Origin of the sequence: Streptomyces thermoviolaceus, assembly GCF_045209695.1 — a bacterium.
Lineage (GTDB): Bacteria > Actinomycetota > Actinomycetes > Streptomycetales > Streptomycetaceae > Streptomyces > Streptomyces thermoviolaceus.
Map to the genome: position 1 here is coordinate 1,635,687 of NZ_CP109280.1, position 57,671 is coordinate 1,693,357.

Annotated in this window: 47 protein-coding genes and 1 riboswitch (1 of these 48 only partly in view); of the genes, 14 read left to right on the plus strand and 33 right to left on the minus strand. The window is 71.7% G+C overall.

Annotated features, from left to right (window positions below; all coding sequences use genetic code 11):
- Positions 1–320: 320 nt before the first annotated feature.
- The gene (pruA, locus tag OG899_RS07105; RefSeq protein ID WP_125496192.1) at positions 321–1,952 is read right to left on the minus strand and encodes an L-glutamate gamma-semialdehyde dehydrogenase; all 1,632 of its coding nucleotides are present in this window, start codon (positions 1,950–1,952) and stop codon (positions 321–323) included.
- A 57-nt stretch (positions 1,953–2,009) separates the two neighbouring features.
- Positions 2,010–2,936, minus strand: a complete 927-nt coding sequence (locus OG899_RS07110) for a proline dehydrogenase family protein (RefSeq protein WP_125496193.1) — start codon at positions 2,934–2,936, stop codon at positions 2,010–2,012.
- A gap of 160 nt (positions 2,937–3,096) precedes the next feature.
- Between OG899_RS07110 and OG899_RS07115 the strand changes: the two genes are divergently transcribed.
- Complete coding sequence (locus OG899_RS07115; RefSeq protein WP_285876497.1) at positions 3,097–4,284, plus strand: CdaR family transcriptional regulator; 1,188 nt, start codon at positions 3,097–3,099, stop codon at positions 4,282–4,284.
- 67 nt (positions 4,285–4,351) lie between these two features.
- On the opposite strand, the gene OG899_RS07120 is transcribed toward OG899_RS07115, so the two are convergent.
- The 7 genes from OG899_RS07120 to OG899_RS07150 form a co-directional block, all read right to left on the minus strand.
- Positions 4,352–4,936, minus strand: a complete 585-nt coding sequence (locus OG899_RS07120) for a TetR/AcrR family transcriptional regulator (RefSeq protein WP_168131257.1) — start codon at positions 4,934–4,936, stop codon at positions 4,352–4,354.
- Positions 4,937–5,302: 366 nt separating this feature from the next.
- Positions 5,303–6,892 (minus strand): phosphoglycerate dehydrogenase, encoded by a 1,590-nt coding sequence (serA, locus tag OG899_RS07125; protein WP_406310938.1) that lies wholly within the window; start codon positions 6,890–6,892, stop codon positions 5,303–5,305.
- 274 nt (positions 6,893–7,166) lie between these two features.
- The gene (ilvC, locus tag OG899_RS07130) at positions 7,167–8,165 is read right to left on the minus strand and encodes a ketol-acid reductoisomerase (RefSeq protein WP_125496197.1); all 999 of its coding nucleotides are present in this window, start codon (positions 8,163–8,165) and stop codon (positions 7,167–7,169) included.
- 148 nt (positions 8,166–8,313) lie between these two features.
- Positions 8,314–8,841, minus strand: a complete 528-nt coding sequence (gene ilvN / locus OG899_RS07135; protein ID WP_125496198.1) for an acetolactate synthase small subunit — start codon at positions 8,839–8,841, stop codon at positions 8,314–8,316.
- A 42-nt stretch (positions 8,842–8,883) separates the two neighbouring features.
- Complete coding sequence (locus tag OG899_RS07140; RefSeq protein WP_125496199.1) at positions 8,884–10,734, minus strand: acetolactate synthase large subunit; 1,851 nt, start codon at positions 10,732–10,734, stop codon at positions 8,884–8,886.
- A gap of 420 nt (positions 10,735–11,154) precedes the next feature.
- Positions 11,155–14,385, minus strand: coding sequence for a putative bifunctional diguanylate cyclase/phosphodiesterase (locus OG899_RS07145; protein WP_406310939.1), 3,231 nt, complete (start codon positions 14,383–14,385; stop codon positions 11,155–11,157).
- Between the two features lie 448 nt (positions 14,386–14,833).
- Positions 14,834–15,790: a 2-hydroxyacid dehydrogenase gene (locus tag OG899_RS07150; protein WP_189343448.1), complete on the minus strand. Its 957-nt coding sequence runs from the start codon at positions 15,788–15,790 to the stop codon at positions 14,834–14,836.
- A gap of 76 nt (positions 15,791–15,866) precedes the next feature.
- Between OG899_RS07150 and OG899_RS07155 the strand changes: the two genes are divergently transcribed.
- Entirely contained in the window at positions 15,867–16,865 is a 999-nt protein-coding gene (locus OG899_RS07155) for an aldo/keto reductase (RefSeq protein WP_125496200.1), read from the plus strand.
- 139 nt (positions 16,866–17,004) lie between these two features.
- A complete protein-coding gene (locus OG899_RS07160) occupies positions 17,005–18,138 on the plus strand; it encodes a sorbosone dehydrogenase family protein (RefSeq protein ID WP_229814485.1) in 1,134 nt (377 codons plus the stop codon).
- A gap of 214 nt (positions 18,139–18,352) precedes the next feature.
- On the opposite strand, the gene gatB is transcribed toward OG899_RS07160, so the two are convergent.
- The 10 genes from gatB to OG899_RS07210 form a co-directional block, all read right to left on the minus strand.
- Positions 18,353–19,867 carry an Asp-tRNA(Asn)/Glu-tRNA(Gln) amidotransferase subunit GatB gene (gene gatB, locus OG899_RS07165; RefSeq protein WP_125496202.1) on the minus strand — a complete coding sequence of 505 codons (1,515 nt, stop codon included), beginning with the start codon at positions 19,865–19,867 and terminating at the stop codon, positions 18,353–18,355.
- A gap of 15 nt (positions 19,868–19,882) precedes the next feature.
- Positions 19,883–20,122 carry a hypothetical protein gene (locus tag OG899_RS07170; RefSeq protein ID WP_125496203.1) on the minus strand — a complete coding sequence of 80 codons (240 nt, stop codon included), beginning with the start codon at positions 20,120–20,122 and terminating at the stop codon, positions 19,883–19,885.
- On the minus strand, positions 20,119–21,621 hold the full coding sequence (gene gatA / locus OG899_RS07175) for an Asp-tRNA(Asn)/Glu-tRNA(Gln) amidotransferase subunit GatA (protein ID WP_125496204.1): 1,503 nt from the start codon (positions 21,619–21,621) through the stop codon (positions 20,119–20,121). Before gatA ends, OG899_RS07170 begins: the two co-directional genes overlap by 4 nt.
- Before the next feature lie 5 nt (positions 21,622–21,626).
- The gene (gatC, locus tag OG899_RS07180) at positions 21,627–21,923 is read right to left on the minus strand and encodes an Asp-tRNA(Asn)/Glu-tRNA(Gln) amidotransferase subunit GatC (protein ID WP_125496205.1); all 297 of its coding nucleotides are present in this window, start codon (positions 21,921–21,923) and stop codon (positions 21,627–21,629) included.
- Between the two features lie 88 nt (positions 21,924–22,011).
- Complete coding sequence (locus tag OG899_RS07185) at positions 22,012–22,506, minus strand: cupin domain-containing protein (protein WP_125496206.1); 495 nt, start codon at positions 22,504–22,506, stop codon at positions 22,012–22,014.
- A gap of 374 nt (positions 22,507–22,880) precedes the next feature.
- Positions 22,881–25,151 carry a bifunctional diguanylate cyclase/phosphodiesterase gene (locus OG899_RS07190; RefSeq protein WP_125496207.1) on the minus strand — a complete coding sequence of 757 codons (2,271 nt, stop codon included), beginning with the start codon at positions 25,149–25,151 and terminating at the stop codon, positions 22,881–22,883.
- 267 nt (positions 25,152–25,418) lie between these two features.
- Entirely contained in the window at positions 25,419–27,614 is a 2,196-nt protein-coding gene (gene ligA, locus OG899_RS07195; protein WP_125496208.1) for an NAD-dependent DNA ligase LigA, read from the minus strand.
- 15 nt (positions 27,615–27,629) lie between these two features.
- Positions 27,630–28,637 carry a methionine synthase gene (locus OG899_RS07200; RefSeq protein WP_168131255.1) on the minus strand — a complete coding sequence of 336 codons (1,008 nt, stop codon included), beginning with the start codon at positions 28,635–28,637 and terminating at the stop codon, positions 27,630–27,632.
- A 131-nt stretch (positions 28,638–28,768) separates the two neighbouring features.
- Positions 28,769–29,458 (minus strand): SDR family oxidoreductase, encoded by a 690-nt coding sequence (locus tag OG899_RS07205; protein ID WP_168131254.1) that lies wholly within the window; start codon positions 29,456–29,458, stop codon positions 28,769–28,771.
- A gap of 24 nt (positions 29,459–29,482) precedes the next feature.
- Positions 29,483–30,022 carry a TIGR00730 family Rossman fold protein gene (locus tag OG899_RS07210; protein ID WP_125496211.1) on the minus strand — a complete coding sequence of 180 codons (540 nt, stop codon included), beginning with the start codon at positions 30,020–30,022 and terminating at the stop codon, positions 29,483–29,485.
- A 218-nt stretch (positions 30,023–30,240) separates the two neighbouring features.
- On the opposite strand from OG899_RS07210, the gene OG899_RS07215 reads away from it, so the two are divergent.
- Both OG899_RS07215 and OG899_RS07220 read left to right on the plus strand, forming a co-directional pair.
- Positions 30,241–30,564: a DUF427 domain-containing protein gene (locus tag OG899_RS07215; RefSeq protein ID WP_125496212.1), complete on the plus strand. Its 324-nt coding sequence runs from the start codon at positions 30,241–30,243 to the stop codon at positions 30,562–30,564.
- Positions 30,565–30,620: 56 nt separating this feature from the next.
- A complete protein-coding gene (locus OG899_RS07220) occupies positions 30,621–31,400 on the plus strand; it encodes an alpha/beta fold hydrolase (protein WP_168131297.1) in 780 nt (259 codons plus the stop codon).
- An 85-nt stretch (positions 31,401–31,485) separates the two neighbouring features.
- Here the strand turns inward: OG899_RS07220 and mnmA are convergent, their stop codons facing one another.
- Positions 31,486–32,616: a tRNA 2-thiouridine(34) synthase MnmA gene (gene mnmA, locus OG899_RS07225; protein WP_125496213.1), complete on the minus strand. Its 1,131-nt coding sequence runs from the start codon at positions 32,614–32,616 to the stop codon at positions 31,486–31,488.
- Positions 32,617–32,676: 60 nt separating this feature from the next.
- On the opposite strand from mnmA, the gene OG899_RS07230 reads away from it, so the two are divergent.
- A complete protein-coding gene (locus OG899_RS07230) occupies positions 32,677–33,387 on the plus strand; it encodes an N-acetylmuramoyl-L-alanine amidase (protein WP_168131253.1) in 711 nt (236 codons plus the stop codon).
- Positions 33,388–33,390: 3 nt separating this feature from the next.
- On the opposite strand, the gene OG899_RS07235 is transcribed toward OG899_RS07230, so the two are convergent.
- The 3 genes from OG899_RS07235 to OG899_RS07245 form a co-directional block, all read right to left on the minus strand.
- On the minus strand, positions 33,391–34,560 hold the full coding sequence (locus tag OG899_RS07235) for a cysteine desulfurase family protein (RefSeq protein ID WP_125496215.1): 1,170 nt from the start codon (positions 34,558–34,560) through the stop codon (positions 33,391–33,393).
- A gap of 110 nt (positions 34,561–34,670) precedes the next feature.
- Positions 34,671–34,937 (minus strand): DUF4190 domain-containing protein, encoded by a 267-nt coding sequence (locus OG899_RS07240; RefSeq protein WP_125496216.1) that lies wholly within the window; start codon positions 34,935–34,937, stop codon positions 34,671–34,673.
- Between the two features lie 75 nt (positions 34,938–35,012).
- Positions 35,013–35,177: a hypothetical protein gene (locus OG899_RS07245; RefSeq protein WP_125496217.1), complete on the minus strand. Its 165-nt coding sequence runs from the start codon at positions 35,175–35,177 to the stop codon at positions 35,013–35,015.
- Between the two features lie 121 nt (positions 35,178–35,298).
- Here OG899_RS07245 and OG899_RS07250 point away from each other — a divergent pair, with 121 nt between their 5' ends.
- Positions 35,299–35,925, plus strand: a complete 627-nt coding sequence (locus OG899_RS07250; RefSeq protein ID WP_168131252.1) for a TetR family transcriptional regulator — start codon at positions 35,299–35,301, stop codon at positions 35,923–35,925.
- Positions 35,926–36,201: 276 nt separating this feature from the next.
- Here the strand turns inward: OG899_RS07250 and OG899_RS07255 are convergent, their stop codons facing one another.
- The 10 genes from OG899_RS07255 to OG899_RS07300 form a co-directional block, all read right to left on the minus strand.
- Positions 36,202–37,062: a thioesterase family protein gene (locus OG899_RS07255; RefSeq protein ID WP_125496219.1), complete on the minus strand. Its 861-nt coding sequence runs from the start codon at positions 37,060–37,062 to the stop codon at positions 36,202–36,204.
- Between the two features lie 89 nt (positions 37,063–37,151).
- Entirely contained in the window at positions 37,152–37,808 is a 657-nt protein-coding gene (locus OG899_RS07260; RefSeq protein WP_125496220.1) for a trimeric intracellular cation channel family protein, read from the minus strand.
- 163 nt (positions 37,809–37,971) lie between these two features.
- Positions 37,972–39,507, minus strand: a complete 1,536-nt coding sequence (locus OG899_RS07265) for an ABC transporter ATP-binding protein (RefSeq protein WP_373296692.1) — start codon at positions 39,505–39,507, stop codon at positions 37,972–37,974.
- 14 nt (positions 39,508–39,521) lie between these two features.
- On the minus strand, positions 39,522–40,619 hold the full coding sequence (locus OG899_RS07270) for an ABC transporter ATP-binding protein (RefSeq protein ID WP_125496221.1): 1,098 nt from the start codon (positions 40,617–40,619) through the stop codon (positions 39,522–39,524).
- Entirely contained in the window at positions 40,616–41,614 is a 999-nt protein-coding gene (locus OG899_RS07275; RefSeq protein WP_168131251.1) for an ABC transporter permease, read from the minus strand. Before OG899_RS07275 ends, OG899_RS07270 begins: the two co-directional genes overlap by 4 nt.
- Before the next feature lie 140 nt (positions 41,615–41,754).
- Positions 41,755–43,542, minus strand: coding sequence for an ABC transporter substrate-binding protein (locus tag OG899_RS07280; RefSeq protein WP_125496223.1), 1,788 nt, complete (start codon positions 43,540–43,542; stop codon positions 41,755–41,757).
- Positions 43,543–43,611: 69 nt separating this feature from the next.
- A complete protein-coding gene (locus tag OG899_RS07285; protein ID WP_125496224.1) occupies positions 43,612–44,619 on the minus strand; it encodes an ABC transporter permease in 1,008 nt (335 codons plus the stop codon).
- Between the two features lie 342 nt (positions 44,620–44,961).
- Positions 44,962–45,717 (minus strand): enhanced serine sensitivity protein SseB C-terminal domain-containing protein, encoded by a 756-nt coding sequence (locus tag OG899_RS07290; protein WP_125496250.1) that lies wholly within the window; start codon positions 45,715–45,717, stop codon positions 44,962–44,964.
- Positions 45,718–45,892: 175 nt separating this feature from the next.
- Positions 45,893–46,678 (minus strand): enhanced serine sensitivity protein SseB, encoded by a 786-nt coding sequence (locus OG899_RS07295; RefSeq protein WP_125496225.1) that lies wholly within the window; start codon positions 46,676–46,678, stop codon positions 45,893–45,895.
- Positions 46,679–46,717: 39 nt separating this feature from the next.
- The gene (locus tag OG899_RS07300) at positions 46,718–47,419 is read right to left on the minus strand and encodes an AAA family ATPase (RefSeq protein ID WP_125496226.1); all 702 of its coding nucleotides are present in this window, start codon (positions 47,417–47,419) and stop codon (positions 46,718–46,720) included.
- Between the two features lie 172 nt (positions 47,420–47,591).
- A riboswitch (glycine riboswitch) is annotated at positions 47,592–47,703 on the plus strand.
- A gap of 162 nt (positions 47,704–47,865) precedes the next feature.
- Between OG899_RS07300 and gcvT the strand changes: the two genes are divergently transcribed.
- The 7 genes from gcvT to OG899_RS07335 all read left to right on the plus strand — a co-directional run.
- Positions 47,866–48,993: a glycine cleavage system aminomethyltransferase GcvT gene (gene gcvT / locus OG899_RS07305; RefSeq protein ID WP_125496227.1), complete on the plus strand. Its 1,128-nt coding sequence runs from the start codon at positions 47,866–47,868 to the stop codon at positions 48,991–48,993.
- Positions 48,994–49,106: 113 nt separating this feature from the next.
- Positions 49,107–49,487, plus strand: a complete 381-nt coding sequence (gcvH, locus tag OG899_RS07310) for a glycine cleavage system protein GcvH (RefSeq protein WP_125496228.1) — start codon at positions 49,107–49,109, stop codon at positions 49,485–49,487.
- 14 nt (positions 49,488–49,501) lie between these two features.
- Positions 49,502–50,770 (plus strand): serine hydroxymethyltransferase, encoded by a 1,269-nt coding sequence (glyA, locus tag OG899_RS07315; RefSeq protein ID WP_125496229.1) that lies wholly within the window; start codon positions 49,502–49,504, stop codon positions 50,768–50,770.
- A 99-nt stretch (positions 50,771–50,869) separates the two neighbouring features.
- The gene (locus OG899_RS07320) at positions 50,870–52,237 is read left to right on the plus strand and encodes an L-serine ammonia-lyase (protein ID WP_125496230.1); all 1,368 of its coding nucleotides are present in this window, start codon (positions 50,870–50,872) and stop codon (positions 52,235–52,237) included.
- A gap of 127 nt (positions 52,238–52,364) precedes the next feature.
- On the plus strand, positions 52,365–53,531 hold the full coding sequence (locus OG899_RS07325; RefSeq protein WP_168131296.1) for a serine/threonine-protein kinase: 1,167 nt from the start codon (positions 52,365–52,367) through the stop codon (positions 53,529–53,531).
- Positions 53,532–53,634: 103 nt separating this feature from the next.
- Positions 53,635–56,811, plus strand: a complete 3,177-nt coding sequence (locus tag OG899_RS07330) for a DEAD/DEAH box helicase (RefSeq protein WP_125496232.1) — start codon at positions 53,635–53,637, stop codon at positions 56,809–56,811.
- Positions 56,808–57,671, plus strand: partial view of a hypothetical protein gene (locus tag OG899_RS07335; protein WP_406310940.1) — the beginning only. It continues 4,626 nt past the right edge of the window; the window shows 864 of its 5,490 coding nt (coding positions 1–864); its start codon is at positions 56,808–56,810; its stop codon lies beyond the right edge, outside the window. The genes OG899_RS07330 and OG899_RS07335 overlap by 4 nt, the downstream gene beginning before the upstream one ends.

The window sequence follows — 57,671 nt, forward strand, 5'->3', positions numbered from 1 at the left end:
CTTCGGGACAGCACGGAGCGCGGAAGAAGAAAAAAGGGGGACGCCGGATGCGGCGGGGAGCAGCGGAGCCGCAGGGATCGCCTGCACGGGGCCCGGCTCACGACCGCCGTTCGCTGGATGAGCGAGACGTTCGGCTCCTACAAAGCTAGGGGAGGATCACGCAGCTGTCTGCACAACTGCTCGGACTTCCTACTATCTGAGACGGCCCTCCCCCGCCCACCGCTGTGACCTGCATTTTTCGGTACGCCGGTGCCGGACATGGCGGACGGGCCGGGTGCCGCGGCACCCGGCCCGTCCTGCCGTCGGTCCGCCGGGGACCGTCAGCCCATGTGCGGGTAGGTGTAGTCGGTCGGCGGGACCAGGGCCTCCTTGATGGCCCGGGTCAGGGTCCAGCGCAGCAGGTTCTGCGGGGCGCCGGCCTTGTCGTTGGTGCCGGAGGCACGGCCGCCGCCGAAGGGCTGCTGGCCGACCACGGCGCCGGTCGACTTGTCGTTGATGTAGAAGTTGCCGGCCGCGTAGCGCAGCTTCTCGGCCGTGTAGGCGGCCGCCGCACGGTCATTGGCGATGACCGAGCCGGTGAGCGCGTAGTCGGACACCGACTCCATCTGGGTCAGCATCTCGTCGTACGCGTCGTCCTCGTAGACGTACACGGCGAGGATCGGGCCGAAGTACTCGGTGCGGAACACCTCGTTCTCCGGGTCGGTGCACTCGATGACGGTCGGGCGGACGAACCAGCCGACCGAGTCGTCGTAGGTGCCGCCCGCGACGATGGTGCACGCCGGGTCCTGCGCGGCCCGGTCGATGGCGGCCTTGTTCTTGGCGAAGGCCCGCTCGTCGATGACCGCGCCGATGAAGTTGGACAGGTCTGTGACGTCGCCCATGGTGAGCGCGTCCACCTCGGCGGTGAACTCCTCCTTGAACCCGTCGTTCCAGATGGACGCCGGGATGTAGGCGCGGGAGGTCGCCGAGCACTTCTGGCCCTGGTACTCGAAGGCACCGCGGATCAGGGCGGTCTTGAGCACCGCGCGGTCGGCGCTGGGGTGGGCGACCAGGAAGTCCTTGCCGCCGGTCTCGCCGACCAGCCGCGGGTAGGTGCGGTACTTCTCGATGTTGTTGCCCACCGTCTTCCACAGGTGCTGGAAGGTCTTGGTGGAGCCGGTGAAGTGGATGCCGGCCAGGTCGCGGTGGTTGAGCGCCACCTCGGAGACCTCCAGGCCGTCACCGGTGAGGAGGTTGATGACGCCCGCGGGCATACCCGCCTCCTCCAGCAGCTGCATCAGCAGCACGGCGGCGTGCGTCTGGGTCGGCGACGGCTTCCAGATCACCACGTTGCCCATGAGGGCGGGCGCGGTGGGCAGGTTGGCGGCGATCGCCGAGAAGTTGAACGGCGTGATCGCGTAGACGAAGCCCTCCAGCGGGCGGTGGTCCAGGCGGTTCCACACGCCCGGGGAGTTGGCGGCCGGCTGCTCGGCGAGGATCTGCCGGGCGTAGTGGACGTTGAAGCGCCAGAAGTCGACCAGCTCGCAGGGGGTGTCGATCTCGGCCTGCTGGACGGTCTTGGACTGGCCCAGCATGGTGGAGGCGGCGATGGTCTCGCGCCACGGGCCGGACAGCAGCTCGGCGGCGCGCAGGATGATCGCCGCACGGTCGTCGAAGGACATCGCCCGCCAGGCCGGGGCGGCGGCCAGGGCCGCGTCGATGGCGTCCTGGGCGTCCTGCTTGGTGGCGTTGCGGTAGGTGCCGAGGACGGCCTTGCGGTTGTGCGGCTGGACGACCTCGAAGGCCTCACCGCCGCCCATCCGCTTCACCCCGTTGATGGTGCAGGGCAGGTCGATGGGGTTCTCGGCCAGCTCCTTGAGCTTGGCCTGCAGACGGGCACGCTCGGGCGAGCCGGGGGCGTAGCCGTGCACCGGCTCGTTGACGGGGGTGGGGACCTGGGTCACAGCGTCCATGGGTTCCGTGGCTCCTTGTACGTGAGCGGGTGTTCGGGGTACGTCGTGGGTCCGGGCTCAGCCCTTGGTGACCATCGAGCGGAGGAAGAAACGCAGGTTCGCCGGCTTCTCCGCCAGACGGCGCATGAAATAGCCGTACCAGTCGGTGCCGTAGGCCGTGTAGACGCGCATGCGGTGGCCCTCGGCGGCCAGCCGCAGCTGCTCCTCGCTGCGGATGCCGTACAGCATCTGGAACTCGTACTCGTCCAGCTTGCGGCCGGCGGTGCGGGCCATCTCCTGCGCGATGGAGATCAGACGCGGGTCGTGGGAGGCGACCATCGGGTAGCCGTCGCCCTCCATCAGGATGCGCAGGATCCGCACGTACGCCTTGTCGATCTCGTGCTTGTTCTGGTAGGCGACCTCGGCGGGCTCCTTGTAGGCCCCCTTCACCAACCGTACGCGAGAGCCGCTCGCCGCGAGGCGGCGCGCGTCGGCCTCGGTGCGGAACAGGTACGCCTGGATGACGCAGCCGGTCTGCGGGAAGTCCTTCCGCAGCTCCTCGTGGACGGCGAACATCGAGTCCAGGGTGGTGTGGTCCTCCGCGTCGAGGGTGACCGTGGTGCCGATGCCGGCGGCGGCCTCGACGACCGGGCGGACGTTGGCGAGCGCCAGCTCGTGGCCGCCGGGCAGCGCCTGGCCGAACATGGACAGCTTCACCGACATCTCGACCTTCTCGCCCAGGTCCAGGCCCTTGAGCCGGTCGATCAGCGTCAGGTACGCGTCCCGTGCGGCGGTCGCCTGCTCCGGGGTGGTGATGTCCTCGCCGACCACGTCCATGGTCAGCTCCAGACCCTTGCCGGTCAGGTCCTCGACGACGGGGACGATGTCGTCCACGGTCTCGCCGGCGATGAAGCGGTCGACGACCTGCTTGGTCACCGGGGCCGCCGTAATCAGCCGTCGCATCCGGTCGCTGCGCGACGCGGCGAGAATCACGGGACCCAGCACGGGGCACCTCCACAACTGTCAGCAAAGGGCCGAACCCGACGATCCGGGCCGGCACGGAGAACCACCGTGAAAGCTATGGATCACTGTGATCGTGGGCCACTGACAGCTGTCACGCATCCGCGCCCGTGATCTCAGACAGGTGTATGAAGGCCGTTCCCGGATGGTGGAGAATGCCCGGGTGAGGGCCGACGACAAGGGTGACTACCAGGAACTGGTCGACGAGATCTCGGAACTGCTCGGCGCGCCGGCCACCCTGGAGAGCCGCACCTTCGAGCTGATCGCCTTCGGCGCCTACGACAGCGAGGGCGACCTGGATCCGTCGGCGCTGGACCCGGTGCGCACCCGGTCGATCCTCACCCGGCGCTCCACCGCCGCGGTGCGCCGCTGGTTCGAGAGTTTCGGCATCACCCGCGCCACCGGGCCGGTGCGCATCCCGCCCACCCCCGAGGCCGGCGTCTACCGGGGACGGATCTGCCTGCCGGTACGCCATCGGGGTGTCGTCCTCGGCTACGTCTGGCTGCTGGACGACGACCCGGGCCCCGGCGAGCAGCAGCTGGCGGCGGCGATGGCGGTCACGGCGCGGATCGGTGCGCTGCTCGCCGACGAGGTGCAGCACGGCGCCGACCTCACCCGGGAGCTGCGCGCGGTGCTCACCGCGCAGGAGGGCTGGCCGCGCGAGGCGGCGGTGGCGGAGCTGCGCACGGCGCTGGGGGCCCGCGGCGAGGGCCCGCACACCCTGGTGTGCGTGGCGCCCTGGCCGTCCGCCGACCCCGACGACGCCCCGTCGGTGCGCACCCTGCCGGGGGCGACGGCCCTGTGCACGGTGCCGTGGGGGGTCGCGGACCAGTGCCTGGGCGTGCTGATCAGGCTGCGCTCGACGGACGCGGCCGCCCCCGCGACCTCGGCGGCGGCCCGGCTGCTGGAGCGGGCCGGTGGTGCGGCGGCCGCCGGGATCGCCGCCGGCTGCACGGGCCTGGCCGGGCTGGGCACGGCCTGGGCGCAGGCGTCGGCGGCGGCACGGGCCGCGCTGGCCGAGCCGCGCCTGGGACCGGTGGCGCAGTGGGCTCACATCGGCCCCTACCGGCTGCTGACCGCGCTGCCGCCGCGCGCCGCGCAGGATCCCGTGGTGGGACCGCTGCTGGCCCCCGCCCACCGTGAGCTGGCCCGCACCGCCGAGGTCTACCTCGACTGCGCCGGCCAGGCAGGACGGACGGCCGCGGAGCTGGGCATCCACCGGCAGACCCTGTACTACCGCCTGTCCCGGGTGGAGCAGCTGACCGGCCTGGATTTGGACGAGGGCGAGGACCGGCTGCTGCTGCACATGGCACTGAAGGCGGCGCGTCTGTAGGGCGGGGTGGAGTGCCGTCGCGCCTGTAGGGGAGGGCCGCGCCTATAGGGGAGGGCGGAGTGCCGGGTCAGCCGCGCCCCGTGCCCTCGAGCACGCGCCGCAGCCCCTCGGCGAGCGCGTCGGCGTCGGGGGCCCGCTCCGGGTCGAACTGCCACTGGAGGATGAGGCCCGACATCAGGACGGTGCAGAACCGGCCGACCGTGTCCAGGACGTCGTCCGTCACCTGCTCCGCCGGGATGCCCAGGAACAGGGCGACGAGGGCCCGTTCGGCATCCCGCTGCTGCTGCGCGAGGTGGTCGCGCACGACGGGGAGCCGGTCGCCCAGGGCGGCGATCTCGATGCCGAGCCGCCACACCGATCCGGGTTCGCGCATCGTGCCGATGATGTGCGCCCACACCTGCCGGAACCGCTCCAGGGATCCGGGTTCGGCCGTGACGCCGCCGCTGTCCGGCCCCTCGAAGGCGTCGGAGGTCTCGGCCACCAGCTCCCCGTACGCCTGCGCCAGCAGCGTTTCCTTGGAGCCGTAGTGGTACCCGATGGACGCGAGGTTGGTGCCCGACTCCTTGACGATGTCGCGCGCCGTGGTGCGCAGGAAGCCCTTGTGCAGCAGACAGCGCTTGGCACCCTCCAGCAGATCCTCACGGTGTCCCATGCGGTCACCCTACCCGGGGCCATACAAGCGTCCTAGACGCATGTTCTATACGCTCGTTCAGTACGCCGGTACAGTCCTCGCGCGTGACGACGAACCCGACCGACCCCGCCGGCGCACCGAGCGCGCCCCGTCGTGTCGGCCCGTCGCGAGTGGGCCGCGCTCGGCGTGCTGATGCTGCCGCTGCCGCTGGTCTTCAGGGACGTCCCGGCCCTGTTCTTCGCGCCCCGCGATCAGCGCCGACCTGCGCTCGAGCGGCACCCGGCAGCTGTGGTTCCTCGGCCCGCCGGCGGGGAGAAGACGAACGCCGGACGGGCGACCGAGGTCGGCCCGTCCGGCGTTCGTTCGTGCACGCCTCGGACTGAGGTCTCAGACGAGGTTCACCGAGCGGGCGGACGTCGCGCCGATCTCGGCGGCGACCTCCGACATCACCGCGGCGGGAACCGTGTCGTCGACGGTCAGCACCGCCAGGGCCTCGCCACCCACCGTCGAGCGGGAGACCTGCATGCCGGCGATGTTGATGCCCGCCTCGCCGATGATCCGGCCGACGGTGCCGACGACACCCGGACGGTCCTCGTAGCGCAGGACCACCATGTGGTCGGCGAGCGCCAGGTCGACGTCGTAGTCGCCGACCGCGACGAGCTTCTGCACATGCTTCGGGCCGGCCAGCGTGCCGGAGACGGAGACCTCCTCGCCGCTGGCGAGGGTGCCGCGCACGGTGACCACGTTGCGGTGGTCGCTCGCCTCGGAGCTGGTGGTCAGCCGCACCTCGACACCGCGCTCCTGGGCGAACAGCGGCGCGTTGACATAGGAGACCGTCTCGTCGACGACGTCCTCGAAGACGCCCTTGAGCGCGGACAGCTCCAGCACCTTCACGTCGTACTGGGTGATCTCGCCGTACACCTCGACGTCCAGGCGGACGGCGACCTCGCCGGCGAGCGCGGTGAAGATGCGGCCGAGGCGCTCGGCGAGCGGCAGGGCCGGCTTGACGTCCTCGGCGATCACGCCGCCCTGGACGTTCACCGCGTCCGGGACCAGCTCACCGGCCAGCGCGAGCCGGACGGACTTGGCGACGGCGATGCCCGCCTTCTCCTGCGCCTCGTCGGTGGAGGCGCCCAGGTGCGGGGTGCACACCACCTGGTCGAACTCGAACAGCGGGGAGTCCGTGCACGGCTCCTTGGCGTACACGTCCAGACCGGCTCCGGCGACCCGGCCCTCCTTGAGCGCCGCGTACAGCGCCTGCTCGTCGACGATGCCGCCGCGGGCGGCGTTGACGATGCGCACCGTCGGCTTGACCTTGCTCAGGGCCTCCTCGCCGATCAGGCCGATCGTCTCGGGGGTCTTGGGCAGGTGGACGGTGATGAAGTCGGAGATCTCCAGCAGCTCGTCCAGGGAGACCACCCGCACACCCATCTGCGCGGCGCGCGCGGGCTGCACATAGGGGTCGTAGGCGACGACCTTCATGCCGAAGGCGGACATGCGCTGGGCCACCAGGGCACCGATGCGGCCGAGGCCGACGACGCCGAGGGTCTTCTCGGCGAGCTCGACACCGACGTACTTGCTGCGCTTCCACTCGCCGTTCTTCAGCGCGGCGTTGGCCTGCGGGATGTTGCGGGCGGTCGCGATGATCAGACCGCAGGCCAGTTCGGCGGCGGTGACGATGTTCGAGGTGGGCGCGTTGACGACCATCACGCCGGCCTTGGTGGCGGCGGAGACGTCCACGTTGTCCAGGCCCACGCCCGCCCGGGCGACGACCTTGAGCTTGTTCGCGGCGGCGATCGCCTCGGCGTCGACCTTGGTGGCCGAACGGATCAGGATCGCGTCGACATCGGCGATGGCGGGGAGAAGCTCGGCACGGTCGGCGCCGTTGCAGTACCGGATCTCGAAGTCCGGACCGAGCGCGTCGACGGTGGCGGGCGACAGCTCTTCAGCGATGAGTACGACAGGTTTCGAGCTCACGTGAGTCCTCACATGTGCGATGCGGACGGCCGTCCCGACGGCCGCAGGCGGAGGAGGGGGCTACCGCGTGGAAGACGCACGACGCTGTGGGCCTGACGCGTTGTTCTTCTGCAGTGTAGTGGCGCCGGGTGCGTCGCACTGCGCCGCTGCGGAAGGATCACCCGTCCGTGGCTGGACAGGGTGGACAAGGCCGCACGCCCCCGTCGCTGTCGACGGTACCCCCTGGCGGCGGCAAAAGGGGCCGGAGCGATGCTCCGGCCCCGTACGGCGAGGCTTACGCCTCCTCGTTCACCCAGCTCATGAGCTTGCGCAGCTCCTTGCCGGTGGTCTCCAGCAGGTGCTCCGAGTCCTGCTTCTTGTACTCGTTGTACTTCTTCAGACCGCCGTGGTACTCGTCCATCCAGGTCCGGGCGAAGGAGCCGTCCTGGATCTCGGACAGGATCTTCTTCATCTCGGCCTTGGTGGCGTCGGTGACGATGCGCGGGCCGCTGACGTAGTCGCCCCACTCGGCGGTCTCGGAGATCGACCAGCGCATCTTCTCCAGGCCGCCCTCGTACATCAGGTCGACGATCAGCTTCAGCTCGTGCAGGCACTCGAAGTAGGCGATCTCCGGCTGGTAGCCCGCCTCGACCAGGGTCTCGAAGCCGGCCTTCACCAGGGCGGCGGTGCCGCCGCACAGCACGGCCTGCTCGCCGAACAGGTCGGTCTCGGTCTCCTCGGTGAAGGTGGTCTTGATGACGCCGGCCCGGGTGCCGCCGATGGCCTTGGCGTAGGACAGCGCCAGCGCGAAGCCGTTGCCCGAGGCGTCCTGCTCGACCGCGACGATGCAGGGGACGCCGCGGCCCTCCTCGTACTGACGGCGCACCAGGTGACCCGGGCCCTTCGGGGCGACCATGCAGACGTCCACGCCGGCCGGGGGCTTGATCAGACCGAAGCGGATGTTGAAGCCGTGGCCGAAGAACAGGGCGTCGCCGTCCTTCAGGTTCGGGGCGATGGACTCCTCGTAGACCTGGGCCTGGATCGGGTCCGGGACCAGGATCATGATGACGTCGGCCTCGGCGGCGGCCTCGGCGGGGGTGACCACCCGCAGGCCCTGCTCCTCGGCCTTCGCCTTGGACTTGGAGCCCTCGTGCAGACCCACCCGGACGTCCACGCCGGAGTCGCGCAGCGACAGGGCGTGGGCGTGGCCCTGGCTGCCGTAGCCGATGACCGCGACCTTGCGGCCCTGGATGATGGACAGGTCGGCGTCAGCGTCGTAGAACAGCTCGGCCACTGTGTTCTCTCCTTGATGTGCAGGTTGTGCGTCCCACCGTATGCCGGTGGGCGGACGGGAGGTCCGGAGGTCTCGGTATGCGGGCGGCCGGGGTGCGGCCGGCCGCCCGGATGCGTCGTCAGAAGGACGGACGCGGTGGGTCGTGCCGTCAGGCCGACCGGTCGAGGGCGCGCAGGGAACGGTCCGTGATCGAACGGGCGCCACGTCCGATCGCGATGGTGCCGGACTGGACCAGCTCCTTGATGCCGAACGGCTCCAGCATGCGGAGCATGGCCGACAGCTTGTCGCTGGACCCGGTGGCCTCCACGGTCACCGCCTCCGGGGAGACGTCGACCGTCTTGGCGCGGAAGAGCTGCACGATCTCGACGATCTGGGAGCGCGTCTCGTTGTCGGCGCGCACCTTCACCAGGACGAGTTCGCGCTGGACGGCCTGGGCGGGATCCAGCTCGACGATCTTGAGCACATTGACGAGCTTGTTGAGCTGCTTGGTCACCTGCTCCAGCGGCAGGTCCTCGACACTGACCACGATGGTGATGCGGGAGATGTCGGGGTGCTCGGTCACGCCGACCGCGAGCGAGTCGATGTTGAAGCCGCGGCGGGAGAACAGGGCGGCGATCCGCGCCAGGATGCCGGGGGTGTTCTCGACCAGGACCGAGAGCGTGTGCTTGGTGGACATGTCGGTCGTACCTTCCTGAAGTCCTCGGGTGTCCCGGTGCTCTCAGTCGTCCTCGGTGTCGCCGAAGTCGGGTCGCACGTCCCGGGCCGCCATGATCTCGTCGTTGGAGGTGCCGGCGGCGACCATCGGCCAGACCATGGCGTCCTCGTGGACGATGAAGTCCACGACGACGGGCCGGTCGTCGATGGCGTTCGCCTCCTCGATGACCTTGTCCAGGTCCTCGGGCCGCTCGCAGCGCAGCGCGTGGCAGCCCATCGCCTCGGCCAGCTTCACGAAGTCGGGGACGCGGGTGCCGCGGGCCTCGGGGTCGACGTCGTCCGGGGCGGAGTGCAGGACGGTGTTGGAGTAGCGCTGGTTGTAGAACAGCGTCTGCCACTGGCGGACCATCCCCAGGGCGCCGTTGTTGATGACGGCGACCTTGATGGGGATGTTGTTCAGGGCGCAGGTGGTCAGCTCCTGATTGGTCATCTGGAAGCAGCCGTCGCCGTCGATGGCCCAGACGGTCCGCTCGGGCCGGCCGGCCTTGGCGCCCATCGCGGCCGGGACCGCGTAGCCCATGGTCCCGGCGCCGCCGGAGTTCAGCCAGGTGCCGGGGGTGTCGTGCTGGATGAAGTGCGCCGCCCACATCTGGTGCTGGCCGACGCCCGCCGCGAAGATCGTGCCCTCGGGGGCGAGCTGACCGATGCGCTCGATGACCGCCTGCGGGGACAGCGAGCCGTCCTCGGGCTGGTCGTAGCCCAGCGGGTAGGTGCCGCGCCAGCGGTCCAGGTCCTTCCACCAGGCGCTGTAGTCGCCCTTGCGGCCCTCGGCGTGCTCCTTCTGCACGGCCTGGACCAGGTCCGCCAGCACCTCGCGGGCGTCGCCCACGATCGGCACGTCGGCCTCGCGGTTCTTGCCGATCTCGGCCGGGTCGATGTCGGCGTGGATGACCTGGGCGTGCGGGGCGAAGCTGTCCAGCCGGCCGGTGACGCGGTCGTCGAAGCGGGCGCCGATGGCGATGATCAGGTCGGCCTTCTGCAGCGCGGTGACCGCGGTGACGCTGCCGTGCATGCCGGGCATGCCCACGTGCAGCGGGTGGCTGTCGGGGAACGCGCCGAGCGCCATCAGGGTGGTGGTGACGGGCGCTCCGGTCAGCTCGGCCAGCATCTTCAGCTCGGCGGTGGCGCCGGCCTTGAGCACGCCACCGCCGACGTAGAAGACGGGGCGTTTGGCGGCGGTGATGAGCCGGGCCGCCTCGCGGATCTGCTTGGCGTGCGGCTTGGTGACGGGCCGGTAGCCGGGCAGGTCCATCACCGGGGGCCAGGAGAAGGTCGTCTTCGCCTGCAGGGCGTCCTTGGCGATGTCGACCAGGACCGGGCCGGGGCGGCCGGTGGAGGCGATGTGGAACGCCTCGGCGATCACCCGGGGGATGTCCTTGGCCTCGGTGACCAGGAAGTTGTGCTTGGTGATCGGCATGGTGATGCCGACGATGTCCGCCTCCTGGAAGGCGTCGGTGCCGATCGAGGAGGAGGCGACCTGGCCGGTGATCGCGACCAGCGGCACGGAGTCCATGTGCGCGTCGGCGATCGGCGTGACCAGGTTGGTGGCGCCGGGACCGGAGGTGGCCATGCAGACACCGACCTTGCCGGTGGCCTGCGCGTAGCCGGTGGCCGCGTGGCCGGCGCCCTGCTCGTGCCGGACCAGGACGTGCCGCACCCGGGTGGAGTCCATCAGCGGGTCGTACGCGGGAAGGATCGCACCGCCGGGGATACCGAATACGGTGTCGGCGCCGACCTCCTCGAGAGAGCGAATGAGGGACTGCGCACCCGTGACGTGCTCGACGGGCGCGGACGGCTGTCCAGAGGTTCGGGGCCGCGGCTGCGGATGATGGGCCCCGGTGGCCTGCTCGGTCATCGGCGTTCTCTTCTCGATGCTGAGGTGTGTGCGGGGTGTGCGATACGGCTTTCGCCAGGTTCGCACGACTTTCGACTGCGGTGCGGCAGATGCCCGTGCAACAAAAAACCCCTCGTGCCGCAGGGCAAGCGAGGGGAGCGCGTCGGGTGGGTCGCCGGGGTTTCCGGAGGGATCTCCGGTGGGTCCCGGCTCAGCCGACGCGCTGTCCAAGTACGAGAATTCGGGTGCGCATGGCACTGACCCTCTCGCCGCCGCGCACCCGGTGTCAAGTGGGTGGGACAGGCGTCTCACGATATGAGCGACGGGGCTTCTGTGCTGCCACGAACGGGTGATGAGGCGCCGCGGGACACACCGACGGGCACGGCTCACCCACCGCCGTACCGCGGAGGGTGAGCCGGCCGCCGGGGCCGGGCGGCCGGCTCACCTCCGGGGTGCCATGGTCGGCGGGGACGCCACGACCGTGCTCAGCCCGTCGGAGCGGCGCGCGGCCGTGGCTCCGTCGACGCCGACGTGTCCCTCCGTGTCGCGCACCCCTGCGGTCAGCGCCGGTTCGGCCGGGCCGTGCGGCACGGTGTAGGGGCCCGTGTCGAGCGCCCGGCGCAGCCGGTACTCCTCCAGCGGTCCGGAGAACGCCATGCCCTGCCCGTGGCTGCAGCCCATCTCGCGCAGGGCGACGACCTGCTCGGGCCGGTCGACGCCGTCGGCCACGGACTGCAGGCCGAGATCGCCGGCGATGCGCAGCAGGCCGCTGGTGATCTTGTGCAGCCGCGCGGACTCGACGACGCCCTGCACCAGCCCGCGGTCGAGCTTGAGGATGTCGACGGGCAGTTTCCTCAGGGCGGTGATGGCGCCGTGGCCGCTGGCGAAGCCGTCCAGGGCGATGCGCACGCCGAGCCGGCGCAGGGCGGACAGCCGCCGCTCCAGCTCCTCCAGCGGGACCCGCGGGTCGGTGTCGGACAGTTCGATCACCAGGGCGTCGGAGGGCAGTCCGTGCCGGGTCAGCAGCGACTCCACGGTGCCGGGCGGCAGGGAGCGCTCGACCAGGCGCCGGGCGCCCATCCGCACGACCACGGGCACGCTCAGGCCGTCCCGGGCGCGTTCCGCGGCCTGTTGGATGGCCTGTTCCAACACCCAGCGGCCCAGTTCGGCCGTCTTGTCGCTGTCCTCGGAGACCCGGAGGAACTCGGCGGGGGTGTACAGCACCCCCTGCGCGGAGCGCCAGCGGGCCTGGGCGGCGACCGAGACGATCCGGCCGTCGGCGAGGTCCACCACGGGCTGGTGCAGCAGGGTGAACTCGTCGTCGTGCAGGGCGGCCCGCAGCCGTCCGGCCAGTTGCGCCTTGCAGACGACGTCCTGCTGCATCTGCGGCTTGTACAGCTCGACGCGGCCCTTGCCCGCGGCCTTCGCCCGGTACATCGCCAGGTCGGCGTTGCGCAGCAGCTCTCCCGCGCCGAGGCCCGGCTCGGCGAAGGCGACGCCGATGGAGGCGGCGACGCGGACATCGTTGCCGTCGATGGTGTACGGCTGCGAGAGGGTCACCCTGAGGCGGTCGGCGAGCTCCAGGATGTGCCCTTCGCGGGCTCTTCGGTCGCTGGTGCCGTCCCCGAGGATGAGCGCGGCGAATTCGTCGCCGCCCAGCCGCGAGGCGGTGTCGCCCTGCCGTACCGCGTCCTGCAGTCTGCGGGCGGCCTGGACGAGCAGTTCGTCCCCGGCCTGGTGGCCGATCGTGTCGTTGACGGCCTTGAAGCCGTCCAGGTCGATGAAGAGCACGGCGGTGCCGTGGTCGGTGGAGCGGCGGCCGGACAGGGCCTGCTGCACCCGCTTGGTGAACAGGACGCGGTTGGGCAGGTCGGTGAGCGGGTCGTGCTCGGCGTTGTGCTGCAGCTGTGCCTGCAGGCGCACCCGCTCGGTGACGTCCCGGCTGTTGAAGATCAGGCCGCCGCGATGGCGGTTGATGGTCGACTCGACGTTGAGCCAGCCGCCGTCGCCGGAGCGGAAGCGGCACTCGATGCGGGTGGTGGGCTCCTCCTGCGGGCCGGCGACGAGGAAGCGGCGCACCTCGTGCACGACGCAGCCGAGGTCCTCGGGATGGATGAGGCTGGCCAGCTCGGTGCCGACCAGTTCCTCCGCCGGCCGTCCGTACACCCCGGCGGCGGCCGGGGAGACGTAGCGCAGGACGCCGTTGGGTGCGGCGATCATGATGACGTCGCTGGAGCCCTGCACCAGGGAGCGGAAGTGGTTCTCCTTCTCGGCCAGTTCCTGGGTGAGGTTGATGTTGTCCAGCAGCATGATGCCCTGGCGCACCACGAGGGCGAGCACCACGGCGCCCGCGGTGATCAGCACGACCCGGTCCACGCTGCGGCCGTTGAGCACGTTGTAGAGGATCCCGAGCGTGCACACGGCGGCCGCGAGGTACGGGGTGAGGGCGGCCAGGGAGCCGGCGATGGGCCGGCCCGCCGGGTAGCGGTCGTGGTCGCCGCCCGGCGCGGATGGCAGACCGTGGTCCCCGCACAGCGGTGCGGCACGGTGTCCGGTCTCCTGCTCGGGCTCCGCCGGCGCGTGGCCGTCGACCTCGGGGGTGCGGCCGTCCCCGTCGCGCGGATGCGCCTCCGCCCGGTCCGGTGCGGGAGTGCCGGTGCGGTCTGTCGGCGGGTCGTCGGTGTGGTCGCGGGCGTGGCCCTCGTCCCGGCGGGGCGGTGTCCGATGGCCGTCCGGCTGCCACGGGAGGGCCGCGGCCGTGCCGAGTGCGGCGCACGGGGTGCCGGTGCCGTCCCGGTCGTGCTGTTCGGTGGCCCGGGCGGCGGACCGGCGGGTGACCCACGGGGCGTACGCCAGCAGCAGCGAGCCCGCGAACCAGCCGGCGTCGAGGAGTTGCCCGGACCGGTAGCTGTGGTGCAGCAGCGGGGAGGTGAACAGGGCGTCGCTCACCACGGTCAGGGCCAGGCCGCCGATCGCGGTGTTCACCGCGGTGCGGTTGACCGGGGTGCGACGGAAGTGCAGCGCGAGCACCATGCTCACCAGGGCGATGTCGAGCAGCGGGTACGCCAGCGACAGGGCGGTGTGGGTGACGCTCGGCCCGTCGAGCGCGGCGGCCTGGGCCAGGGCGAGGCTCCACGACAGGGTGAGCAGCGAGCCGCCGATCAGCCAGGCGTCCAGGGCCAGGCACACCCATCCGGCCTTGGTCACCGGCCGTTTGGCGAGCACCAGCAGGCCGATGATCGCGGGCGGCGCGAAGCAGAGGTAGAACAGGTCGGCGTAACTGGGGTGGGGCACCCGCCGGTCGAGGACGACCTCGTACCAGCCCCAGACCGCGTTGCCCAGCGACACCATCGCCTGCGAGGCGGCGAAGAGCAGCCAGGCGGAGCGGAAGCGGACGCGGCGGTCCCGGGCGTACAGCACACAGGACACGGCGGCGGTGCCGGCCGCGGCCGCCAGGCCGAAGTCGCCCATGATCAGTGCCACGCGCGGGGATCCCCAGCCGCAGGCGGAGCCGACGGCGTAGCCGGCGCACATCAGCACCAGCGCGAGCTGTGGTACCAGCCGGCGTGCGCGGTCCGCGGCGGCCCGTTTCCCGAGCGGGGGCGCCTGTGCCCCGGAGCGGCCGCCGACCGTGGCCTCGAACGTGGCGCCGGCGGGGGTCGGGGGACTCACCGGACCCCTCCGGTGGGTGCCGCCGGCTCCCGCCCGTCGCGGTGGGCCGTGTGCCTCCTGCGGCCGCCCGGCCGGCGGTGCTGATGATGGCCGTGCCGCGCGGGACGGCCGTGACAGTGCGGCAGTCCGCCAGGGCGGGTGTGCCGACCGCCGTGGTGGCCGCGCCGGCGTGCGGCCGCGTGCCAGGGCCTGTGACGGCGGCCCCGCCGCGTCGAATGGTTGGTCCCTAGGCCGTGCATCGCCCGTCTCCCCCCTCGCAGTTCGAGATGTCCGTCCCCGGCGCCGATCCGTCCCGGCGCAGTCCCTGTCGGGGACGATACACCAGGACCGTCACTCAGGGACATAGTTCGTCTACTCTGCGTGACGGAACGATGCGGGCACCCGGCCACGACGCGCGCGGACGCGGCGTCGCCGCCCGGGCGGGGCGGGGCGGCGGCCTGCCGCCGGATCAGGCCGGGCCCGTCGTGACGACCACGTTGAGCAGTGGCTCGTGGTGCAGAAAACGCGTCACCTGGTCCACCAGCAGCCGCTCCGCGCGGGGCCGGAAGGCGGAGGTGGCGCCGCCCACGTGCGGGGTGATCAGCACGCCCGGTGCGTGCCAGAGGGGATGGTCCGCGGGCAGCGGCTCGGGGTCGGTGACGTCCAGGGCGGCGGTGATCCGGCCGCGTTCCAGCTCGGCCAGCAGCGCCTCGGTGTCGACCACGGCACCGCGCGCGACGTTGACCAGGAGGGCGCCGTCCTTCATGCGCGCGAGGAAGCCGGCGTCGACCAGGTGGCGCGTGGCGTCTGTCAAGGGCGTGCACAGGACGACGACATCGGCGTCCGGAAGCAGAGCAGAAAGTTCGGTGAGCGGATGCACTGGACCGCGCGCTGTGGTGCGCCCGGAGCGCGCTACGCGCGCCACCCGCGCGACCTCGAACGGCGCGAGCCGGTCCTCGACGGCGGCCCCGATCGAGCCGTATCCGACGATGAGGACGTTCTTGTCGGCCAGCGCGGGCTGGAAACCGCCCCGCCACTCACCGCGGTCCTGGGCGCGCACCGCGCCGGGAACACCCCGCAGGGAGGCGAGGATCAGGGTGAGCGCCAGTTCCGCGGTGCTCGCGTCGTGCACGCCCCGCGCGTTGCACAGGTGCACGCCGGGCGGAAGGTCCTTCAGGCCGGGCTCGACATGGTCGGTGCCGGCGGTCAGCGTCTGCACCACGCGCACCGAGGTCATGCGGGGCACCGGGCGCAGGACGATCTCGGCGGGGGCCATGTAGGGCACGACGTAGAACACACAGTCGGCCGGATCGCCGGGATACTCCTGCGTGCCGTCCTCTCCCCCGTCCCAGAACAGGTAGTCGGGGCCCTCGGGGAGCGACGGGATCTCCTCGGGCGGGATGGGCAGCCACACGTCACCAGTCATGGCAGGAGGCTATGCCAGGCGGGACGGGGCCGGAGGTTAGGTTGGTGATGCGCAGGCGAGGGAGGATTGCGGCGAGGTGGAGCGCAGGACGATCGGCGCGACGGCACTCGCGGTGGGGGCCGTGGGACTCGGGTGCATGCCGATGAGCTGGGCCTACAGCACGTCGCGGCAGCAGGGGGCGGAGTCGCTCCGGACCGTGCACCGCGCCCTGGACCTGGGCTCGACGCTGCTGGACACGGCCGACATGTACGGCCCGTTCACCAACGAGCTGCTTCTCGGACGGGTGCTCAGACAGCGGCGCGAGGAGGCCTTCGTCTCGACCAAGGTGGGCCTGCTGGTGGGCGAGCAGCACATCGTGGCCAACGGGCGGCCCGGATACGTCCGGCGGGCCTGCGACGCGTCGCTGCGGCGGCTGCAGACGGACGTGATCGACCTGTACCAGCTGCACCGGGCCGACCCCGAGGTGCCCGTCGAGGAGACCTGGGGCGCGATGGCGGAGCTGGTGCGGGCCGGCAAGGTGCGCGCGCTGGGTCTGTGCGCCGTGGGCGTGCGCGGTGAGCGGCGGCCCGGCGCGGGGCTGTTCGACACCACGATCCGGCAACTGGAGCGCGTGCAGCAGGTGTTCCCGGTGACCGCGGTGGAGGCCGAGCTGTCGGTGTGGTCACCGGAGGCGCTCGGCTCGCTGCTGCCCTGGTGCGCGGCGCGCGGGATCGGTTTCCTGGCGGCGATGCCGCTCGGCAACGGGTTCCTGACCGGCACGCTCACCCCCGGCCAGGGCTTCGAACCGGACGATCTGCGGGCTCGCCACCCGCGGTTCACCGCCGAGATGATGGCGGCCAATCAGCCGATCGTCGCCGGGCTGCGCCGGGTGGCCGCCCGCCACGGCGAGGAGGTCACCCCGGCTCAGGTGGCCCTGGCCTGGGTGCTGGCCCAGGGCCCGCACGTGATCCCGATCCCCGGCACCAAGCAGGCCCGCTGGGCCGAGGAGAACGCGGCCGCCGCCGGGCTGCGGCTGACGCCCGAGGACCTTCAGGAGCTGCGGCGGCTGCCGCCGGCGCGGGGGTCGTGGGACTGACCGTCCGGGTGACCCGATGCGTGGCGGCGTCGGCCTGTGGGCGCGACCCTGGAGGGCACGGGCGGTGCGTTCGACACGCACGCCCCTGCGACCGCGACGAAGGGACGGGATCGTGCAGCGACGCCTAGCTGTGACGGGTGTGACGGGTGCACTGGCCGCCGCCGTGCTGCTGGCGGGCTGCTCCTCCGGCAGGTCCTCGCCGGACGCGGGGAGCGGCGGGGTGCCGAGCCGTACCGCCGCCGCACCGTCGTCCTCCGCACGGGAGAGCGCCGCGCCGGCCAAGGGGTCGGTGACGGTGCTGCGCACGGTGGCGCAGGGGCTGCGCTCTCCGTGGGGCCTGGCCGAGCTGCCCGACGGCGCGCTGCTGGTCTCCTCCCGGGACGAGGCGACCCTCACCCGGGTGGATCCGAAGACGGGACGGACGACGGAGCTGGGCACGGTCCCCGGGGTGGCGCCGGAGGGCGAGGGCGGTCTGCTCGGCATCGCGCTCTCCCCGCACTTCGCCGACGATCGCATGATCTACGCCTATGTCACCTCGGCGTCGGACAACCGCATCGTGCGGATGCGGTACGACCAGGCGAAACCGGCCGGCCGGCAGCTGGGCGCCCCGGACACGGTCTTCAAGGGCATCCCCAAGGGTTTCATCCACAACGGCGGCCGGATCGCCTTCGGCCCGGACGGGATGCTGTACGCCGGCACGGGCGAGAGCGGCCGGCGCGACCTGTCCCAGGACAAGACGTCCCTGGGCGGCAAGATCCTGCGCCTGACCCCCGAGGGCGAACCCGCCCCCGGCAACCCCATCCCCGGCTCCCCCGTCTACAGCTGGGGCCACCGCAATGTGCAGGGCCTGGCCTGGGACGACAAGCAGCGGCTGTTCGCCTCGGAGTTCGGCCAGGACACCTGGGACGAGCTGAACGCGATCGTGCCGGGCGGCAACTACGGCTGGCCGGTGGTCGAGGGCACGGCCCGGCGCAGCGGGTACCGCGACCCGGTGGCCCAGTGGCACACGGACGTCGCCTCCCCGAGCGGCATCGCCCTGGTGCGGGGCTCGGTGTGGATGGCGGGTCTGCGGGGCGAACGGCTGTGGCGCATCCCCTTGGACGGCACCCGGGCGGCGGCGACGCCGCAGGCCTTCCTCACGGAGAAGTACGGCCGGCTGCGCACGGTGGCCCGGGCGGGCGACGACAGGCTGTGGCTGGTCACCAGCGCCACCGACGGCCGGGGCGAGCCCAGGAAGGGCGACGACCGGATTCTGGAACTGCGGGTCTCCTAGGCCGTTTCCTGTCACGCGTGCTCGTGCACGTCAGGCGTTCTCGTCGCCTCAGGCGTTCTCGTTCGCAGCGGCACGGTCTCGCGGGTCCCGGCGCCGTGCCGCCGGCCGGTCACCGTGCGGTCGGCCCGTCCCCGGTCCGCGGCCCCCGCGGACATGCGCAGGGGGACGCACCGCACCCGGTGCGTCCCCCTGCCCTGGGGCGTCGTCCGCTCCGTCAGCCCTCGCCGACGCCGAGCTTCTGAAGGATCAGCTCCTTGACGCGGGCCGCGTCGGCCTGGCCGCGCGTGGCCTTCATCACCGCGCCGACCAGCGCACCGGCCGCGGCGACCTTGCCGCCGCGCACCTTGTCCGCGATGGCCGGGTTGCCGGCGATGGCCTCGTCGACGGCGGCGGTCAGCGCGCCCTCGTCGGAGACGACCTTCAGGCCGCGCTTGTCGACCACCTCGTCGGGGCCGCCCTCGCCCGCGAGGACGCCCTCGATGACCTGGCGGGCCAGCTTGTCGTTGAGGTCGCCCTTGGCGACCAGCTCGGTGATCCGCGCCACCTGCTGCGGCGTGATCGCCAGCTCGTCCAGGGCCTTGCCGGACTCGTTGGCCTGGCGGGCCAGCTCGCCCATCCACCACTTGCGGGCGGAGGCCGGGTCGGCACCGGCGTCGATGGTGGCGACGATCAGGTCCAGCGCGCCGGCGTTGAGGATCGCCTGCATGTCGGTGCCGGAGATCCCCCACTCCTCGCGCAGCCGGTTGCGGCGCACCAGCGGCAGCTCGGGCAGCGAGGAGCGGATCTTCTCGACCCACTCGCGGGACGGGGCGACCGGCACCAGGTCGGGCTCGGGGAAGTACCGGTAGTCCTCGGCCTCCTCCTTGACCCGGCCGGAGGTCGTGGAGCCGGTGTCCTCGTGGAAGTGGCGGGTCTCCTGCACGACCGTGCCGCCGCCGGACAGGACGGCCGCGTGGCGCTGGATCTCGAAGCGCACCGCGCGCTCCACCGAGCGCAGCGAGTTGACGTTCTTGGTCTCGCTGCGGGTGCCGAAGGCGTCCGCGCCCTTGGGCCTGAGCGACAGGTTCACGTCGCAGCGCATCTGGCCCATCTCCATGCGGGCCTCGGACACGCCGAGGGCGCGGATGACCTCGCGCAGCTCACGGACGTACGCCTTGGCGACCTCGGGGGCGCGCTCGCCGGCGCCCACGATCGGCTTGGTGACGATCTCGATGAGCGGGATGCCGGCGCGGTTGTAGTCCAGCAGGGAGTGGGAGGCGCCGTGGATACGGCCGGTGGCGCCGCCGATGTGCGTCGACTTGCCGGTGTCCTCCTCCATGTGGGCGCGCTCGATCTCCACGCGGAAGACCTCGCCGTCCTCCAGCTGCACGTCGAGGTAGCCGTTGAAGGCGATCGGCTCGTCGTACTGGGAGGTCTGGAAGTTCTTCGGCATGTCCGGATAGAAGTAGTTCTTCCGGGCGAACCGGCACCATTCGGCGATCTCGCAGTTCAGCGCGAGGCCGATCTTGATGGCGGACTCCACGCCGGTCGCGTTGACGACCGGGAGCGCACCGGGCAGGCCGAGGCAGACCGGGCAGGTCTGGCTGTTCGGCTCGGCGCCCGGCGCGGTCGAACAGCCGCAGAACATCTTGGTCTTGGTGCCGAGTTCGACATGGACCTCGAGGCCCATGACGGGGTCGTACGACGCCAGCGCGTCCTCGTACGACACCAGGTCGGTCGTGGTGGTCACGGTGAAACTTCCCTCTCAGCCCAGCAGGACGTCGTCGTCGCCCAGCCGCTTCAGCTCGCGGTAGAGGATGGCGAGGCCGGTGACGACGCCGGCGGCGGTGACGATGGCGTCGATCAGCCGCAGCGTGTCGCTCTCGGCGCGGGCCTTCTTGATCTGCTTGGCGACACCGATCGCGCCGAACGCGGTCGTGGCCATGGACAGGTACGTGCCGGACTTCGACTGCTTGAAGCCCTTGGCCTTGGACAGTGCACTCACAGCGACGGAGCCTCCTCCAGGAGCGGGTGACCCCACTTTTCCACGAAGGCGGCCTCGACGGCGGCGCCCACCTTGTACAGGCGGTCGTCCTTCATCACGGGGGCCATGATCTGCAGGCCCACCGGGAGGTTGTCCTCCGGGGCGAGACCGCAGGGCAGGGACATGGCCGCGTTGCCCGCCAGGTTGGTCGGGATGGTGCACAGGTCGGCGAGGTACATCGCCATCGGGTCGTCGGCGCGCTCGCCGATCGGGAAGGCGGTGGTCGGGGTCGTCGGGGAGACGATCACGTCGACCTGTTCGAAGGCCTTGTCGAAGTCCCGCTTGATGAGGGTGCGGACCTTCTGCGCGCTGCCGTAGTAGGCGTCGTAGTAGCCGGAGCTGAGGGCGTAGGTGCCGAGCATGATGCGGCGCTTGACCTCGGCGCCGAAGCCGGCCTCGCGGGTCAGGGAGGTGACCTCCTCCGCGGAGTGGCTGCCGTCGTCGCCGGCGCGCAGACCGTAGCGCAGGCCGTCGAAGCGGGCCAGGTTGGAGGAGCACTCGCTGGGTGCGATCAGGTAGTACGCGGACAGCGCCAGGTCGAAGGACGGGCAGTCCAGCTCGACGATCTCGGCGCCCAGCTCCTTCAGCAGCTCGACGGACTCGTCGAAGCGCTGCAGGACACCGGGCTGGTAGCCCTCGCCGCGGAACTGCTTGACCACGCCGACGCGCATGCCCTGCACGCTGCCGTTGCGGGCGGCCTCGACGACCGGCGGGACCGGGGCGTCGATGGAGGTGGAGTCCATCGGGTCGTGCCCGGCGATCACCTCGTGCAGCAGCGCGGCGTCCAGGACCGTACGGGCGCAGGGGCCGCCCTGGTCGAGGCTGGAGGAGAACGCCACCATGCCGTAGCGGGAGACGGCGCCGTAGGTCGGCTTGACACCGACGGTGCCGGTGACGGCGGCGGGCTGCCGGATGGAGCCGCCGGTGTCGGTGCCGATGGCGAGGGGCGCCTGGTAGGAGGCCAGGGCGGCGGAGGAGCCGCCGCCGGAGCCGCCGGGGACCCGGGTGAGGTCCCAGGGGTTGCCGGTCGGCCCGAAGGCGCTGTTCTCGGTGGAGGAGCCCATGGCGAACTCGTCCATGTTGGTCTTGCCGAGGATCACCACGTCGGCGGCCTTGAGCCGCTTGGTGAGCGTGGCGTCGTACGGCGGGATCCAGCCCTCCAGGATCTTGGAGCCGACCGTGGTGGGCACGCCCTCGGTGGTGAAGATGTCCTTCAGCGCGAGCGGCACGCCGGCCAGCGGGCCGAGCTTCTCGCCGCGCGCCCGCTTCTCGTCCACGGCGCGGGCCTGGGCGAGGGCGCCCTCGCGGTCGACGTACAGGAAGGCGTGCACCTTCTCGTCGACGGCCTCGATCCGGGCGAGGTGGGCCTCGGTGACCTCGACGGCCGTCAGCTCGCCGGAGGCGATCTTCTCCGCGATCTCGGCGGCCGTGAGCTTGATGATGCTGTTGGTGTCCGTCATGGCGGTCACTCCTCCCCCAGGATCTGCGGCACCTTGAAACGCTGCTGCTCCTGGGCCGGGGCGCCGGAGAGCGCCTGCTCGGGGGTGAGCGACGGACGGACCTCGTCCGCCCGCATGACGTTGGTCAGCGGCAGCGGGTGGGAGGTCGGCGGTACGTCTTGGTCGGCGACCTCACTGACGCGGGCCACCGCGCCGATGATGTCGTCCAGCTGTCCCGCGAGGTGGTCGAGTTCCTCGGGCTTCAGCTCCAGACGCGCCAGCCGGGCGAGGTGGGCGACCTCCTCGCGCGTGATGCCAGGCATGCAGCGATCCTCTGGGGTGAGTGTGTGCGGTTTGGGGCCAATCCTATGGGGCGGGCGGCGGTGGCCGTGAAACGGTTTCGCCCGCGGCTCAGCCGCGGCGGGCCTGCCAGGCCGAGCTGTGCAGGAAGTGATTGTCGTACCGCTCCTGCACCTCGCGCAGGCTCTCCGGGGTGGCCTCGCCGGTGCGGATGCGCTGCAGATGCCGGAAGTACTCGAAGCGTTCGACGCCCGGAGTGAGCACGATGAGCAGGTCGGCGCCGGTGCCGGGCACGGCCGCGAAGGCGTGCGGCGTGCCGGGCGGGACGACGACGAGGTCGCCGGGGCCGGCGGTCACCACCTCCTCGCCGGTGAGGATGTCGGCGGCGCCGTCGAGCAGGAAGAACATCTCGGCGCTGCGGGTGTGCCGGTGCGGCAGGGCTCCGTCGGCGCCGGGCCCCAGGGCGACGCGCTGGGTGGACAGGGCGCCGCCGGTGGCGCTGCTGTCGGCGAGCAGACGGACGGTGACGGGCGCCCGGCCGACGGTCTCGGCGTCGGCCTCGCGGACGAGCACGGTGTCGTCGAAGTGCGGCACGAACAGTGACATGGCGATTCCTCGGTGGGGTCCTGTCCGGGCCGTGCGGCGGCCGCGGACACCGGGGCGGGCACATGGCGGGCGCCGGCCCGGGCGCCACGGGCGTGCCGTCGAGGCCACGGACGCCCCGGAGGCGCCGGGCGCTGTGCGGGAACGCCGGGGCGGGGCCGCGGGGGTCGCCGGCCGTCGGGCCGCCCCGGCGGGTGTCACGGGCGAGCGCCCCGGACGAGCGGCCCGGCGGGCGGCCCGAGTGCCACGCGAGGGACGGACCACACCCGGGCACCGGGTACCGGGAGAGATCGGTCCTGGCCGCGCTGATCCGGCACCCGTCCCGGCCGCGCGGGTGGGTGGTGACGGTGCGGCCCGGACGGCGGGTCGAGGGCGGGTCACTCGTCGCTCGTCACCGCGGGCAGGGCCGCGGCGGGCTTGGCGGGCTTCACCCAGCCCCGCGAGCCGCGCGCCCGCAGCCAGGCCGTGGTCTCCTCCGCCGGCATCGCGGCCGCCACCAGCCAGCCCTGGACGGCGTCGCAGCCCAGGTCGCGCAGGCGCTCCCAGGTCTCGTCGTCCTCGACGCCCTCGGCGACGACGAGCAGGCCCAGGGAGTGCGCCAGGTCGACGGTGCAGCGGACGATCTCGGCGTCCTCGGTGTCCTTCGCCAGCCGGGCCACGAACGAGCGGTCGATCTTCAGTTCGCTCACCGGGAGCCGGCGCAGATGCACCAGCGAGGAGTACCCGGTGCCGAAGTCGTCCAGCGACATCTTCACGCCGTGCCCGGTCAGGGCGGCGAGGGTGTCGGCGGCCCGCTGCGGGTCCTCCAGGAGCACATGCTCGGTGATCTCCAGCTGCAGGGCGCCGGCCGGGACGCCGTGCCGGGCCAGCCGCGCCGCCACCGAGCCGGCGAAGCCGGGCGTGTGCACATCGCGCGGGGAGACGTTGACCGCGACCGGCACGTACAGCCCCTGGGCGCGCCAGGCGGCGACCTGCTCCAGGGCCGTCTCCAGCACGTACTCGGTCAGCTGGGGCATCAGCCCGGAGGACTCGGCGATGGCGATGAACTCGTCCGGCGGGACCTTTCCGCGCTCGGGGTGGATCCAGCGCACCAGCGCCTCCAGACCGGCGACCTGGCCGTCGAAGCGGACCTTGGGCTGGTAGTGCAGCTGGACCTCGTGGGCGTCCAGGGCGCGGCGCAGATCGCCGAGCAGGCCGAGCCGGTCGGGGGTGTTGGAGTCCCGCTTGGACTCGTACACCTCCACACCGGTGCGGTCCCGTTTGGCCTGGTACATCGCCACGTCGGCGCGGCGCAGCATGCCTTCGGCGTCCAGGGCGTGGTCGGGGAAGACGGCCACGCCCGCGCTGGCTTCCAGGACCAGGGTGAGGCCGTCCAGGTCGAGCGGTGAGCTGAGGGTGGTGACCAGGGCGCGGGCGATGCGGATCGCGGAGGTGGTGGAGTCGGCGACGGGCAGTAACACCGCGAACTCGTCCCCGCCGAGGCGGGCGGCCTCCGCGCCGCGCGGGAGCGCCTGGCGCAGCCGGTCGGCGATCTGCAGCAGCAGCCGGTCCCCGGCGAGATGGCCGAGCGTGTCGTTGACCGAGCGGAACCGGTCCAGGTCGATCAGCATCAACGCCGAGCGGGCGCCCAGGCGTTCGGCGTCGTCGAGGGCGGTCCAGATGCGTTCCAGCAGCCACTGCCGGTTGGGCAGGCCGGTCAGCCGGTCGCGCAGCTGCTCCTCGGCGCGGGCGCGGGCGATCCACAGCGCGGAGTCCAGCGCGATGAGCGGGATGGCGAACAGCGGCAGCAGCACCGGTTCGGCGACCGCGACGACGCAGATGAGCGGTGCGATGCCGAGCAGGGCGACGGCGAGCAGGCCCTGCCGGGTCAGGGCGGTGCGGACCGCGGTGGGCAGGCCGTCGGAGGGCGGCGCGTGCACGAACCACTGCAGGGTGCGGGTGACCGTGAGGTAGACGGCCGCCACCAGCGCCACCTGGGGGGCGGTGTACGCGGTCCAGGTGGCCGGGTCCCAGGGGTGCTCCACGCTCGGCACGCGGTCGAGGGCGCCGAGGACCAGGGCGGCGGCGCACAGCCCGGTGATGTCCACGGCGCCGTCGAGCACGCCGGGCCGCCAGCGGTGGCGGCGGGCCATGCCGACCAGGACGACCACGGTGAGGCTGACCAGCCCCGCGGGCACCCAGCCGTACAGCAGGAACACGGCCAGGGTCAGGGCCGTGCCGGAGCCGGTGCCGCCCCACCAGCGGGCGCGGCCGAGCATCGCCAGGTGGCCGACGATGATGCCGGTGAGCACGGCCAGCGACCAGCCGACCGCGCCCGCGGGGAAGAGGGCGTGGCCGTGGCTGAACGCCCGGTAGAAGCCGATGCCCAGGGCGAGCGCGGCGACGACGACCACCGCTGCGGGCAGGGCCTGCCGGACGGGCCCCGTCCCGGCGGCGGACGGCGCGGCGGACCGGGCGCCGGCCGGCACCCTGACCCCGGTCGACCTGTGCGCGGGCACAGCCTGCGTGTGGGCGGCCTGCCCGTGGCTGACCTGCCCGTGGTGTCTTGAAGCGTCCGTGCGCTTCCCGGTCCGCCCCTGGCACCCCCGCCACACGCCGGTCATCCGGCGCAGCCGTGAGTGCGGGGCGGCGCTTCCGGTCGGTTCCATTCCCGTCCCTCTCACAGCCGGCGGTGCCCGCGCCACGCCTCGCTCCGGCGCCGGTGCCCGGCGATGTCGCGGGGCACCGCGCCGCCCAACTCCCCCGTGCCCGAGCGGGAGCACGGGGATGCCCCGGCCGCAGCCGGGAGCGGCAGGCGCACCCCTCAACAGTAGGCCGCTCAAGGCCGTTCAGGGCAGCGGTCGTCGGCGGTTGCCCGAATGCGCCCGGGCCACCCGTATGCACCTGGTATGCGCCGTACGGGTGGCCTTCGACCGCTACTGGCCGGGCGTTTGCGCGGCCTGGGCCGCCGCCTCGGGTCCCTGCTCCAACAGCACGGCGAATCCGGCCTCGTCGAGCACCGGCACCTTCAACTGCACGGCCTTGTCGTACTTCGAGCCGGGGTTCTCCCCCACCACCACGAAGGAGGTCTTCTTCGACACCGAGCCGGTCACCTTGGCGCCGCGGCTCAGCAGCGCCTCCTTGGCGGCGTCCCGGGTGTAGTGCTCCAGCGTGCCGGTGACCACCACGGTGAGCCCCTCCAGGGGCCGCGGGCCCTCCTCCTCGCCGGTGGTCTCGTCCTCCAGCGGGACGCCGGCGGCCTTCCACTTGCGGATGATCTCGCGATGCCAGTCCTCGGCGAACCACTCCTTGACGGCGCGGGCGATGACGGAGCCGACCCCCTCAATGCGGGCCAGTTCCTCCTCGCTCGCCTGCTCGATGCGGTCGAGGGAGCGGAACTCGCGGGCCAGTGCCTGGGCCGCCACCGGGCCGACGTGCCGGATGGACAGGCCGTTGAGGAAGCGGGCCAGCGGGCGCTTCTTGGCCGCCTCGATGTTCCGCAGCAGGGCCAGGGTGTTCTTCTTCGGCTCGCCCTTCTGGTTGGCGAAGACCCGGACGACCTTGGGCTCGCCCGTCTTCGGGTCCCGCTTGGGCAGGCCGCTGTCCGGGTCGAGGACGTGGGCCTTGATGGGCAGCAGCTTCTCCACCGTCAGGTCGAACAGGTCGCCCTCGTCGACGAGCGGCGGATCGGCGGGCTCCAGCGGGCGGGTGAGGGCGGCGGCGGCCACCTCGCCGAAGTGCTCGATGTCCAGGCACTCGCGGCCCGCCAGGTAGGACACCCGCTCGCGCAACTGGGCAGGGCACGCACGGGCGTTGGGGCACCGCAGGTCGACGTCGCCCTCTTTCATGGGGCGCAGCGGGGTGCCGCACTCGGGGCACTCGGTCGGCATGACGAACTCCCGCTCGGAGCCGTCGCGCAGGTCCACGACCGGGCCGAGGATCTCCGGGATGACGTCACCGGCCTTGCGCAGCACCACGGTGTCGCCGATGAGGACGCCCTTGGCCTTGACGACGTCCTGGTTGTGCAAGGTGGCGAACTCGACCTCGCTGCCGGCCACCGTGACCGGTTCGACCTGGGCGTAGGGCGTGACCCGGCCGGTGCGGCCGACGCCGACCTTGATGTCGATGAGCTTGGTGTTGACCTCCTCCGGCGCGTACTTGTAGGCGATCGCCCAGCGGGGTGCGCGTGCGGTGGTGCCCAGACGGCCCTGGAGCCGGATCTCGTCGAGCTTGACGACCACGCCGTCGATCTCGTGCTCGACCGAGTGCCGGTTCTCGCCGTAGTGGGCGATGAACTCCCGCACGCCGGCGAGGTCGTCGACGACCCGGTTGTGCGGGGAGGTGGGCAGGCCCCAGTCGTGCAGCAGCTCGTAGGCCTGCGACAGACGGGTGAGCCCGCTGTAGCCCTCCAGGGCGCCGATGCCGTGGACCACCATGTGCAGCGGGCGGGTGGCGGTGACCCGCGGGTCCTTCTGGCGCAGGGAGCCGGCCGCGGCGTTGCGCGGGTTGGCGAACGGTTTGTCCCCGGCGGCCACCAGACGCTCGTTCAGCTCGAGGAACTTCTCCATCGGGAAGTAGACCTCGCCGCGGATCTCCACCAGGTCGGGGACGTCGTCGCCGCGCAGCCGGTCGGGAATCTCCGCGATGGTGCGGACGTTGGGGGTGATGTCCTCACCGGTGCGGCCGTCGCCGCGGGTGGCGGCGCGGACGAGCCGGCCGTGCTCGTAGGTGAGGTTGACGGCGAGACCGTCGACCTTCAGCTCGCACAGGAAGTGGTAGTCCTGGTCGCCCAGTTCCCGGGCGATGCGGTCGGCCCAGGCGGCGAGCTCGTCGTCGTTGAAGGTGTTGTCCAGGGACAGCATCCGCTCGCGGTGCTCGACCGCGGTGAACTCCGTCTCGTACGCCCCGGCGACCTTCTGGGTCGGCGAGTCGGGCGTGCGCAGCTCCGGGTACTGCTCCTCCAGTTGTTCCAGGGACCGCAGGAGCTGGTCGAACTCGGCGTCGGAGATGACGGGAGCGTCCTTGACGTAGTACCGGAAGCGGTGCTCCTCGACCTGTTCCGCCAGCTGTGCGTGCTTCTCCCGGGCCTCGGCGGGCACCGCCGTCTCAGCCTGCTGTTCGTCGCCGGCCACCGTGTTGTCCTCCCGTTACTCTGGGTTGTCCGCGAGGGATCTCGCCGCCCGGACGCAGTGGGCGAGCGCCCGGCGTGCGTACGCGGGGGATGCGCCCGCGAGCCCGCACGCCGGGGCGACGGTGACGGCCTGGGCGAGAAGCCCTGGTTGCAGCCCCAGCCTGCGCCACAGCGTTCTGACACCCATGACGCTACCGGCAGGGTCCGACAACGGGCCGTCGGTGCCCGCGACGACACCGGCGAGCAGCCGGGTGCCGCCCTCCACGGCCTCTCCGATCGCCTCGTCGTCACGCTCGGTGAGCAACGAGAAGTCGAGGGAGATCCCGGCCGCGCCGGCCCGCCGCAGCAGTGCGACGGGCACCTCGGGCGCGCAGGAGTGGACGACGACGGGCCCGCCGTCGTGCGCGGCCATGACCTCGCGCAGGCCGGCTTCGACGATCTGCCGGTCCACGGCCCGGTGGGTGCGGTAGCCGCTGGCGGTGGGCACCCGGCCGCGCAGCACCGCGGTCAACGAGGGCTCGTCGAGCTGGAGGACGATCCGGGCGCCGGGCACCCGGCGGGCCACCTCGGCCAGGTGCAGGCGCAGGCCCTCGGCGAGGGAGGCGACCAGGTCCCGGCAGGCGCCGGGGTCGGACAGGGCGGCCTCGCCGTTCTTCAGCTCCAGCTGGGCGGCGAGCGTCCACGGGCCGACCGCCTGCACCTTCAGCGCGCCCTCGTAGCCCTGGGTGAACTCCTCCAGGGCGTCGAGGTCCTCGCGCAGCCAGGACCGGGCCCGCCGGGTGTCGCGGCCGGGCCGGTCGCCGATCCGCCAGCCGCTGGGCTCGACGCGTGCGTACAGCTCGACGAGCATCCCGGCCGTCCGGCCGATCATGTCGGCGCCGGGCCCCCGGGCGGGCAGCTCGGGCAGGAAGGGGAAGTCCTCGAAGGTGCCGGTGACGATCTTGACGGCCTCGCGGACGTCCTCGCCGGGCATCGACCCGACTCCGGTGGCGGCACCGAAGCTGAACTGGCTGTTGTCGCTCACCCGAGAAGCGTATGCCGCCGGCGGGGTGGTCCGGCGCGCCCGCCGCCCCCCGGCCGCGCGCCCGCGGCGCGGGGTGCCGGGTGCGGCGGCCGGGTGTGGCGTGTTCTCGGCGTCCCGGGCGGGGTCCGGGTTCAGCGGCCCGGGCGGACCGACAGGTCGGTGACCTCCGCGTCGCGGGGCAGGTCGAGGGCCATGAGGACGGTCGTGGCCACGGACTCGGGGTCGATCCAGCGGGACGGGTCGTACTCCTTGCCCTCCTGCTGGTGGACCTTGGCCTGCATGGGGCTGGCGGTGCGGCCCGGGTAGACGGTGGTGACCCGCACCCCGTTGCCGTGTTCCTCCTCGCGCAGGGCGTCGGCCAGCGCCTTCAGGCCGTGCTTGGAGGCGGCGTACGCCGACCAGCCGGCGTGGGCGCTGAGGCCGGCCCCGGAGTTGACGAAGACCACGTGGCCGCGCGCGGCCCGCAGCCGGGGCAGGAACAGGCGGGTCAGCTCCGCCGGGGCGAGCAGGTTGACGTCGAGCTGCCGGCGCCAGGCCTGCCCGCTCAGCTCGCCGACCGGGCCGAGGTCGACCACGCCCGCGATGTGCAGCAGGGAGTCCACCTGGTCCGGCAGGGTCTGCTGGGACAGGGCCTCGCTCAGCGCCCCGGGGTCGGCCAGGTCGCCGACCAGCGTCTCGGCGCCGGGGAACTCAGCGGCCAGTTCCTTCGCGCGGCCCGCGTCGCGCGCGTGGAGCACGAGCCGGTCCCCGCGCGCGTGCAGGCGGCGGGTGACGGCCGCGCCGATGCCGGATCCGGCGCCGGTGATCACATGTGTAGCCATGCCCGCCATGCTCGCACCCGCTGCTCAGCGGCCGGCGACCGACTCCTCCAGATGGGCCAGCGCGGCCGCGGGCTCGTCGGCGAAGTGCACCAGCTCGCTCAGCGGCCGCGGCAGGAAGCCTTCCTCCTCCATGCGGCGGAACTGCTCGCGCAGGCCGTCGTAGTACCCGGCCGTGTTCAGCAGCACCACCGGCTTGTCGGTCTGCCCGTGCTTCTTCAGCTCGATGATCTCGGTGGCCTCGTCCAGCGTTCCCGTGCCGCCGACCATGACGACCACCGCGTCGGCCTTCTGCAGCAGCAGCTTCTTGCGTTCGGCGAGGTCGCGGGCGATCACCATCTCGTCGGCTCCGGGGCGGGCCATCGCGGACAGGAAGTCCACGGACACGCCGACGAGGCGGCCGCCGGCCTCCTCCACGCCGTCCGCGACCACCTTCATCAGGCCCGTGTCGGAGCCGCCCCAGACCAGGGTGTGGCCGCCCTTGCCGAGCAGGCGGGCGAACTCCCGGGCGGGGCGGGTGTAGCGGTCGTCGAGGTCGGCGGCGGAGAGGAAGACGCAGATGTTCACCCGCCTCACCCTAGCGGCGCGGTGTCCTGTGCCGGTCGCCTCCCTGCGGCGGTGACGGAAAGGCAGCGCGCGTGCGGCCGGAACGGCACGGGCGCGGTGGGCGGCGGGGCCACGGAGGAAGAGCTCGGCCACGGGCCGAAGAAGCGGGGCTCGGGAGGGGGCGGAGGCCGGGAGGCGGAGCGCGGGAAGAACCGCGCGCTGTCGGGTGCTGTCCTGGTATGGCCCAAGGACACACGATCAGCATCGAGCAGAGCGACGCGCATGTGCGCGTGGTCCACGACGGGCAGGTGCTGGCGGACAGCCGCCGCCCGCTGGTGCTGCGCGAGACCGGCTGTCCTCCGCGCTACTACCTGCCCCGCGACGACGTGCGCCTCGACCTGTTGACCCCTTCCGTGACGCACACCTACTGCCCCTACAAGGGCACCGCGTCCTACTGGTCCCTGCCGGACGCGCCCGACCTGGCGTGGGCGTACCCCGACCCCAAGCCGGACGTGGCGGCGCTCAAGGACCATCTGTGTTTCTACGACACCGAGGTGGTGTGACCCTCGGCGGTGTTGTGCCCCGGTGAGATGGTCATGCCGTGGCAGTCTTCACCTTCATGGACAAAAAGACCATCTCGCGTGACGGCACCCCGATCGCCTACCAGCGCACCGGCCAGGGCCCGGTGGTCGTCCTCGTGAGCGGTGCGATGTCGACGGGGGCGACGGCCGCGCCGCTCGCCGCCGCGCTGTCCCACCGGTGCAGCGCGGTGGTGTACGACCGCCGCGGCCGCGGGGAGAGCGGTGACACACCGCCGTACGCGGTGGAGCGCGAGGTGGAGGACCTCGCGGCCGTGGTCCGTGCGGTGGGCGGCGACGCGGCGCTGTTCGGCATGTCGTCCGGTGGTGCGCTGGTGCTGCGCGCGGTGGCGGCCGGCCTTGAGGTGCCGCGGGTGGCGGTGTACGAGCCGCCGTACGAGGTCCGCCCGGACCGGCTGCCGGAGCGCGCCGCGTACACCGAGAACCTGAACCGGGCGCTGGCCGAGGGCCGGCGCGGGGACGCGGTGGAGCTGTTCCTGCGGCTCACCGGGCTGGCCGAGCAGATGATCGCCAACGCGCGCCGCTCCCCCATGTGGCGCGGTCTGGAGGCGCTGGCGCCGACGCTGGCCCACGACGACGCCGTGCTGGGCGACGGCCCGGTCCCGCGGGACCTGCTCGCCTCGGTCGGCGTGCCGGTGCTGGCCGTCGCGGGCGGTGCCAGCCCGCCGTGGATGCGCACGGCGACCCGCCAGGTGGCCGAGGCGGTCCCGCAGGGCACCTACCGGGTCGTCGAGGGCCAGAGCCACGCGGTCGAGCCGGAGATGCTGGCCCCGGTGCTGGCGGAGTTCTTCACGGCCTGAGCGGCACAGCCGCCCCTGCGCGGCCCGGGTGCTCAGGGGTCGTGCCGCGCCACCGGAGCGGCACGCCCGGGCTCCGGACGTCCGCTCAGGCGGAGGCCGCCGCGACCCGCCGGGTCGTCGCGATCGTCGCCGAGCCCACCACGCGGGTGCCGTCGTAGAGCACGATGGCCTGGCCGGGAGCGACGCCGCGGACCGGCTCGGTGAAGGTCACCCGCAGTTCGTCGCCGACCAGCTCCGCGGTGACCTCGGTCTCGCCGCCGTGGGCGCGCAGCTGGGCGGTGTAGGTGCCGGGGCCCGCGGGGGCGGTGCCGCACCAGCGGGGCCGGATCGCGGTGAGGGCCTCCACGTCCAGGGCCGAGGCGGGGCCGACCGTGACAGTGTTGGTGACCGGGGAGATGTCCAGGACGTAGCGGGGCTTGCCGTCGGGGGCCGGGGTGCCGATCCGCAGGCCCTTGCGCTGGCCGATGGTGAAGCCGTAGGCGCCCTGATGGGTGCCCAGCTTGTTGCCGGCCTCGTCGACGATGTCGCCCTCGGCGGTACCGAGCCGCCGGGCGAGGAAGCCCCGGGTGTCGCCGTCGGCGATGAAGCAGATGTCGTGCGAGTCGGGCTTCTTGGCCACCGCGAGCCCGCGCCGCTCGGCCTCGGCGCGGATCTCCTCCTTGGTGGTGGCGGTGTCGCCGAGCGGGAACATCGCGTGCGCGAGCTGCTGGTCGTCGAGCACGCCGAGGACGTACGACTGGTCCTTGGCGAGGTCGGAGGCGCGGTGCAGCTCGCGGGTGCCGTCGGGGCGGGTGACGATCTTCGCGTAGTGGCCGGTGCACACCGCGTCGAAGCCCAGAGCGAGCGCCTTGTCCAGCAGCGCGGCGAACTTGATCTTCTCGTTGCAGCGCAGGCACGGGTTGGGGGTGCGGCCGGCCTCGTACTCGGCGACGAAGTTCTCGACCACGTCCTCGCGGAAGCGGTCGGCGAGGTCCCAGACGTAGAAGGGGATGCCGATGACGTCCGCGGCGCGGCGGGCGTCGCGGGAGTCCTCGATGGTGCAGCAGCCCCGCGCGCCGGTGCGGAAGGATTGCGGGTTGGCGGAGAGCGCGAGATGCACGCCCGTGACGTCGTGGCCCGCGTCGACGGCGCGGGCCGCGGCGACGGCGGAGTCGACGCCGCCCGACATGGCTGCGAGGACGCGGAGGGGGCGGGTGCGCTGCGGGGTGTCAGTCATAGCCCTTTCAGGGTACGGGTGCGCGGGAACAGCGGACGCCGGATATCCGTTTCCCAGCGCATGGGGGAGAACCAGAGCGGCACGCGCACGGGAGAGAGCCGGGACGACACGCGCGCGGAAGGAAGCCGGGCCGGCGCACGGCGGGGGCCGTCCCGGCGGGCGCTGATCGTCGGAGGTGTGGCGACGGCGGTGATCGCGGGCACGGCCGCGCTGGAGCGCGAGCGGCTGGAACGGCTGTGGTGGAAGCTGCCGGGTGCGCAGCGGCCGCGGGTGGCGGGCGCGGTGGACTTCCGCGGTGCGCAGTGGCTGGCGGCCTCCCCGGCGAACTACCGGCGGGCGGACCGCCCGGACGACTACCGGATCGACATGGTCGTCGTCCATGTCACCCAGGGCAGCCGGTCCAGCGCGGTGAAGGCGTTCCAGGACCCGGCGCACCAGGCCGCCGCCCACTACATCGTGGGCGGCGACGGCCATATCACCCAGATGATCCGCGAGCTGGACGTCGCGTTCCACGCCGGGAACCGGGAGGTCAACGAGCGCAGCGTCGGCATCGAGCACGAGGGTTTCGTCGAGCGGGCCTCGTCCTTCACCGACGCGATGTACGCGGCCTCGGCGCGGCTGACGGCCGGGGTGTGCACGCGGTACGGCATACCCGTCGACCGTGAGCACATCGTCGGCCACTCCGAGGTGCCGGGCGCCGACCACACCGATCCGGGACGGTACTGGGACTGGGACCGGTACATGCGGCTGGTGCGGCAGGCGATGGCCTGAGGATCAGGTCAGGCCCGCGGCCCGGGCCCGTTCCACCGCCGGGCCGATGGCCTTGGCGACCGCCTCGACGTCCTGTCGTGTGGAGGTGTGGCCGAGGGAGAAGCGCAGGGTGCCGCGCGCCAGGTCCGGGTCGGCGCCGGTGGCGAGCAGGACGTGGCTGGGCTGGGCGACGCCGGCGGTGCAGGCCGAGCCGGTGGAGCACTCGATGCCCTGGGCGTCCAGCAGGAGCAGCAGGGAGTCGCCCTCGCAGCCGGGGAAGGTGAAGTGCGCGTTGGCCGGGAGGCGTCCCTCGGGGGACGGGTCGCCGCCGAGGACGGCGTCGGGCACGGCGGCACGGACGGCGGTGATGAGGTCGTCGCGCAGGGCGCCGATCTCCCGGGCGAAGTCCTCGCGCCGCTCGGCGGCGAGCCGGCCGGCCACCGCGAAGGAGGCGACGGCGGGGACGTCGATCGTGCCGGAGCGCACATGCCGTTCCTGGCCGCCGCCGTGCAGCACGGGCACCGGGGTGTGCTCGCGGCCGAGGACGAGGGCGCCGATGCCGTACGGTCCGCCGATCTTGTGCGCGGACACGGTCATCGCGGCCAGGCCGGAGGCGGCGAAGTCGACCGGGATCTGCCCGAAGGCCTGGACCGCGTCGGAGTGCACGGGGATACCGAACTCGGCGGCCACGTCGACGAGTTCACGGATCGGCAGCACGGTGCCGATCTCGTTGTTCGCCCACATGACGGTGATCAGGGCCACGTCGTCGGGGTTGCGCTCGACGGCCTCGCGCAGGGCGTCGGGGTGGACGCGCCCGTAGCGGTCGACGGGCAGGTACTCGACGGTGGCGCCCTCGTGCTCGCCCAGCCAGTGCACGGCGTCGAGGACGGCGTGGTGTTCCACCGGGCTGGACAGCACCCGGGTGCGGGCCGGGTCGGCGGCGCGGCGTGACCAGTACAGGCCCTTGACGGCGAGATTGTCGGCCTCGGTACCGCCGGAGGTGAAGACGATCTCGCTGGGCCGGGCACCGAGGGCCTCGGCGAGGGTCTCGCGGGACTCCTCGACCGTGCGGCGGGCGCGACGGCCGGATGCGTGCAGGGAGGAGGCGTTGCCGGTCACGCCCAGCGCGGCGGTCAGCGCCTGCGCCGCTTCCGGGAGCATCGGGGTGGTCGCGGCGTGGTCGAGGTAAGCCATGGTGGGGCCGATTCTACGGTGCGCCCGCCCCGGAACCGGGATCGCGGTCGCGCCATATCGCCGCCCGTCCCCGTGCGCAGGGGCGGCCCGCGGGGCGGTGCCGGGAGGACTCAGAAGCTCCAGGACACCGTGTGGTCGACCTGCATGAAGGCGAACAGGACGACGAGGTCGGCGATGCCGAGGGCGAGACCGAGCAGGGCGCGGCCGCGACGCGTGGTGCCGCGCCGCAGGGCGACGCAGGCCAGCACGATGGCGACGGGACCCAGGAAGAGGTTGAGGACCAGCACGCCGACCAGGCCCAGGATGAAGGAGGCGACGGCCATGCCGTCGGCATCCCGGGCGGCGGTGCGGCGCGTGGCCGGTGCGGTCAGATGCATGGACGGGCTCCCGGCTGTTCTCGGACTTCTCGGACGGTGGGTGCGCGGCGGGCCGCCGTCGGCGGCGGGCCGGCGTCAGTGGGAGGTGCCGCGCCTGCGGGAGTGGCGCTCACGCAGGCCGAAGATGCCGAGCCAGACGGCGATCACGGCGGCGGCGATGACGGTGAAACCGAGCGGCGCGTGGGCGACGGTGCCCAGGACGACGCCGAGCAGCAGCAGTGCGGCGACGAGGAACAGCATGTGGTGGTCCCCCTTGGGCGTTCGCGGGGACGAACGCTGCGGTAACAGTTGTTCACTGACTACTGAGTCTAGCGTCACACCTCCCTTGGAAATTCCAGAGAACAGTTGTTAACTGCATGGCATGAGTCACACCCTCGGCGTCCGGCAGGCCCAGAAGCTCAGGACCCGTCAGGCCCTGCTGGACGCGGCGCTGGCCCTGCTGGAGGAACAGAGCCTGAGCAGCCTGGGCCTGCGCGAGGTCACCCGGGCCGTCGGCGTCGCCCCGACCGCCTTCTACCGGCACTTCCGCTCCATCGCGGATCTCGGCGTGGCCCTGGTCGAGGAGGCACTGGGCAGCCTGCATCCGATGATCCGGACGACGGTGTCCCCGGCGGCGGACAGCGAGGAACGCATCGCGCGGGCCGTGGACCTGATCGCGGGTCATGTGCACGAGCACGCGGCGCATGTGCGGTTCATCGCACGCGAGCGCCACGGCGGGGTCCAGCCGGTGCGGGAGGCGATCCGGGAGCAGCTGGCCCGGTTCGCCCGCGAACTGAAGGAGGAGCTGGCCAAGGACGAGCAGGCGGCGGGCTGGAGCGAGGAGGACCTGCTGATGCTCGCGCACCTCTACGTCGACCAGATGCTGATCACCGCATCACTGTTCCTGGAGGCGCTGGACGGGGCCGCCTCCGCCCGTGAGCAGGTCATCCGGCTGGCCAGGCGGCAGCTGCGCCTGATCAGCATCGGCCGCCGCCACTGGCTCGACTGACGGAGCCGCGGAGTGGCTCCCCTGCGGCCGGCGCAGGCGCCGGCGCACCGGGCGAGGCATGCGGCTTCTGCGCGACGCAGGCCGCGTCACATCCGTACGGGTGCAGCCGCGTCACATCCGTACGGGTGCAGCCTCGCCACATCCGTCCGGCCGCGACCGTGTCGCATCCGCACGGTTGAAGCCGCATCGAGCCGTGTCGCCACGGGCTCCGGACAGGCGTCGCGTGCGAGGCACGGCCGGCCGCACCCCGCACGCGACGCGTCCGGACCGCGCGTCTCAGCCCAGCCGGACCCGGGCGAGCTGCCGGGACTGGGCCACCAGCCGGTCCGCGCTGTCCCAGACCTCGGCGTCCTCCTCCAGGAAGCCGCCGGCCAGATTGCGGGTGGTGATGGACACGCGCAGCGGACCGGGCGCGGGGCGGCAGCGCACATGGACGGTCAGCTCCACGGTCGGCACCCAGCCGGACAGGCCCAGTTCGAAGGCGGTCGGCGGCAGCGCGTCCACCGCGAGCAGCAGCGAGAGCGGGTCGGCGTCGCGGCCGTCGGCCAGGCCGAACCAGGCCCGCATCTCGCCCTTGCCGGAGGGCCGGCCCACGGCCCAGCCGGCGGTGGCCGGATCGAGCTTGAGCATCAGCCGGCCGGTGATGGCCGAGCTGCCGGAGACGGGGGCCGGGCCGTCCTCGGGTCCGAGGCACTGCTCCAGCGGCGGCATCGCCGGCGGCTTCGCCGCGGTGCGCACGTCGTCCGGCAGGGCGTCCAGGTCGCCGTAGGAGGCCAGCACCCGGATGCGCTCCACCTCACGGCCGTCCTCGTCGTACTGGAAGAGCGAGGCCTGGCCGGTGGACAGGGTGCGGCCGGTGCGCACCACCTCGGTGCGCACCACGGCCGGCCCGGGCTGGGAGGCGGTGAGGTAGTGGGCCGTGATCGTGAACGGGTCCGGGTGGGGCAGGGCGTCCGCGAGCGCACGACCCAGGACGGCCAGCAGATAACCGCCGTTGACGGCGTTGATGATGGACCAGCCGGCCGAGAGGTCGATGTCGTAGACGCCGGGGGCACGCCGGACCAGGGCGGTGTCCCGGTCGAACTCGCTGTCGCCGATGGCGGCCTGGCCGGCCGGGGCGGAGGCTGCTTCTGACATGGCTGAACAGTACAACACGAAATTACTAAGCGGTAGCTTTTTGCCTGGCGGCGGCAGGCTGCAGCACCGCGCCCCGCAGCATGTCCCGGCTACTCCTCCCGCACGGTCGAGCGCCGGTTCCAGGCCCGCGGCGCACGCCAGTGGAAACGCATCGCCAGCAGACGGATCACGAAGGCGGTGACGGCGGCCAGCGCACTGGTCAGCGGGGACAGCATGTCGTAGTGGATGCACAGCACCACCAGGGTGGCGCCCACGATCGCCGGCACCGCGTACAGGTCGCGGTCCCAGCGCAGCAGGGAAGGCACCTCGTTGGCGAGGACGTCGCGCAGGACGCCACCGCCCACGGCGGTGGCCAGGCCCAGGGTCGCGGACGCGGTCAATCCGAGGCCGTAGTCGTAGGCCTTGGTGGTGCCCGTCACACAGAACAGTCCCAGCCCGGCCGCATCGAACACCAGTACGGCCGTCTGGATGCGCTCCACATGCGGATGCAGGAAGAAGACCACCAACGCGGCGCACAACGGGGTGAGGAAGTAGCCGAGGTCGGTGAAGGCGGCCGGAGGCAACGCCCCGATGATCACATCACGGAACAGACCTCCGCCCAGCGCCGTCACCTCGGCCAGCACGGCGATGCCGAAGACGTCGAAGTTCTTGCGGACGGCCAGCAGCGCGCCCGAGATGGCGAACACGAAGATGCCGACGACGTCGAGCGTGTGCTGGACGGAGGGGCTGAACAGTTGCTGAAGCACCCCCCATTGTTACGTGGCCGCCGGACACCCCGGACGGGAGAGCACCGGTGCGGCCGTCCCGTCCGTGCCCGCGCGCCGCTCGGCGGACCGCACGGACGGGACGGCCGCGCGCTCTCCCGTCCGGCCGGGTGCGCGGCGCCGCGCCTCGAGGCGCGTCAGCGCGTCAGTCGTCGTCGAAGTCGTCGGAGTCCTGGGAGCTGCCGGAGTCCTGGGAACTGCCGGAGTCCCGGTCCATGCCGGAGCCCTGGTCCTCGTCGGACGGGTCCGCCTTCCTGGCGGGTCCGGTCCTCTCCACGTCGACGGCGACGGGGGCGTCACCGGCGTCCGGCCCGGCGGCTTCCTTTCCGGTCTTCTTCCCGGTCTTCTTCCCGGTCTCCTTGCCGCTCTCCTTGCCGGACTTCTCACCCGGCTTCTCGACGGTCTTCTGGCCGGCCTCCTTGCCGGACTTCTCACCGACCTTCTCGACGGACTTCCCGCCCGCCCCCTTGCCGGTCTTCTCGACGGACCCCTTGCCGGTCTTCTCGACGGACCCCTTGCCGTCCTCCTTCGTGACCGCCTTCACCGCCGCCGAGGTCTCGCCGGACTTCGCCAGGGCGTCCTCGGCCCCCCGTCCCGCGGCGTCCTTCATCGCCGACAGCAGCACCGTGTCGTGCGGTGCCTGGTCGGCGAAGTTCTCCGGGTGGTGGCAGGCCACCCGCTGGCCGGGGCGCAGCTCCTTCAGCGGCGGCTCGACGCGGCGGCAGATCTCCGTGGCCTTCCAGCAACGGGTGTGGAAGCGGCAGCCGCTCGGCGGGGAGATCGGCGAGGGCACGTCGCCCTTGAGCAGGATGCGCTCGCTCTTGGCGTTCTTGCGCCGCGGGTCCGGGATCGGGACGGCCGACATCAGCGCCTTGGTGTACGGGTGCATCGGCGTCTTGTACAGCGCGTCCCGGTCGGCCAGCTCGACGATCTTGCCCAGGTACATCACCGCGATCCGGTCCGAGACGTGCCGGACGACGGACAGGTCGTGCGCGATGATCACGTAGGTCAGGCCCAGCTCCTGCTGCAGGTCGTCCAGCAGGTTGACCACCTGCGCCTGGATCGACACGTCCAGCGCGGAGACCGGCTCGTCGGCGACCACGAGCTTCGGCTTGAGGGCGAGCGCGCGAGCGATGCCGATGCGCTGGCGCTGGCCGCCGGAGAACTCGTGCGGATAGCGGTTGTAGTGCTCGGGGTTGAGCCCGACCACCGACAGCAGCCGCTGCACCTCCTTCTTGATCCCGCCCTCGGGCTCGACGCCCTGGAGGCGGAAGGGGGCGCCGACGATGGTGCCGATGGTGTGGCGCGGGTTCAGCGACGAGTACGGGTCCTGAAAGATCATCTGCACGTCGCGGCGCATGGGGCGCATGCCCGCGACGCCGAGGTGCGTGATGTCCTTGCCCTCGAACTCGATGCGTCCGGAGGTGGGCTCCATCAGCCGGGTGATCAGCCGGCCCATCGTCGACTTGCCGCAGCCGGACTCGCCCACGACACCGAGGGTCTCCCCGGCGCGCACCTCGAAGTCCAGCCCGTCGACGGCGTGCACGGCGCCGACCTGACGCTGGAAGAGCCCCTTCTTGATCGGGAAGTGCTTCTTGAGCCCGGTCACCTTCAGCAGAGGCGCGCCGTCCGCGGCGTCCTTGGTGAGGGCGGCACCGTCGCTCTTCGCGGGAGTGGTCACGGCTTTGTCCTCGCTCACAGCTTCGGCGCAATCTCTTCGGTCCAGATCCGCTCCCGCTGCTCCTGCGTCATGTGGCAGGCGGCCCAGTGGCGGCTGCCGACCTCGGTCAGTTCGGGACGGACCGTACGGGTGACGTTGTCCTTGGGGACGTCGGCGTACGGGCAGCGCGGGTTGAAGGCGCAGCCGGAGGGGACGTTGATCAGCGAGGGCGGCGATCCCTTGACGGGGATGAGCCGGTCCTGCTGGTCGCGGTCCAGGCGCGGCATCGAGCCGAGCAGACCCCAGGTGTAGGGGTGGCGGGGCTCGTCGAACACCTTCTCGGCGGGGCCGCGCTCCACGCAGCGGCCGGCGTACATCACCAGGATGTCGTCGGCGAGTTCGGCGACGACGCCCAGGTCGTGGGTGATGATGATGACCGCGGAGCCGAACTCCTTCTGCAGATCCCGGATCAGGTCGAGGATCTGCGCCTGCACGGTGACGTCCAGCGCGGTGGTCGGCTCGTCGGCGATGAGCAGTTCGGGGTTGTTGACCAGCGCCATGGCGATCATCGCGCGCTGGCGCATGCCGCCGGAGAACTCGTGCGGGTAGTTGTCCACCCGCTTGTCCGGCTGCGGGATGCCCACCCGGTCCAGCATCTCGATGGCGCGCCGGCGGGCGGCCTTCTTGGAGACGTCGTGGTGGAGGCGGTACGCCTCCACGATCTGCGCGCCGATCGTGTAGTACGGGTGCAGCGCGGACAGCGGGTCCTGGAAGATCATCGCCATCTCCCGGCCGCGCAGCTTGCGCACCTCGTCGGGGTCGGCGGACAGCAGCTCGGTGCCGTTGAGCCAGATCTCGCCGGAGATCTGCGGCCTGCGCTTGCCGTACTGGCCCGCGGTGTGCAGGCCGAGGATGCCGAGCGAGGTCACCGACTTGCCGGAGCCGGACTCGCCCACGATGCCGAGGGTCTTTCCCTTCTCCAGCTGGAAGCTGAGCCCGTCGACGGACTTCACCAGGCCGTCGTCGGTCGGGAAGTGCACCTTCAGGTCGCGCACTTCCAGGAAGGCGGTCGGGGCGGGTGACGCCGTGGTGGGTTCCCCCACGGCGGCTCCGCTCTTGCTGAGTTCGGTCATGCGAGCCTCACTCGGGGGTCGATCACGGCGTACAGGATGTCCACCACGAGGTTGGCGATGAGCACCGCCAGGGAGGTGATCAGGGTGACGCCCAGGATGAAGGGCAGGTCCTGGTTCTTGATGGCGTCCAGCACCTTCTGGCCGAGGCCGGGGAGGCTGAACGTGGTCTCGGTGAGGATCGCGCCGCCGATCAGGGCGCCGAGGTCCATGCCGAGCATGGTCAGGATGGGCGTCAGGGTGGAGCGCATGGCGTGCTTGCGGATGACCACCTGCTCCTTCAGGCCCTTGGCGCGGGCGGTGCGGATGTAGTCCTCGCCGAGCACCTCCAGCATCGTGGCGCGGGTGATGCGGGCGTACATGGCCGCGTACAGGAAGGCGAGGGTGATCCACGGCAGGAGCATGCCGCCGAGCCAGCCGGAGAAGCTGTCGCCGACCGGCACGTACTGGCCGTTGATCCAGCCCAGTCCGTAGGCGAAGATCGCCAGCGAGAGCAGGCCGGTGAAGTAGATCGGGAGGGACACGCCCGCCAGCGCGACGACCATCGCGCCGCGGTCCCACAGGCTGCCGCGCTTGAGGGCGGACAGCACGCCCGCGGCGACGCCGAAGACCAGCCACAGCACGGCGGCGCCCAGGGCCAGCCCGAGGGTCACCGGGAACCGGTCGGTCAGCACCGGCCAGACGGCCTGTTCGGTGCGGAAGGAGTAGCCGAAGCACGGCGCGGCGCAGTGGGTGACGTCGCCGCCGCCCACGTAGGTGCGGCCCACGAAGATGCCTTTGAAGAACTCCCAGACCTGGCTGTAGACCGGGTCGTCCAGGCCGAGCTTGGCCCGGACCGCCTCGACAGCCGCCGGGTCGGCCTGCTTGCCGACGAAGCTGCTGGCGATGTCGACGCCCGCCCACTTGGGGAAGACGAAGAAGATGCAGAAGACCGCCAGGACGACGACCACGAGCATCACTGCGGCGGCGAACAACCGCCTGATGAGGTAAGCGAGCACAGCTTGCGGCCCGCCGCGGGCCGCGGGCCGCCACCGGTCGGTGCCCTCCCGCCTTTCGACGGTGGGGCTCCGGGGCGGCCCGCGGTCCCGCCGCGCCGGCCTTCACCTGCCTTTCGTGCCGTACGGCCGGTGTGCCGGGACTACTTCGAGGACTTCAGGCCGAGGTTCACGAAGTCGTACATGCCGTTGTACGCGTTCGACGTGTACACGTTGGCCAGACGCGAGGAGCGCCAGTTGATGAACTTCTCGAAGGTGAAGGGCAGGTACCAGCCGCCCTCCATGACCTTGTGGTTGATCTCGGTGGCGATCTGCTTCTTCTTCGCCTCGTCCAGGGTGGTGACGAACTCGTCGAAGAGCTTGTCGATCGACTCGTCCTTGATCAGGGCGTAGTTGTTGTTGCCGCTCTGCAGGATGTAGTGGCTGTCCCACAGCGGCATGCCGTAGCCCTGGATGGACGGGAAGTCCGGGCCCCAGCCCATGATGATGATGCCGTAGCCCTTCTTCTCCACGTTCGAGGGGCTGCCGATGATGCCGGCGGTCTGGGAGCCGTCGTACTGGTCGATCTGGGCGTTGATGCCGACCTTCTTCAGCGAGGCCTGCAGCGACTCGGCGGTCGCGACCTCGACCGGCTTGTTGTTGCGCACGGCGATGGTGGTGCTGAAGCCGTTCGGATGGCCGCAGGCCTTCAGCTCCTCCTTGGCCTTGGCGATGTTGCCGTTCTTGTTGGCGCCGGCCATCTCGTACGGGTCGTACGCCTGGCCCTCGGCGCCCGGCACGGCCGGCGGCAGCATGTTGGTGCCGATGTCACCGCCGGCGATGGGGCCGCCGCGCGCGGTCTGCAGGGAGACGTGGTCGGCGCCGTAGAGGACGGCCTTGCGGCAGTGGATGTTGTCGAACGGCTTCACGCTCTGCGGGAAGACCGCGTAGCGGATGTAGCCGGAGACCGGGTTGTCCAGGTTGCCCTTGTGCGACTTCAGGGCGGTGGTGCGGCCCTGCGGCGACATGCCGGTCTGGGCCAGGTCCAGGTCGTAGTCGCCGGCCAGCAGACGCTGGTCCATGTCGTTGGCGTTGGTGAAGAACTTGATGCTGATCTTGTCCGGGTAGGCCTTGCGGACCGGGTCCGAGGAGGCATTCCAGTTCTCGTTGCGCACCAGCACCAGGGACTTGCCCGGCGAGTACGACTCGAACTTGTACGGGCCGGAGGAGAAGGGGCGCAGGCCGTACTGCGACTTGGTGTCCTTGTCCTGGCGCACGGGGGACGCCGAGGTCAGCGCGACCAGCTGGAGGAAGTCGGAGTTGGGCTCCGGCAGGTGGAAGACGATCGTCTTGTCGTCCGGGGTGTCGATCGCCTTCAGGCCCAGGTGGTCCTTGCTGGTGTCCTTGTACGGACCCTTGTAGGTGCCGTTGGGGTCGAGGACGTCCTTGAGGTAGATGGGACCGCCGGAGAGGACGTCCTGGGCCCAGACGCGCTCGATGCCGTACTTGATGTCCTTGGAGGTGATCGGCTTGCCGTCCTCCCAGGTGATCCCGTCGCGCAGGTGGAAGGTGTAGGTCTTGCCACCGTCCGAGACCTGGCCCATGTCGGTGGCGAGGTCCGGCGTCAGCTCGGCGCCGTCGGCGCCCGGGGCCGCCTTGTAGGTCAGCAGCTGACGGCTGTAGTAGCGCGAGAAGTTCCACATGAAGCCGTAGTAGCCGCGGGTGGTGTCCCACGAGTCGGCGTCCTGGGTGCTCGCGAACTTCAGCTCGCCGCCCTTCTTGACCAGCGAGGCCTGGGCGACCTTGTTGTTGGCCGCGTTGAAGCCGGCCGCGCCGTCGTCACCGCCGTCGTCCTTGCCGCCGCCGCACGCCGCCGTGGTCAGCAGCCCTGCGACCACGGCCGCAGCGGCCAAAGCCTGCCTGCGCCGCCCTGAGGTGCGTTGGGTAGTCACGTTGCGGATCCTCCGGAGTAGATGAGAGACCCCGTGCCGGTGCCACGGGTTGCTTGGGGGTACGGCGGTTCAGCGGGAGCCCTTCGGGTCGAGCGCGTCGCGCACGCCGTCGCCGAAGAGGTTGAAGGCAAGGACGGTGATGAAGATCGCCACACCGGGGACCACCATGTACATGGGGTCCGAGTCGTAGTAGTCGATCGCGGTCGAGAGCATCTGTCCCCAGGAGGCCGTGGGCGGTTTGACGCCCACGCCCAGGAAGCTGAGCGCCGCCTCGGTGAGGATGTTGGTGGGGATCATCATCGTCGTGTACACGATGATCGGCGCGACGAGGTTGGGCAGCAGCTCCTTGAACAGGATGTAGAAGCGGCCGGCGCCCAGCGAACGGGCCGCGTCCACGTACTCGCGCTCGCGCAGGCTGAGCGTCTGGCCGCGCACCACGCGGCCGATGTACGGCCAGCCGAAGAAGCCGATGACGACGATCATCAGCAGCACCCGCACGCTCGTCCCGGTCAGGCCGAGCAGCCGGTCGGGCATCACGGACACCAGCGCGATGATGAACAGCAGCTGCGGGAAGGCCAGCAGACCGTCCATGATGCGGCTGATCACGGCGTCCACCCAGCCGCCGAAGAAGCCGGCCAGGATGCCGAGGACGGTGCCGATGACCACCGCCACGACCGCGGACAGGAAGCCGACCAGCAGCGAGATCTGCGCGCCGTAGACGATGCGGGCGAAGATGTCGCGGCCGTTGACCGGTTCGACGCCGAGCAGGTGCTCGCCGCTGATGCCGCCGAGGGATCCGGTGGGGGTGCCGAACAGCGGGTCGATCAGGTCCTCGTGGTGCGTCTCCGGGTCCTGGCCGACCAGGTGCGCGATCACGGGTGCGAGCACCGCGACCAGGACGAGCACGAGCACGACGATCCCGCCCGTCAGGGCGAGCTTGTCCCGCTTCAGGCGCTCCCAGGCGATCCGTCCCAGCGAACGGCCCTGGACCGCCTTCGCACCGGTGGCCGCCACCGCCGCTTCGTCGGCCGCGCTCGGGGCCGCTTCCGCGGCCGGCTCGTGCAATGGTGCCGTCATCAGGCAGGGACCCCTCTCAACCGGCTGTCACCGGTTTGCACTTGCCGCAGTGGCGGCATGGTCAGTCCGTCGTACGAAGGGGCGCGGGCCCCTTGGAGCGGGAGTCTTCAACGCCACGGCGAGCCGGTGCCAGGGCTGTCGGCGAAAGGATGCCTAACCGTGATGCGCCCTGGGGAGATCCGTTATGCGGACAGTGGGTAACGCGGGGCGGACAAGGGCCAGTTGGGCTATCCGGGCGGGATGCGGACCAAAGCTCCCGCAGCTGCGCGCGTAGACCCGCGTCGCGTCAACTGCCCCCAGTGCGGGGCGAGTCGGGAGATATGGGCGGTCGTCGCTGTGCGCTCAGTACGCGGCGCCGGCCGGCGGGTAGCCGTAGCCGCCCGGCTGGTTCGGCGCGGCACCGGCGTGCGCCTGGCGGTCGTAGAACGGGCGGGCGTTGGCCCGCAGCCACATCGCGACCGGGTCGTAGTCGTCGGCCATCGCCACGGTGGACACCGGCAGTCCGTCGGGCAGGGCGCTCATGCAGGGCTGCATCATCGTCCGCACCGCCTCGACGGAAGGCTGCGAGGAGTCGTACAGGTCCAGGCCGATGGCCAGGTAGGGCGCGCCGATCGCAGGCTGCACCCAGGCCCGGCGCAGCGAACGGACCACCGGGGTGCGGTGCGCGTGCTGCGCGAGCAGGGCGTAGAAGTGCGACAGGTCCATGACCGGCTCCGACAGGCGCAGCGGACCGGCGGGCTGACGGTCCAGGCCGGTGGCGATACGGCGCAGATCCAGCCACGGGATGCCGACTCCGCCGCCCGGGGCGTGCGGATTGAGCCACAGCCCGTAGTGGCCGGGGTAGAGGACGCGGGCCGCGTCGAGTCCGTCGACCACCTCGTAGGAACGGTTCCAGCCGCTGGCCGACAGTTCCTGGGGCGAGGTGACGCAGGGGGCGTAGCCGTGGCCGTCGACCTCCATGCGCGCCCACTGGGCGTCGGGCGACCCGGCCTGCCCCTGCCACAGCAGCATCCAGACCTGGCCGGATGCGGGCGTGGCGAGGGCGCGCAGCAGCGCCTCGTAGGCGTCGTAGCGCCCGGGGGTCACCTGGCGCAGCATCTGCTCCACGTGCCCGGTCGCGGTGCCGCTTGCGCTGGCGCTCACTTGTACCGCCCCTCCATGCTCCAAGGTCTCGACCGAGCCGTGCGTCCAGCTTAGGCCCTGTTCGGACCGGCTCTGACTTCCCGTCGTGCTCGCGGGCCCGCCGGCAGGTGCGCCGGCGGGCGGTGGGTCGTCACCGGTCGTTCTGGTAGAACGGCCGGATCGTGTCCCTCATCCAGGTGGCGACCGGGTCGTCGGTCACGTCCAGCAGGACCAGGCTGACCGGCCACGCGACCGGGGCCTTGGCCAGGGCGCGGCCGAGGGCCTCCAGGGGCAGGGCCCGCAGATCGCCCTCCCACTGGGAGAGTTCGACGCCTATGTACAGCTGCGGGTCGTCCGTCTCGACAGCGGCCAGGCAGCGGCGGGCGGTGCGCACCACGCCGATGCCGTCGAACTCGGCGCCGGCGGCGGACAGGAAGTCCACCGGGTCGTCCTGCCAGTCGGGTTCGAAGAGGCGGACCCGGCCGCCGGTCCCGGGGCCGTCGAGTTCGGTGCGGTCCGCCCGGCACAGCTCGGCCACCGCCGCCGGGGGCAGCGGGATGCCGACCACGCCGTCGGGGTTGATCAGGATGCCGGCCTGCGGGGGCAGGCCGCGGGCGAACTCCACCGCGGGCGCGACCGCGAAGGACATGTGGGAGCCGGCGACCTGGCGGAACTGCTCCTCGGAGCTGAAGACGGGCACATACGCCTGACCGTCGATCTCCAGCGTGGGCAGATCGAGCGGGACGCTGTCGGGGCCGCCGCCGTTGGGCAGCGGCACCCACAGACTGCTGCGGGCGAGCACCTCGACGATCCGGCCGGCGGCCGACGGCACGCCCAGGGACGCGGACAGCACTTCCTCGAGCTCGTTGCCGGGCCAGCCGCCGTGCGGCTGCGGGTGCGCCTGTGCCGGGAAGTCCGGGAAGTCCGGGTAAGCCATCTCCACCGCCTGCTCAACAACTTTGCTGTGATCGAAAGGCTATCGGGTGATGCGACCGTGGCCGCCGGTGAACCCGATCCGCCGCAGTCCGTCCGCGCTGTGGCGGTCCAGGACGGTCACCGAACCGCAGCCCGCCGGCGGCTCGCCCGCCGCCACACCCCGCAGCAGCCGGGCGGTGGCACGGCGGTGGCGGCCGAAGGCGTAGCGGGACACCCCGCGGCCGCGCCGGCGCTGTCCGTCCAGGGCCTGCTCGGGGCTGACGTCCAGCACGATCAGGTGGAGCAGGGCGCCTCTGCGGCGGGCGGCCCGGCTCAGCCAGGCACGGACCCAGGACTGGGTGCCGCAGTCGTGCACGACGATCCCCTCCCCGGTGCGCAGGGCGCGACGCAGGCCCGCGTAGTGGGCGAGCCGGACCAGGGGGCGGTAGACGGCGTAGGGCAGGCGGCCGGCCAGGCGGGCGTCCCAGCGCTCCCGGGTGTCCTGGGAGTCGATCACCGGTCCGCGCACCGTGCGGCGCATCAGCGTGGACTTGCCGGCGCCGGGCAGGCCGGTGACCACCACCACGTCGCGCGGCCCGAACAGCAGGGCGCGGGGCCCGCGGCCGTCCCGGTCCCGCAGGTCGCGGACGACCGGTGCGGGGTGCCCGGCGCGCTCGCGGGCCGCGGGGCGGGGGACCACGGGAAGGGCCAGGCAGTGCGCGCGGCCCGTCGCGTACGCCGGCACGGTCCTGTTCGAGCTCATCGTCCCTCCCCTGGGCGGTGGGGGTCACCTGCCCATCGCGCGTAAAGAGAAGGTAATGGCGCGATGCTCACCGTCCCGTGCGCGTTCTGCCACAGCCCGGTCACAAAAGGGGGCGCTGCCACGATGCGGCCGGTCGTGCAATGATGTGCGCGCCAATTGCATACCGGCCGCTTGAATCCGCGCGGGAGAGTTCCCGGGAGCACGTCACCCGCACGTGTGCCCGGGGCGCCGAAGGAGCAAGTCCCTCCCTTGAATCTCTCAGGCACCGTTACCGCGCGGGCGAGGCACATCTGAAAAGCGGGCCGCTGCCGCAGTGGCTCCACCCAAGGTGCAAGCCGTGACGTCCGCCCGACGGCGGTCATGGCGAACCTCTCAGGTTCCGATGACAGATGGGGAGGACACCGATCCGTCCCGTCCTCGTCCCTCATGCCTGGGAGACCACCCCGATGAGCAGTTCCGACGCCCGTCCGCTCCGCCGTACCGCGCTGGACGCGGTGCACCGCTCGCTCGGTGCGACGATGACCGACTTCGCCGGCTGGGACATGCCGCTGCGCTACGGCTCCGAGCGCGAGGAGCACCTGGCCGTGCGGACGAAGGCCGGCCTGTTCGACCTGTCCCACATGGGCGAGATCACCGTGACCGGCCCGCAGGCCGCCGCCCTGCTGAACCACGCCCTGGTCGGCAACATCGCCTCGATCGCGGTCGGCCGCGCCCGCTACACCATGATCTGCCGGGCCGACGGCGGCATCCTGGACGACCTGATCGTCTACCGGACCGCCGAGACCGCCTTCCTGGTCGTCGCCAACGCCGCCAACGCCCAGGTGGTGCTGGACGCGCTGACCGAGCGGGCGGCCGGCTTCGACGCCGAGGTCCGCGACGACCGCGACGCCTACGCGCTGATCGCGATCCAGGGGCCCGCCTCCCCGGCCGTCCTCGCCTCCCTCACCGACGCCGACCTGGACGGCCTGAAGTACTACGCCGGGCTGCCCGGCACCGTCGCCGGTGTGCCCGCCCTGATCGCCCGCACCGGCTACACCGGCGAGGACGGCTTCGAGCTGTTCGTCGCGCCCGAGCACGCGGTGCGGCTGTGGCAGGCGCTGAGCGAGGCGGGCGAGAGCGCCGGCGTCGTCCCGTGCGGGCTGGCCTGCCGTGACACGCTGCGCCTGGAGGCCGGCATGCCGCTGTACGGGCACGAGCTGACCACCGAGCTGACCCCGTTCGACGCGGGGCTCGGCCGGGTGGTCAAGTTCGACAAGGAGGGCGACTTCGTCGGGCGCGAGGCGCTGCTGGCCGCCGCCGAGCGCGCCGAGAAGAACCCGCCGCGGGTCCTGGTCGGCCTGGTCGCCGAGGGCCGCCGGGTGCCGCGCGCCGGGTACCCGGTGGTCGCGGGCGGCGAGGTGATCGGCCAGGTGACCTCCGGTGCCCCCTCCCCCACCCTGGGCAAGCCGATCGCCATGGCGTACGTCGACGCCGCGTACGCCGCCCCGGGCACGCCGGGCGTCGGCGTGGACATCCGCGGCAGCCACGAGCCGTACCAGGTCGTGGCGCTGCCGTTCTACAAGCGGCAGAAGTAGCCGTCGGGCGCGCGTCGCCGCAGGCCCGGCGCGCGCGCCCGCCCCGCCGCCCGCCGGCGGCTCCCCTCAGCCCCTGTCATCAGCACGTGACCCGGTACAGGAGAATTCACACCATGAGCAACCCCCAGCACCTGCGGTACAGCAAGGAGCACGAGTGGCTGTCGCCCGCCGACGCGGACGGCGTCGCCACGGTCGGCATCACCGAGTTCGCGGCGAACGCGCTCGGCGACGTGGTCTACGCCCAGCTCCCCGACGTCGGCTCCACCGTGACCGCGGGCGAGACCTGCGGCGAGCTGGAGTCGACCAAGTCCGTCTCCGACCTGTACTCGCCGGTCACCGGTGAGGTCACCGAGATCAACCAGGACGTCGTCGACGACCCGTCGCTGGTGAACTCCGCCCCCTTCGAGGACGGCTGGCTGTTCAAGGTGCGGGTCGCCGAGGAGCCCACGGACCTGCTGACCGCCGACGAGTACACGGCCCAGAACGAGGGCTGAGGAGCGATCCCGGCATGACTGCCCTCAACACCCCGCTGCACGAGCTCGACCCGGAGATCGCCGCGGCCCTCGACGCGGAGCTGGTCCGCCAGCAGTCCACGCTGGAGATGATCGCCTCGGAGAACTTCGCGCCGCTCGCGGTGATGGAGGCCCAGGGCTCGGTCCTGACCAACAAGTACGCCGAGGGCTACCCGGGCCGCCGCTACTACGGCGGCTGCGAGCACGTCGACGTCGCCGAGCAGATCGCGATCGACCGGGTCAAGGACCTGTTCGGCGCCGCGTACGCCAACGTGCAGCCGCACTCCGGCGCCTCCGCCAACCAGGCGGCCCTGTTCGCCCTCGCCCAGCCCGGGGACACCGTCCTCGGCCTGGACCTGGCGCACGGCGGCCACCTCACCCACGGCATGCGCCTGAACTTCTCCGGCAAGCAGTTCCACGTGGTCGCCTACCACGTGGACGCCGCCACCGGCCTGGTCGACATGGCCGAGGTGGAGCGGCTCGCCAAGGAGCACCGCCCGAAGGTGATCATCGCCGGCTGGTCGGCGTACCCGCGGCAGCTGGACTTCGCCGCCTTCCGCCGGATCGCCGACGAGGTCGGCGCCTTCCTGTGGGTCGACATGGCCCACTTCGCCGGCCTGGTCGCGGCAGGCCTGCACCCCAACCCGGTGCCGTACGCGGACGTGGTGACCTCCACGACGCACAAGACCCTCGGCGGCCCGCGCGGCGGGATCATCCTGTCCCGCAGCACGGACTTCGCGAAGAAGCTGAACTCCTCGGTCTTCCCCGGTTTCCAGGGCGGCCCGCTGGAGCACGTGATCGCGGCGAAGGCGGTGGCCTTCAAGGTCGCGGCGTCCGAGGAGTTCGAGGAGCGCCAGCGCCGTACAGTGGAGGGCGCGAGGATCCTCGCCGAGCGCCTGACGGCCCCGGACGCCCGCGAGGCCGGCATCGCCGTGCTGACCGGCGGCACGGACGTGCACCTGGTCCTGGTGGACCTGCGCGCGTCCGCGCTGGACGGCCGGCAGGCCGAGGACCGGCTGCACGAGGTCGGCATCACCGTCAACCGCAACGCGGTCCCGAACGACCCGCGGCCCCCGATGGTGACCTCGGGTCTGCGGATCGGCACGCCCGCCCTGGCCACCCGCGGCTTCACGGCCGAGGACTTCGCCGAGGTCGCGGACGTGATCGCCGAGACGCTGAAGCCGTCCTACGACGCCGAGGCCCTCGCGGCCCGGGTGCGGGCCCTGGCCGACAAGCACCCGCTGTACCCGGGTCTGAACAAGTAAGTCATCTCTCCGGGCGCCGCGCACACCCTCCGGACACCCCGGTGTGTGCGCGGCGCACCGGCCGCCCCGCGCGGGCGTCTTCCCGTACAAGGAGTCACCGTGGCCATCTCGGTCTTCGACCTGTTCTCGATCGGCATCGGGCCGTCGAGCTCCCACACGGTCGGTCCGATGCGCGCGGCACGCATGTTCGCCCGCCGCCTGGACAAGGAGGGCCTGCTGTCCTCGGTGCACTCCGTCCGGGCCGAGCTGTACGGCTCGCTCGGGGCGACCGGCCACGGCCACGGCACCCCCAAGGCGGTGCTGCTCGGCCTGGAGGGCGCCTCCCCGCGCACCGTCGACGTGGAGCGGGCCGACGCCCGCGTGGAGGAGATCAAGAGCTCCGGCCGTCTGACCCTGCTGGGCGAGCGGGAGATCGGTTTCTCCTTCGACGACGACCTGGTGCTGCACCGCCGCAAGGCGCTCCCCTACCACGCCAACGGCATGTCCCTGTGGGCGTACGACGCCTCGGGCGACGAGCTGCTGGCCAAGACGTACTACTCGGTCGGCGGCGGCTTCGTCGTGGACGAGGAGGCGGTCGGCGCGGACCGGATCAAGCTGGACGACACCGTGCTGAAGTACCCCTTCCGCACCGGTGACGAGCTGCTGCGCCTGACCCGGGAGACGGGCCTGTCGATCTCCGCGCTGATGCTGGAGAACGAGCGGGCCTGGCGCACCGAGGAGGAGATCCGGGCCGGCCTGCTCGAGGTCTGGCAGGTGATGCGCGCATGCGTGCGGCGGGGCATGACCCGCGAGGGCATCCTGCCGGGCGGCCTGAAGGTCCGCCGCCGGGCCGCCGTCACCGCCCGCCAGCTGCGCGCCGAGGGCGACCCCGCCGCCCGCGCCATGGAGTGGATCACCCTGTACGCGATGGCGGTGAACGAGGAGAACGCGGCCGGCGGCCGGGTGGTGACCGCCCCCACCAACGGCGCGGCCGGCATCATCCCCGCCGTCCTGCACTACTACATCAACTTCGTCCCCGGCGCGGACGAGGACGGGGTGATCCGCTTCCTGCTCGCCGCCGGCGCCATCGGCATGCTGTTCAAGGAGAACGCCTCCATCTCCGGCGCCGAGGTGGGCTGCCAGGGCGAGGTCGGCTCCGCCTGCTCGATGGCGGCGGGCGCGCTCGCCGAGGTGCTGGGCGGCACACCGGAGCAGGTGGAGAACGCCGCCGAGATCGGCATGGAGCACAACCTGGGCCTGACCTGCGACCCGGTGGGCGGCCTGGTGCAGATCCCGTGCATCGAGCGCAACGGCATGGCCGCGGTCAAGGCCGTCACGGCCGCCCGCATGGCCCTGCGCGGCGACGGCTCCCACAAGGTCTCCCTGGACAAGGTCATCAAGACGATGAAGGAGACCGGCGCGGACATGTCGGTGAAGTACAAGGAGACGGCGCGGGGCGGACTCGCGGTGAACATCATCGAGTGCTGAGAGAACGCGTGCGTCCGGAAGGCCGAACACGCCGTAGGGTCACCCACTGGTATGACACTCGTACGACCACGATCAGTAAGTAGGCTGTAGCGGTCGCACAGTCGTTGCGGAAGTCTCGGGGGGTGTGGTGCACGGCGCGACTTCGCCGCTGCGAATCGGCCCGTATCTCGTCGAGCGGCGGCTCGGCGCCGGTGGAATGGGGGAGGTGTACCTCGCCTACTCCGTCGCGGGTGAACCGGTCGCCGTCAAAGTGATCCGCCCCGACCGCACGGATCCGCACACGCGTGCCCGTTTCGAGCGCGAGGCGACCATCGCGCGTACGATCTCGGGAACGGGCCGTGTGGCCCGCTTCATCGACGCGGATCCTTTCGCCGAGCAGCCGTGGCTGGCCATGGACTACGTCCCCGGGCGCCCGCTGTCCGACGTCGTGAATGATCGAGGTCCACTGTCCGCGCCCCTCGTGGCGAGCCTCGGCGCCCTTCTGGCCGAGGGGCTCGCCGCCGTCCACTCGGCAGGTCTGGTACACCGTGACCTGAAGGCGCAGAACGTCATCCTCGGTGACTTCGGACCCGTGATCATCGACTTCGGCCTCGGCGCCTTCATCGGGGCGTCCAAGGGGTCGCTGACGCAAGCCGGCTCGGTCATCGGCACGGTGCGCTGCATGCCGCCCGAGCAGGCCATGGGCGAGCTGGACGTGACGCAGGCCGCCGATGTGTACGGCCTGGGCACCGTACTTCTGTACGCCGCGACCGGGCACTACCCGTACGACGGCGCCCGGTGGGAGGCTGTCGCAGCGCAGGTGGTCAACCCGGAGGTCGGCCCTGATCTGTCCGGGCTGCCCGATGAACTGGTGCCCGTCGTGACGACCATGCTGGCGCACAGGGCGGACGACCGGCCCTCCCTGGAGGAGGTGACCCGGCAGTGTGTCGATCTGCTCCGTCTGCTGGGAACGAGTCCGGCCCGTGCCCGGCGCGCTCTGATCCAGGAGACGACGGCGACGGACCATCCGACGATGGTGCTGCCTCAGCCTGATGCGCGGATGTTGGACCGGCTCGACTCGCTGGAGCGGCAGCTGCGCGCAGAGTCGGAAACTCCGGCGGAGAGCGTTCCTGCCCCCGCGCCGGGCCTGGAATCGGCTGCGGGCGCGGCGTCCGGGCACGAGCCGGGGTCCAGGAGGAAAAGCCCGGACAAGCCCGCACCCCGGGGGGGCCGTCCTCCCGCTTCCCGCAGGGTCGCCGAGGAGCTGCGCGAGCGCTACGCGGCCAAGCCGACGCTCGCCTGGTCGAAGCGCTGATCCGCTCCCCCGTCCGCCAGCGACGGGGGCCTGGCGTTGACCACCCCGCGCCCCATACGTGCACACAGCACATCACCGATCACCGTCCACAGAGGAGCACCACGTGACCACGGCGATGCAGTCCGAGGTTCCTGAGGCGCGCGACGCCGGCGCGACGGAGTTCGCGTATCCGGCCGGCGCGAGGCCGGCCTTGGCTCCCGGTGCCCAGGTGCGCATCCGGGACGAGCAGTGGCTCGTGAAGTCCGTCGCGGAGTCCCGTGACGGGCTCATGGTCGAGGTCAGCGGGGTCTCGGCGTTCGTCCGTGGCACGGACGCGGTCTTCTACTCCGGCCTGGACCACATCGAAGTACTCGATCCGCGCAAGACCCGGCTCGTTCCCGACGACACCTCCAAGCACGCCAAAGCACGCCTCTATCTGGAGGCGGTCATCCGAAAGACTGCGCTGCCGCAGACCGAGCACGGCATCGCGCTCGCCGACTCCTTCCTCATGGACCGGCAGGAGCATCAGCTGCGTCCCGCCGAGCTGGCGCTGTCCATGCGGAACCCGCAGCCACGGCTGCTGATCGCCGACGTGGTCGGCCTGGGCAAGACCCTGGAGATCGGCATCACGCTCGCCGAGCTGATCCGGCGCGGGCGTGGCGAGCGCATCCTCGTGGTCACGCCCGCCCATGTGCTGGAGCAGTTCCAGCGCGAGCTGTGGACCCGCTTCTCCCTGCCGCTGGTGCGCCTGGACTCCACCGGTATCCAGCGCATCCAGCAGGAGATCCCTGCGGGCCGGAACCCCTTCGCCCACTTCAAACGAGTTGTCGTCTCCGTCGACACCCTCAAGTCGGCGACGTACGCCCACCACCTGGAGAACATCACCTGGGACGCGGTGGTCATCGACGAGGCACACAACCTTGTGAACAAGGGCACCCGGAACAACGCCCTCGCCCGCCGTCTCGCCGAGCAGACCGATGCGCTGATCCTGGCCTCCGCCACCCCGCACAACGGCGACGCCGAATCCTTCGCCGAGCTGATCCGGATGCTCGACCCGGCCGCGATCGCCGATCCCAAGAACTACAAGGTCGCCGACCTCGACCACCTCTACATCAGGCGGACCAAGACCGACCGCGAAGTACGCGACGGCCTCAAGGACAAACCGTGGGCCGAACGCGGTCCCTCGCTGCCGGTGCCCGCACACGCGACGCCGAAGGAAGTCGCCCTCCTCGAGAAGCTGGCGGGCGAGTGGACCCCCGGTGACCCGAACCGTGCGTCGGTCTGCGCCGACCCGCTGGTCGGCTACAACTTCCTCAAGGCGTTCCTCTCCTCCCATGTCGCTCTGCGGGAGTCCCTCGCCAGGCGCCGTGAGTACCTGAACAATCCGAAGAACGGCACCCCGAAAGGCGGCAAGGCCAAGACCACGGCGGACGACGACGCCCGCCGCGCCGCTCTCGCCGCCGAGAGCGAAGCCCTCGCCGAGCTGGAGGCGCTGGTTGCGGACTTCACCGACGAGGACTCCGCCAAGCTCGACACACTTGTACGCACGCTCAGGGACGACCTCGGTGTCGGACCGGCCTCTGAGCGGCGCGTCGTGATCTTCTCCGAGCGGGTCGACACGCTGAACTGGCTGGCCCAGGTGGTTCCGGCCCGCCTCGGCTTCAAGAAGAAGCACCAGGCCAAGCCCGACGAGGCGCGTCCGTGGAAGGCGTACGACGGCGCCGTTGAGGTCATGCACGGTGACATCACCAACGACCAGCAGCAGCAGGAGATCGTCGACCGCTTCGGCCGGCGTGAGGAACCGGTGCGGCTGCTCTTCACCGGAGACATCGCTTCCGAGGGCGTCAACCTGCATCATCAGTGCCACGATCTCATCCACTACGACCTGCCCTGGTCCCTCATCCGGATCGAGCAGCGCAATGGACGCATCGACCGCTACGGACAGGCGGTCAGCCCCGAGTTCCGTGCGCTCATCCTGACCGCCGACGTGCCCTGGCGTCGCGACGAGGAGAGCGGCGAGATGCTCACGCTCGACGACCGGCTCGTCGGCGCTCGTCTGCTGCGGCGTGAGGCCCAGGCACACGAGATCGAGACCGGCGAGGGCAGCGCCGAGGCTGTCACTGGCCTCTACAACGACAAGAAGGAAGAGGACCGTCTCACCCGAGACCTCATCAAGGGCGGTACCGTCGAACGTTCCCTCAAGCAGTCCCGGCAGGAGTCCGGCGGTGTCCTCGCCGGACTGCTCGCCGGTGCCAACGCCAGGCTGGCCGACCCGGCGGCTGCCCCGGCCACCGTCGGCAGGGCCCCGGTTCCCGAAGCGGACGTGCCCCATGTGTTCGCGAACACCAAAGCGTACTTTCAGGCCGCGGTGGAGCTCATCTACCCGGCGGCTGAGCGCGAGGCCCTGAACTGGAAGCCCGAGACGGCGGGTGGGCGCATCGAGTTCACTCCGCCCGACGATCTCCAGTACCGCCTCCGGGAACTGCCGAAGTCGTACCTGGAGCAGGAGAAGATCCTCACCACCCCCAAGCACGAGGGCACGCTGCGCATCACCTTCGACAAGAAGTACGCGGCGGAACGGCTCGAGGCCGCCCGCAACGCCAAGCAGGGCAAGACCGGCCACCCCACCTCCCAGTGGCCCAACGTTTCCTATGTCTCCGACATCCACCCCGTGCTCGACTGGGTGACGGACAAGGTTCTCGCCAAACTCCGCTACGACGAAGCGTTCGTCCTCGCCTACCGCCCCGATGTGGACAAGGCGAAACGGATCGACGCCGCCCTCCCCGCGGCACTCACCGGTCCGGTCTACCTCCTCCAGGGCATCTACTCCAACGCTGCGGGCAAGCCGACGGTCGTCGAGTGGATGGCCGTCACCGGCCTCGCGGAGGCCGCGCCCCGCGTATGGCGCATGGACTCGGCATTTCTCGCCGCCTGCGGCGTAGGCCCCGACATGCCCGGCCGTGACCGCCCCGTCAACCCCGACCTCCTTCAGGCGCTCGTCCCCGCGGCCGTCGACGCGGCCGAGACCCATCTGCGCGAGCGCCGCGCCGACTACGACAAGCAGGTCGATGCCTACCTGGCGCCCTACGAGAACCGTGTGCAGGTCTGGGAGCAGGGCGCCCTGATCGCCGTAGGCAACCAGGAGCGCCGGCGTCGGCAGGTGTACGACACAGCCGCACGCCGCCGCAACCTCGTACGCCGCCTGCGTACCGACGGCGACCCGATGCTGCGGGTCCTCGCCGTTCTCGAGCCCCTTCACATCACCGCGTCCACCGCGCAGGCCGAGGAGCCCGCACGATGAGCTACACCTACGACTCCTTCGCCAATCGCGGCGAATACCTCTCCGCCCACTACTTCAGCGAGGAGCTGGAGTACTCCCTCAAGAGGAACAAGGCGGGTGAGGAAGGTCTGTTCACCCTCTGGACCAGCCGCGAGACCGACCCGCACGACCCACGTCCCACCCCCCGCGAGCTGCTCCCCCGGCTTCGCGGTGAGTACCAAACCACCGTGCGCCCCTTCCTGGCCTCCCGCGCCCAGCGGGAGGAACCCGGCAGCACCTACGACGACCCGACGGGCGAGTGGGCCGAGCACCTCACCGCCTGGCACACCGCCGTGCTCAAGGCCCTCGGCTACGTCGGTGATCGGCCCGAGCCGATCACCGTGCACAACGCCGGCCGGGACTACGAGCTGCGGACCGCCTGGCACGGAGATGGCATCGTTGCCGTCGACTGCGGCTGGACCGCCACGCTCGACCACGCTCTCGACCCCGACAAGGCAGGGCGGCTCCTCCACCCCCTCAAGACCGCCGACGGTCTCCTCGAGGCAGGCGAGAAGCTGGCGAGCTGGCTCTTCCAGAGCGAACTGCACGAGCCCGGCGGCGACGCCCCTCGCTTCGTTCTGCTGCTCTGCGGCGGCGTCCTCGTCCTTGCCGACCGAAGCGCCTGGGCCGAGGGCCGCTACCTCGCCGTCAGCCTCGACACGGCTTTCGCCCGCAACGACACGGCGAAGGCCGGCGAACTCGCTCTGCTCGCCGCCCTCTTCTCCCACGACATGCTCGCGCCCCGTCCCGACGGCAAGGGCCGGCGCATCGACGACCTGCTCAAGGCGTCCCGCGACAACGCCGTCGGAGTCAACTCCGAGTTGCGCAAGGGACTCCAGCGC

Coding starts and splice junctions, on each gene's coding strand:
- pruA (WP_125496192.1), bottom strand. CDS start 1,952: ATGGACGCTGTGACCCAGGTCCCCACCCCCGTCAACGAGCCGGTGCAC.
- OG899_RS07115 (WP_285876497.1), top strand. CDS start 3,097: ATGGTGGAGAATGCCCGGGTGAGGGCCGACGACAAGGGTGACTACCAG.
- OG899_RS07120 (WP_168131257.1), bottom strand. CDS start 4,936: ATGGGACACCGTGAGGATCTGCTGGAGGGTGCCAAGCGCTGTCTGCTG.
- ilvN (WP_125496198.1), bottom strand. CDS start 8,841: ATGTCCACCAAGCACACGCTCTCGGTCCTGGTCGAGAACACCCCCGGC.
- OG899_RS07140 (WP_125496199.1), bottom strand. CDS start 10,734: ATGACCGAGCAGGCCACCGGGGCCCATCATCCGCAGCCGCGGCCCCGA.
- OG899_RS07150 (WP_189343448.1), bottom strand. CDS start 15,790: ATGACTGGTGACGTGTGGCTGCCCATCCCGCCCGAGGAGATCCCGTCG.
- gatA (WP_125496204.1), bottom strand. CDS start 21,621: ATGACGGACACCAACAGCATCATCAAGCTCACGGCCGCCGAGATCGCG.
- gatC (WP_125496205.1), bottom strand. CDS start 21,923: ATGCCTGGCATCACGCGCGAGGAGGTCGCCCACCTCGCCCGGCTGGCG.
- OG899_RS07185 (WP_125496206.1), bottom strand. CDS start 22,506: ATGTCACTGTTCGTGCCGCACTTCGACGACACCGTGCTCGTCCGCGAG.
- OG899_RS07190 (WP_125496207.1), bottom strand. CDS start 25,151: ATGGAACCGACCGGAAGCGCCGCCCCGCACTCACGGCTGCGCCGGATG.
- OG899_RS07205 (WP_168131254.1), bottom strand. CDS start 29,458: ATGGCTACACATGTGATCACCGGCGCCGGATCCGGCATCGGCGCGGCC.
- OG899_RS07215 (WP_125496212.1), top strand. CDS start 30,241: ATGGCCCAAGGACACACGATCAGCATCGAGCAGAGCGACGCGCATGTG.
- OG899_RS07220 (WP_168131297.1), top strand. CDS start 30,621: ATGGACAAAAAGACCATCTCGCGTGACGGCACCCCGATCGCCTACCAG.
- mnmA (WP_125496213.1), bottom strand. CDS start 32,616: ATGACTGACACCCCGCAGCGCACCCGCCCCCTCCGCGTCCTCGCAGCC.
- OG899_RS07230 (WP_168131253.1), top strand. CDS start 32,677: ATGGGGGAGAACCAGAGCGGCACGCGCACGGGAGAGAGCCGGGACGAC.
- OG899_RS07235 (WP_125496215.1), bottom strand. CDS start 34,560: ATGGCTTACCTCGACCACGCCGCGACCACCCCGATGCTCCCGGAAGCG.
- OG899_RS07240 (WP_125496216.1), bottom strand. CDS start 34,937: ATGCATCTGACCGCACCGGCCACGCGCCGCACCGCCGCCCGGGATGCC.
- OG899_RS07245 (WP_125496217.1), bottom strand. CDS start 35,177: ATGCTGTTCCTCGTCGCCGCACTGCTGCTGCTCGGCGTCGTCCTGGGC.
- OG899_RS07250 (WP_168131252.1), top strand. CDS start 35,299: ATGAGTCACACCCTCGGCGTCCGGCAGGCCCAGAAGCTCAGGACCCGT.
- OG899_RS07255 (WP_125496219.1), bottom strand. CDS start 37,062: ATGTCAGAAGCAGCCTCCGCCCCGGCCGGCCAGGCCGCCATCGGCGAC.
- OG899_RS07270 (WP_125496221.1), bottom strand. CDS start 40,619: ATGACCGAACTCAGCAAGAGCGGAGCCGCCGTGGGGGAACCCACCACG.
- OG899_RS07285 (WP_125496224.1), bottom strand. CDS start 44,619: ATGACGGCACCATTGCACGAGCCGGCCGCGGAAGCGGCCCCGAGCGCG.
- OG899_RS07290 (WP_125496250.1), bottom strand. CDS start 45,717: ATGCTGCGCCAGGTGACCCCCGGGCGCTACGACGCCTACGAGGCGCTG.
- OG899_RS07295 (WP_125496225.1), bottom strand. CDS start 46,678: ATGGCTTACCCGGACTTCCCGGACTTCCCGGCACAGGCGCACCCGCAG.
- OG899_RS07300 (WP_125496226.1), bottom strand. CDS start 47,419: ATGAGCTCGAACAGGACCGTGCCGGCGTACGCGACGGGCCGCGCGCAC.
- gcvT (WP_125496227.1), top strand. CDS start 47,866: ATGAGCAGTTCCGACGCCCGTCCGCTCCGCCGTACCGCGCTGGACGCG.
- gcvH (WP_125496228.1), top strand. CDS start 49,107: ATGAGCAACCCCCAGCACCTGCGGTACAGCAAGGAGCACGAGTGGCTG.
- glyA (WP_125496229.1), top strand. CDS start 49,502: ATGACTGCCCTCAACACCCCGCTGCACGAGCTCGACCCGGAGATCGCC.